56 protein-coding genes and 3 tRNA genes (1 of these 59 cut by a window edge) are annotated in these 55,603 nt (G+C 69.4%); 27 read left to right on the plus strand and 32 right to left on the minus strand.

Annotated features, from left to right (window positions below; all coding sequences use genetic code 11):
• The 3 genes from ABD134_RS12065 to ABD134_RS12075 all read right to left on the minus strand — a co-directional run.
• The coding region (locus ABD134_RS12065; RefSeq protein ID WP_344229766.1) for a CpaE/TadZ family protein at window positions 1–768 on the minus strand (768 nt) is incomplete at its 3' end.
• On the minus strand, window positions 768–2,120 hold the full coding sequence (gene eccD / locus ABD134_RS12070) for a type VII secretion integral membrane protein EccD (RefSeq protein ID WP_344229768.1): 1,353 nt from the start codon (window positions 2,118–2,120) through the stop codon (window positions 768–770). The genes eccD and ABD134_RS12065, both read right to left, overlap by 1 nt.
• Window position 2,121: 1 nt before the next feature.
• A complete protein-coding gene (locus tag ABD134_RS12075; protein WP_344229770.1) occupies window positions 2,122–2,547 on the minus strand; it encodes a hypothetical protein in 426 nt (141 codons plus the stop codon).
• A gap of 279 nt (window positions 2,548–2,826) precedes the next feature.
• Here ABD134_RS12075 and ABD134_RS12080 point away from each other — a divergent pair, with 279 nt between their 5' ends.
• The 5 genes from ABD134_RS12080 (at window position 2,827) to htpX (ending at window position 7,495) form a co-directional block, all read left to right on the plus strand.
• Window positions 2,827–3,186, plus strand: a complete 360-nt coding sequence (locus tag ABD134_RS12080; protein WP_344229772.1) for a hypothetical protein — start codon at window positions 2,827–2,829, stop codon at window positions 3,184–3,186.
• Window positions 3,187–3,277: 91 nt separating this feature from the next.
• Window positions 3,278–3,577 carry a hypothetical protein gene (locus ABD134_RS12085; RefSeq protein WP_344229774.1) on the plus strand — a complete coding sequence of 100 codons (300 nt, stop codon included), beginning with the start codon at window positions 3,278–3,280 and terminating at the stop codon, window positions 3,575–3,577.
• A gap of 199 nt (window positions 3,578–3,776) precedes the next feature.
• Window positions 3,777–5,174 (plus strand): FAD-dependent oxidoreductase, encoded by a 1,398-nt coding sequence (locus tag ABD134_RS12090; protein WP_344229776.1) that lies wholly within the window; start codon window positions 3,777–3,779, stop codon window positions 5,172–5,174.
• A complete protein-coding gene (locus ABD134_RS12095) occupies window positions 5,174–6,484 on the plus strand; it encodes an MFS transporter (protein WP_344229778.1) in 1,311 nt (436 codons plus the stop codon). The genes ABD134_RS12090 and ABD134_RS12095 overlap by 1 nt, the downstream gene beginning before the upstream one ends.
• Window positions 6,485–6,625: 141 nt before the next feature.
• A complete protein-coding gene (gene htpX / locus ABD134_RS12100) occupies window positions 6,626–7,495 on the plus strand; it encodes a zinc metalloprotease HtpX (protein ID WP_344229780.1) in 870 nt (289 codons plus the stop codon).
• A gap of 56 nt (window positions 7,496–7,551) precedes the next feature.
• Here the strand turns inward: htpX and ABD134_RS12105 are convergent, their stop codons facing one another.
• Both ABD134_RS12105 and ABD134_RS12110 read right to left on the minus strand, forming a co-directional pair.
• Window positions 7,552–8,040, minus strand: coding sequence for a hypothetical protein (locus ABD134_RS12105; RefSeq protein WP_344229782.1), 489 nt, complete (start codon window positions 8,038–8,040; stop codon window positions 7,552–7,554).
• A 28-nt stretch (window positions 8,041–8,068) separates the two neighbouring features.
• Entirely contained in the window at window positions 8,069–8,557 is a 489-nt protein-coding gene (locus ABD134_RS12110) for a YajQ family cyclic di-GMP-binding protein (protein WP_344229784.1), read from the minus strand.
• 251 nt (window positions 8,558–8,808) lie between these two features.
• Between ABD134_RS12110 and ABD134_RS12115 the strand changes: the two genes are divergently transcribed.
• Both ABD134_RS12115 and ABD134_RS12120 read left to right on the plus strand, forming a co-directional pair.
• Window positions 8,809–8,890: transfer RNA gene (locus tag ABD134_RS12115), tRNA-Tyr, on the plus strand.
• 409 nt (window positions 8,891–9,299) lie between these two features.
• Window positions 9,300–11,561: a tannase/feruloyl esterase family alpha/beta hydrolase gene (locus ABD134_RS12120; RefSeq protein ID WP_344229786.1), complete on the plus strand. Its 2,262-nt coding sequence runs from the start codon at window positions 9,300–9,302 to the stop codon at window positions 11,559–11,561.
• A 44-nt stretch (window positions 11,562–11,605) separates the two neighbouring features.
• On the opposite strand, the gene ABD134_RS12125 is transcribed toward ABD134_RS12120, so the two are convergent.
• Window positions 11,606–11,995, minus strand: coding sequence for a hypothetical protein (locus ABD134_RS12125; protein WP_344229788.1), 390 nt, complete (start codon window positions 11,993–11,995; stop codon window positions 11,606–11,608).
• A gap of 300 nt (window positions 11,996–12,295) precedes the next feature.
• Between ABD134_RS12125 and ABD134_RS12130 the strand changes: the two genes are divergently transcribed.
• Window positions 12,296–12,694 carry a thioredoxin family protein gene (locus tag ABD134_RS12130; protein WP_344229790.1) on the plus strand — a complete coding sequence of 133 codons (399 nt, stop codon included), beginning with the start codon at window positions 12,296–12,298 and terminating at the stop codon, window positions 12,692–12,694.
• Here the strand turns inward: ABD134_RS12130 and ABD134_RS12135 are convergent, their stop codons facing one another.
• On the minus strand, window positions 12,695–13,702 hold the full coding sequence (locus ABD134_RS12135; RefSeq protein WP_344229792.1) for a DNA-3-methyladenine glycosylase family protein: 1,008 nt from the start codon (window positions 13,700–13,702) through the stop codon (window positions 12,695–12,697).
• Window positions 13,703–13,843: 141 nt separating this feature from the next.
• On the opposite strand from ABD134_RS12135, the gene ABD134_RS12140 reads away from it, so the two are divergent.
• A complete protein-coding gene (locus ABD134_RS12140) occupies window positions 13,844–15,310 on the plus strand; it encodes a cystathionine beta-synthase (protein ID WP_344230893.1) in 1,467 nt (488 codons plus the stop codon).
• An 11-nt stretch (window positions 15,311–15,321) separates the two neighbouring features.
• Entirely contained in the window at window positions 15,322–16,509 is a 1,188-nt protein-coding gene (locus tag ABD134_RS12145; protein ID WP_344229794.1) for a cystathionine gamma-synthase, read from the plus strand.
• Between the two features lie 76 nt (window positions 16,510–16,585).
• Here the strand turns inward: ABD134_RS12145 and ABD134_RS12150 are convergent, their stop codons facing one another.
• The gene (locus ABD134_RS12150; RefSeq protein ID WP_344229796.1) at window positions 16,586–17,167 is read right to left on the minus strand and encodes a hypothetical protein; all 582 of its coding nucleotides are present in this window, start codon (window positions 17,165–17,167) and stop codon (window positions 16,586–16,588) included.
• A 372-nt stretch (window positions 17,168–17,539) separates the two neighbouring features.
• On the opposite strand from ABD134_RS12150, the gene ABD134_RS12155 reads away from it, so the two are divergent.
• From ABD134_RS12155 to ABD134_RS12165, 3 genes are all read left to right on the plus strand, one after another.
• Entirely contained in the window at window positions 17,540–19,402 is a 1,863-nt protein-coding gene (locus tag ABD134_RS12155) for a DEAD/DEAH box helicase (RefSeq protein ID WP_344229798.1), read from the plus strand.
• Window positions 19,403–19,493: 91 nt separating this feature from the next.
• Window positions 19,494–19,565, plus strand: a tRNA-Thr gene (locus tag ABD134_RS12160).
• Window positions 19,566–19,621: 56 nt separating this feature from the next.
• Window positions 19,622–19,695 (plus strand) — tRNA-Met (locus tag ABD134_RS12165).
• Window positions 19,696–19,872: 177 nt separating this feature from the next.
• On the opposite strand, the gene ABD134_RS12170 is transcribed toward ABD134_RS12165, so the two are convergent.
• From ABD134_RS12170 to nirB, 3 genes are read right to left on the minus strand one after another with little or no spacing between them, the layout of a single operon-like run.
• Complete coding sequence (locus ABD134_RS12170) at window positions 19,873–21,015, minus strand: uroporphyrinogen-III synthase (protein ID WP_344229800.1); 1,143 nt, start codon at window positions 21,013–21,015, stop codon at window positions 19,873–19,875.
• Window positions 21,012–21,809, minus strand: coding sequence for a uroporphyrinogen-III C-methyltransferase (gene cobA, locus ABD134_RS12175; protein ID WP_344229802.1), 798 nt, complete (start codon window positions 21,807–21,809; stop codon window positions 21,012–21,014). The genes ABD134_RS12170 and cobA overlap by 4 nt, the downstream gene beginning before the upstream one ends.
• Before the next feature lie 35 nt (window positions 21,810–21,844).
• A complete protein-coding gene (gene nirB, locus ABD134_RS12180; RefSeq protein WP_344229804.1) occupies window positions 21,845–24,406 on the minus strand; it encodes a nitrite reductase large subunit NirB in 2,562 nt (853 codons plus the stop codon).
• 185 nt (window positions 24,407–24,591) lie between these two features.
• On the opposite strand from nirB, the gene nirD reads away from it, so the two are divergent.
• From nirD to ABD134_RS12220, 8 genes are all read left to right on the plus strand, one after another.
• Window positions 24,592–24,966 (plus strand): nitrite reductase small subunit NirD, encoded by a 375-nt coding sequence (nirD, locus tag ABD134_RS12185; protein ID WP_344229806.1) that lies wholly within the window; start codon window positions 24,592–24,594, stop codon window positions 24,964–24,966.
• The gene (locus ABD134_RS12190) at window positions 24,963–25,916 is read left to right on the plus strand and encodes a sirohydrochlorin chelatase (protein ID WP_344229808.1); all 954 of its coding nucleotides are present in this window, start codon (window positions 24,963–24,965) and stop codon (window positions 25,914–25,916) included. The genes nirD and ABD134_RS12190 overlap by 4 nt, the downstream gene beginning before the upstream one ends.
• 120 nt (window positions 25,917–26,036) lie before the next feature.
• The gene (locus ABD134_RS12195; protein ID WP_344229810.1) at window positions 26,037–28,967 is read left to right on the plus strand and encodes an esterase-like activity of phytase family protein; all 2,931 of its coding nucleotides are present in this window, start codon (window positions 26,037–26,039) and stop codon (window positions 28,965–28,967) included.
• Between the two features lie 79 nt (window positions 28,968–29,046).
• Window positions 29,047–29,493 carry an FAS1-like dehydratase domain-containing protein gene (locus ABD134_RS12200; protein WP_344229812.1) on the plus strand — a complete coding sequence of 149 codons (447 nt, stop codon included), beginning with the start codon at window positions 29,047–29,049 and terminating at the stop codon, window positions 29,491–29,493.
• 5 nt (window positions 29,494–29,498) lie between these two features.
• Window positions 29,499–29,924 (plus strand): MaoC family dehydratase, encoded by a 426-nt coding sequence (locus tag ABD134_RS12205; RefSeq protein ID WP_378108303.1) that lies wholly within the window; start codon window positions 29,499–29,501, stop codon window positions 29,922–29,924.
• 8 nt (window positions 29,925–29,932) lie between these two features.
• Window positions 29,933–31,042: a UDP-N-acetylmuramate dehydrogenase gene (locus tag ABD134_RS12210; RefSeq protein WP_344229816.1), complete on the plus strand. Its 1,110-nt coding sequence runs from the start codon at window positions 29,933–29,935 to the stop codon at window positions 31,040–31,042.
• A gap of 78 nt (window positions 31,043–31,120) precedes the next feature.
• Window positions 31,121–32,104 (plus strand): NAD(P)/FAD-dependent oxidoreductase, encoded by a 984-nt coding sequence (locus ABD134_RS12215; RefSeq protein ID WP_344229817.1) that lies wholly within the window; start codon window positions 31,121–31,123, stop codon window positions 32,102–32,104.
• Between the two features lie 87 nt (window positions 32,105–32,191).
• Window positions 32,192–32,995, plus strand: a complete 804-nt coding sequence (locus ABD134_RS12220) for an SGNH/GDSL hydrolase family protein (protein ID WP_344229819.1) — start codon at window positions 32,192–32,194, stop codon at window positions 32,993–32,995.
• Here the strand turns inward: ABD134_RS12220 and asd are convergent.
• From asd to ABD134_RS12270, 10 genes are all read right to left on the minus strand, one after another.
• Window positions 32,992–34,167, minus strand: a complete 1,176-nt coding sequence (gene asd, locus ABD134_RS12225) for an aspartate-semialdehyde dehydrogenase (RefSeq protein WP_344229821.1) — start codon at window positions 34,165–34,167, stop codon at window positions 32,992–32,994. The genes ABD134_RS12220 and asd overlap by 4 nt on opposite strands.
• A gap of 10 nt (window positions 34,168–34,177) precedes the next feature.
• Window positions 34,178–34,399 (minus strand): NF038396 family protein, encoded by a 222-nt coding sequence (locus tag ABD134_RS12230; RefSeq protein WP_344229822.1) that lies wholly within the window; start codon window positions 34,397–34,399, stop codon window positions 34,178–34,180.
• Entirely contained in the window at window positions 34,396–34,947 is a 552-nt protein-coding gene (locus ABD134_RS12235) for a dihydrofolate reductase (RefSeq protein WP_344229823.1), read from the minus strand. The genes ABD134_RS12230 and ABD134_RS12235 overlap by 4 nt, the downstream gene beginning before the upstream one ends.
• Window positions 34,937–35,713 (minus strand): thymidylate synthase, encoded by a 777-nt coding sequence (locus tag ABD134_RS12240; RefSeq protein ID WP_344230895.1) that lies wholly within the window; start codon window positions 35,711–35,713, stop codon window positions 34,937–34,939. The genes ABD134_RS12235 and ABD134_RS12240 overlap by 11 nt, the downstream gene beginning before the upstream one ends.
• A 38-nt stretch (window positions 35,714–35,751) precedes the next feature.
• Complete coding sequence (locus ABD134_RS12245; protein WP_344229825.1) at window positions 35,752–36,168, minus strand: GntR family transcriptional regulator; 417 nt, start codon at window positions 36,166–36,168, stop codon at window positions 35,752–35,754.
• Window positions 36,165–38,012, minus strand: coding sequence for a hypothetical protein (locus tag ABD134_RS12250; protein WP_344229827.1), 1,848 nt, complete (start codon window positions 38,010–38,012; stop codon window positions 36,165–36,167). Before ABD134_RS12250 ends, ABD134_RS12245 begins: the two co-directional genes overlap by 4 nt.
• A 63-nt stretch (window positions 38,013–38,075) precedes the next feature.
• The gene (locus ABD134_RS12255) at window positions 38,076–38,423 is read right to left on the minus strand and encodes a GNAT family N-acetyltransferase (protein WP_344229829.1); all 348 of its coding nucleotides are present in this window, start codon (window positions 38,421–38,423) and stop codon (window positions 38,076–38,078) included.
• Window positions 38,424–38,437: 14 nt separating this feature from the next.
• A complete protein-coding gene (locus ABD134_RS12260; protein ID WP_344229831.1) occupies window positions 38,438–39,424 on the minus strand; it encodes an NUDIX hydrolase in 987 nt (328 codons plus the stop codon).
• A 79-nt stretch (window positions 39,425–39,503) separates the two neighbouring features.
• Complete coding sequence (gene mshD / locus ABD134_RS12265) at window positions 39,504–40,490, minus strand: mycothiol synthase (RefSeq protein WP_344229833.1); 987 nt, start codon at window positions 40,488–40,490, stop codon at window positions 39,504–39,506.
• A gap of 25 nt (window positions 40,491–40,515) precedes the next feature.
• Window positions 40,516–41,199 carry a winged helix-turn-helix transcriptional regulator gene (locus ABD134_RS12270; RefSeq protein ID WP_344229835.1) on the minus strand — a complete coding sequence of 228 codons (684 nt, stop codon included), beginning with the start codon at window positions 41,197–41,199 and terminating at the stop codon, window positions 40,516–40,518.
• A gap of 60 nt (window positions 41,200–41,259) precedes the next feature.
• On the opposite strand from ABD134_RS12270, the gene ABD134_RS12275 reads away from it, so the two are divergent.
• The 4 genes from ABD134_RS12275 to ygfZ all read left to right on the plus strand — a co-directional run bounded on the left by ABD134_RS12275 (window position 41,260) and on the right by ygfZ (window position 44,431).
• Window positions 41,260–42,054 (plus strand): hypothetical protein, encoded by a 795-nt coding sequence (locus ABD134_RS12275; RefSeq protein ID WP_344229836.1) that lies wholly within the window; start codon window positions 41,260–41,262, stop codon window positions 42,052–42,054.
• A gap of 18 nt (window positions 42,055–42,072) precedes the next feature.
• Complete coding sequence (locus ABD134_RS12280; protein WP_344229838.1) at window positions 42,073–42,420, plus strand: hypothetical protein; 348 nt, start codon at window positions 42,073–42,075, stop codon at window positions 42,418–42,420.
• A gap of 161 nt (window positions 42,421–42,581) precedes the next feature.
• Complete coding sequence (locus tag ABD134_RS12285) at window positions 42,582–43,232, plus strand: nitrobindin family protein (protein ID WP_344229839.1); 651 nt, start codon at window positions 42,582–42,584, stop codon at window positions 43,230–43,232.
• A gap of 14 nt (window positions 43,233–43,246) precedes the next feature.
• Window positions 43,247–44,431, plus strand: a complete 1,185-nt coding sequence (gene ygfZ, locus ABD134_RS12290) for a CAF17-like 4Fe-4S cluster assembly/insertion protein YgfZ (RefSeq protein WP_344229841.1) — start codon at window positions 43,247–43,249, stop codon at window positions 44,429–44,431.
• Window positions 44,432–44,471: 40 nt separating this feature from the next.
• Here the strand turns inward: ygfZ and ABD134_RS12295 are convergent, their stop codons facing one another.
• From ABD134_RS12295 to ABD134_RS12325, 7 genes are all read right to left on the minus strand, one after another.
• Window positions 44,472–46,409 carry an HNH endonuclease gene (locus ABD134_RS12295; RefSeq protein ID WP_344229843.1) on the minus strand — a complete coding sequence of 646 codons (1,938 nt, stop codon included), beginning with the start codon at window positions 46,407–46,409 and terminating at the stop codon, window positions 44,472–44,474.
• Window positions 46,410–46,591: 182 nt separating this feature from the next.
• Window positions 46,592–46,990, minus strand: coding sequence for a VOC family protein (locus ABD134_RS12300; RefSeq protein WP_344229845.1), 399 nt, complete (start codon window positions 46,988–46,990; stop codon window positions 46,592–46,594).
• Between the two features lie 94 nt (window positions 46,991–47,084).
• Window positions 47,085–47,837: a GNAT family N-acetyltransferase gene (locus ABD134_RS12305; RefSeq protein ID WP_344229847.1), complete on the minus strand. Its 753-nt coding sequence runs from the start codon at window positions 47,835–47,837 to the stop codon at window positions 47,085–47,087.
• A gap of 39 nt (window positions 47,838–47,876) precedes the next feature.
• Window positions 47,877–48,908, minus strand: coding sequence for a 6-phosphofructokinase (locus tag ABD134_RS12310; RefSeq protein ID WP_344229849.1), 1,032 nt, complete (start codon window positions 48,906–48,908; stop codon window positions 47,877–47,879).
• A 65-nt stretch (window positions 48,909–48,973) separates the two neighbouring features.
• Complete coding sequence (locus ABD134_RS12315) at window positions 48,974–49,228, minus strand: PspC domain-containing protein (RefSeq protein WP_344229851.1); 255 nt, start codon at window positions 49,226–49,228, stop codon at window positions 48,974–48,976.
• A gap of 41 nt (window positions 49,229–49,269) precedes the next feature.
• Complete coding sequence (locus ABD134_RS12320; protein WP_344229853.1) at window positions 49,270–49,614, minus strand: hypothetical protein; 345 nt, start codon at window positions 49,612–49,614, stop codon at window positions 49,270–49,272.
• A gap of 55 nt (window positions 49,615–49,669) precedes the next feature.
• Complete coding sequence (locus ABD134_RS12325; RefSeq protein ID WP_344229855.1) at window positions 49,670–51,091, minus strand: PspC domain-containing protein; 1,422 nt, start codon at window positions 51,089–51,091, stop codon at window positions 49,670–49,672.
• Between the two features lie 124 nt (window positions 51,092–51,215).
• On the opposite strand from ABD134_RS12325, the gene ABD134_RS12330 reads away from it, so the two are divergent.
• Window positions 51,216–52,496, plus strand: a complete 1,281-nt coding sequence (locus ABD134_RS12330) for an ATP-binding protein (protein ID WP_344229857.1) — start codon at window positions 51,216–51,218, stop codon at window positions 52,494–52,496.
• Window positions 52,493–53,140: a response regulator gene (locus tag ABD134_RS12335; protein ID WP_344229859.1), complete on the plus strand. Its 648-nt coding sequence runs from the start codon at window positions 52,493–52,495 to the stop codon at window positions 53,138–53,140. Before ABD134_RS12330 ends, ABD134_RS12335 begins: the two co-directional genes overlap by 4 nt.
• A gap of 20 nt (window positions 53,141–53,160) precedes the next feature.
• Here ABD134_RS12335 and ABD134_RS12340 read toward each other — a convergent pair whose 3' ends face one another.
• The 4 genes in view from ABD134_RS12340 to ABD134_RS12355 are tightly spaced (at most 59 nt apart) and all read right to left on the minus strand, a layout consistent with a single transcriptional unit that may run on beyond the window.
• Window positions 53,161–53,802, minus strand: coding sequence for an ATP-binding cassette domain-containing protein (locus ABD134_RS12340; RefSeq protein ID WP_344229861.1), 642 nt, complete (start codon window positions 53,800–53,802; stop codon window positions 53,161–53,163).
• Window positions 53,799–54,605, minus strand: coding sequence for an ABC transporter permease (locus ABD134_RS12345; RefSeq protein WP_344229863.1), 807 nt, complete (start codon window positions 54,603–54,605; stop codon window positions 53,799–53,801). The genes ABD134_RS12340 and ABD134_RS12345 overlap by 4 nt, the downstream gene beginning before the upstream one ends.
• 59 nt (window positions 54,606–54,664) lie before the next feature.
• The gene (gene modA, locus ABD134_RS12350) at window positions 54,665–55,519 is read right to left on the minus strand and encodes a molybdate ABC transporter substrate-binding protein (protein WP_344229865.1); all 855 of its coding nucleotides are present in this window, start codon (window positions 55,517–55,519) and stop codon (window positions 54,665–54,667) included.
• Window positions 55,519–55,603 carry the final stretch of a TOBE domain-containing protein gene (locus ABD134_RS12355; RefSeq protein WP_344229867.1) on the minus strand. It continues 347 nt past the right edge of the window, so 85 of the gene's 432 nt are visible here — the last part of the coding sequence; its start codon lies off the right edge, out of view; it ends in the stop codon at window positions 55,519–55,521. The genes modA and ABD134_RS12355 overlap by 1 nt, the downstream gene beginning before the upstream one ends.

Here is a 55,603-nt window from a genome sequence, read left to right on the forward strand (position 1 = left end):
GCCCGGCACCACGAAGACGGCGGCGTGCGCCCGGGTGAGGACGGCGGCCGTGTCCGGGTGCTCCGGCCCGGTGGGACAGTCGATCACGGTGACAGGGAAGTACCGGGACAATCCGGACAGCAGCGTGGTCGCGGCCGCCTCGCCCAGGGGCCGGCCGGCGACCCGGGGCCCGGTGTAGTACAGGTCATTCCGGCCCAAAGACATCCGGGAGGCCACGGCGTCGAAGGTGGTGGAGTCCAGCGCCGCCAGATCGGCGGCGAGCTGATCCGCTCCGCGGGCGAGACCGTTGCCGAGGCGCAACGCCAGTGATCCACAGGCGGGGTCCAGATCGAGGGCAGCCACGGGCTCAGGGCGCAGGGCGGCGAACGTCGAGGCCGTCAGCGCCGCCACCGTGGTCTTGCCCCCGCCGCCGCGCAGGGACACCACGGCCAGGCGGCGCCCCGTGGTCACCGGGGACTGGGCGATCTTCCCCGAGGCTGCCAGCCGCTCACCGCTGCGGTCGTGGCCCCACAGGCCGCCGAGCGCCCGCCAGCTGCGGGTCCACAGGGACAGGGCTGGGCGGCGCGAGTAATCACGCTGAACCCGGGAGGCCACGGATTCGAACCCGGTGGAGGGATCGTCCTGGGCTCGGTGGACGTCCCGTCGCAGGTCGGAACGGCTGGACCATTGCACCTCGCCGGCGTCCGTCCGGCCGGAGCCGGTACCGGGGCGCGGCCGGGAGGGGGCGGGGCCGGCGTCGTTCCAGGGGTCCAGGGGCGCAGAGGACATCAGAAGGTCTCCAACAGGGTGGCGTAGATCCCGTAGTAGCCGATGAGCAGCGGGATGGGGGCGAGCAGGGCGATGGCCTCGATGGTGTCCCCGGTCTTGCGCATCCGGGCCTGCGAGTGCTCAGGCAGGTCGACGGACAGGCCGGCCCCAATCACAAGGGCCAGTACCAGGAGCGCGGCCAGGAAGGCGGTCTCGTAGTCCGGGAGAAAGCCCGTGGCCACCCGGATCAGGGCGAGTACGCCAAGCCCGGTGGCCAGATACAGCGGGATGCGCTCGGCGGCCAGGGGGAAGGATCGGGCGCGCAGGCCCAGCCCGAGCACCAGGCAGATGAGCAACGGCAGGGAGAAGGGGTAGGCCAGGGTGTCTCCGCCCACGAGCCACAGGGACAGGGCACCCGAGCCCGCGCAGACGATGGCGCTGGAGATGAGACCCTCGTGCGCGGAGTCGATGGCGGTCCCCACGTCGCGGCGCAACACGGCGGCGCCGTTGGCATGCTGGTCGTCCATCCCGGCCAGGCCGGAGACACCGAGGGCGATCTTGGGGAGCAGGCCCAGCACCAGGAGTGAGACGATGCCGGCGATGGCGGCCGCCCCGACCAGCGGGTCGGCGCTCCGGTCTCCGATCGCCCAGACGGAGATCGCCGGTGCCACAGCCCAGACGGCCACCAGCACACCGGTCACCGCGGCCGAGATGAACATGGACAGGGGCCGGTTGACGATGAAGCCCAGAACTCCCTGCACGACGGCGGCCAGCCCGGCCAGGGCGATGAAGGACCATGGCTCCGGCAGCCCCAGCCCCACGATCCCGGTGACGGCGAACAGGGTCCCGGCCCCCGCGAGGGTGGCCGCCGCTGCCTGCTGGCGCCCGGGCGCGGAGACCGTGGCGCCCGCCACGAGGGCCACGGCGGCCAGCCCGAGGGTGATCCAGTGCTGCTGCTCCGGCGCGAACGACTCCAACAGCCCGGTGATGGCGAGCCAGGAACCCACGGCGGCCAGGAAGCCGCAGATGATGAAGCGGTACACCGTGGACCATCGGCCCGGAACGGCCTCCGTGTGCTCTGACACGGTGTCATTGAGGTCGTAGACGATGGGCGAGGGTGGGGCCTCGGTGCGGGAGACCAGGCGAAGTCGCTCACCGTCGAGCACGCCGGTCTCGCCCAGAGTCTGCCCCGCGGGCAGCTCGCCGCCATCCGGCCGGACCAGCAGCTTGGCCCCCAGGGAGTCGTCCGGCCGGTCGTCCAGTACGTCCAGGATCTGGGGCATCAGGGTCCCGAGTGGCGTGTCCGACGGCAGCAGGAGGTCCGCGTTGCGCCGCTGACCGACCAGGGAGACTCGCGTGTAGGGGCTGGGCACGTCAGGACGTCCAGGGGATCGGCGGCAGGGTGTCTGCCTGCGGAGCGGAAGGCTGCGAGACGGGCAGGGACGCGAGCAGCGCTGTGGCAGCGGGGGACACCGGGGCGCCAGAGGGCTCCGGATTCCCACTGGTGCCCTGCGGCTGTCGGTCCTGCTCCATCTGCTGACGCTCCAGCTCCTGCTGTTCGCGTTGCTGCTCGCGTTCGTTGCGGTCGTTGATGTAGTTCGTGAGGATGTTGATGACGAAGGAGAGTGCCACGCAGAAGGCACAGATCAGGGCTGCGATGATCAGTCCGTAGACGAAGGAGTTGGTGCGGTCCTTCCACCGGCGCTCGGTGGGGTTCAGCCCGAATAGGAACGAGGCGCTGAGCCGATTGCGCCGAACCTCGACCGACTCGATGAGCTGTGAGTCGAAATCCATGGCCATGGGCGGTCCCCTCCTTCCCCGGTACCTGCCGGGCTCGTCCTGGCGCGGCGCATCCCCGCGCCGTGACCTCCCACATCATTCCAGTGTTTGGACGGCGGCGGAAACAACGGCACCGGATGTGCATGGGGAGTTCTCCCCATCGGATCCGGTTGACCAGACTCGATCGAGGGCAGAAGTATTAGAGACATCGGGCCGGCGGGTCGCCGAAGCGAGAGGCACACGTCAGCCATACCAACCGCGGACCACCAGTCCGACACAGATCACCACAAGGGGATGAACATGGCAAAGCTTGAGCTCACAGAGGGCCTTGAGACGTTCGAGAAGGCCGCTCGGGACTCCGGGGACTCCGGGGAACTCCTCGTCATCGAGGTCCAGAACCTCGAGAACGCAGTCGTATCTCTGAAGGAGACCTTCAAGGGTGCCGGTGCGAATGCCTACTCCAACTTCATGGTCAAGGTCAACGAATGCCAGGGCACGCTGGTCGAGGCACTGTCACTCATCAACACCGGCCAGGCCGAGCTGTACAAGACCTACAACACCTCCGAGGACACCACGGTGGCCGATTCGGATGCGGCAGGCGGCGACAACCTCGACCTGGCCTGGGGCGGCACCAGCGGTGGCGGCAGCTCGATCGCCTGATACGCGCCCCTTGAGCGGGCTCGCCCGCTGGATCCACTTCTCATCACCCTCAGATTTCGCCGGGACACCCGGACACCGAAAGGACTAGACCATGGTTATCAAGTATGACTCCGGAGCATCGGCCGCCTACGAGTGGGAGGTCGGCCAGATCGCCGACCGTATCGAGGGCATCCTGGGCGACCGGGAGCAGCAGAAGGCCTACGTGGAGGAGAACTACGAGGCCACCAACACCTCGGAGGACCTCTCCGCTGTGGAGACCAAGTGGCTCAACGCCTGCGAGCAGGTCCGCGATCTGGTCCGCGAGGCCCGGACCCTGATGGAGAAGAACGACGTCACCGCCGAGGAGGCAGCCCGGGCCGCCGGCGCCGCCGTCAGCGGCATGGGCGGCTGAGCACAGCTGACTCCCCGCTCCGGCGCAATGCCAGGGGGCCGACCCGTCAGGGGCCGGTCCCCTGGATGTCCAAGGCCCCGTCTCCCTCCTGCGAGAACGTGCATTCCATCACGCCTGCCATGCGTAATCCGGAGGCATCGGTAGAATGGTCCGCTGGTGGCCTGCCCGCCACCGCCGAGCCCAGCCGATTGGACGACCAGTGACCTCTGCCCCCACCCGCCCCCTCCGCCTCGCCATCATCGGTGCCGGACCGGCCGGCGTGTATACGGCAGATCTGCTGACCAAGGCCGAGCGGGACTTCGAGGTCAGCATCGACCTCTTCGACCGCTACCCGGCCCCGTACGGACTCATCCGCTATGGCGTCGCCCCGGACCACCCGAGGATCAAGGGCATCGTCAAGGCCCTGCACAAGGTCATGGACCGTGGGGACATCCGCTTCCTCGGCGGTGTGGACTTCGGCACGGACCTCACCCTGGAGGACCTGCGGGAGCACTACGACGCCATCGTCTTCTCCACCGGTGCTGTCCGGGACGCAGACCTGTCCGTCCCCGGTGTGGACCTCGAGGGGTCCTTCGGCGGCGCCGACTTCGTCTCCTGGTATGACGGCCATCCGGACGTGCCGCGCCAGTGGCCGTTGACCGCGAGGGAGGTCGCGGTGATCGGCAACGGCAACGTGGCCCTGGATGTGGCACGCATGCTCTCCAAGCACGCCGACGACCTGCTGGTCACCGAGATCCCGGAGAACGTCTACGAGGGCCTCAAGGCCTCTCCGGTCACGGACGTGCACGTCTTCGGCCGGCGCGGCCCCGCCCAGGTGAAGTTCACCCCGCTGGAGCTGCGCGAGCTGGCGCACTCCAAGGACGTGGACATCGTGCTGTACCCGGAGGACTTCGAGTTCGATGAGGCCTCGGAACAGCTGGCGGCGACGAACAACCAGGTTAAGACCATGGTCGGCACCCTGACGAACTGGCTCGTCGAGGATCAGGACTCCGGGGCCTCGCGTCGCCTGCACCTGCACTTCCTGCAGCAGCCGGTGGAGATCCTCGCCGGCGAGGGGGACGAGGCAGGCCAGGTCGCTGGCCTGCGGATGGAGCGCATGGAGCTGGACGGCACCGGCAACGTCAAGGGCACGGGCGAGTACGTCGACTACCCGGTCCAGGCCGTGTACCGGGCCATCGGCTACCACGGTTCCCCCGTGCCCGGGCTCGGCTATGACGAGCTCAAGGGTGTCATCCCCAACGACGCCGGCCGCGTCCTGGATGCGAGCGGCACCCCGATCCCCGGTCTGTACGCCTCCGGCTGGATCAAGCGCGGCCCGGTGGGCCTGATCGGCCACACCAAGGGCGACGCCCTGGAGACGATCGGCTGCATGCTCGAGGACCAGCCGGACCTGTGGTCTGCGGCGAACCCGGAGGAACAGGCGGTCATCGACCTGCTGGAATCGCGCGGCATCGAATACACCACCTGGGAGGGCTGGCTGAAGCTGGACGAGCATGAGCTCGGCCTCGGTGCCGCCGCCACCGGCTCCGGAACCGTGCAGCGTGAGCGCGTCAAGGTGGTTCCCCGTGAGGACATGACCCGCATCAGCCGCGGCTGATGGCACGGCTGCTCGCAGACCTCACCCCTCTGCGGGTCAGCCCCGCCTACCGGCGGCTCTGGATCGGGAACTCGCTCTCGGCGGTGGGCACGCAACTGACCCTCGTCGCGGTCAGTCTCGAGGTCTTCCACCTCACCGGCTCATCGCTGGCGGTCGGGATGCTGGGCGCGTTCGCCCTCGTGCCACTGGTCGTGGCCGGACTCTACGGCGGGGCGGTGGCCGACCACGTGGACCGGCGCAAGCTCGCCCTGGCCTCCTCCTCCGTGCTATGGCTGACTGCCGTCCTGATCGCGGCCCAGGCCTGGCTGGGGCTGGAGAGCGTGTGGGTGCTGTACGTGCTGGTCGCCGTCCATTCCGGGGCCTCCGGCATCAATCAGCCCACTCGCGGTGCCATCATTCCCGCCCTCGTGGGTCTCAAACTGCTGCCGGCCGCCAACGCCCTGAACATGATGACGTTCTCCGTGGCGATGATGGTCGGTCCGCTGTTCGCCGGCGTCCTGGTGGCCCAGGTGGGCTACGCCTGGACGTACTCCGTGGACGTGGTGACCTTTCTGGCCGCCCTCTATGCGGTCTGGCGCTTGCCCTCCCTGCCACCGCGGCGGCAGGACGGCGCTGACCCTGCCATATCCGCCGGGGCCCGGCGCCTCGTCGGCTGGGGCTCCGTGGTGGAGGGATTCCGTTTCCTGGGATCCCGTCCCAACCTGCGGATGACCTTCATCGCGGACATCGTCGCGATGGCCACCGCCTTCCCGCGGGCGCTGCTGCCCGCGATCGGAGCGGTGGTGCTGGGCGGCGGCGAGGCCGCCGTCGGGATCCTGTTGGCGGCCATGGCCCTCGGTGCCTTCCTCACGGGGCTGTTCTCCGGGCCGCTGACGCGCATCGTCCGGCACGGGGCGGCGGTGTACTGGGCCATCGTCGCCTGGGGGCTGTCCGTGGCCGGCTTCGGCGTGGTGGTCTATCTGGCGGCCCGCGCCGGTGCCTCCGGCGGCGATCCCCGGGACTACCTGTGGGCGGCCGCCGCCTGCCTGGCACTGGCCGGTTGCGCCGACTCCGTCTCCTCGGTCTTTCGCAACACCATCCTGCAGTCGGCCACCCCGGACCATCTGCGGGGACGGCTGCAGGGCGTGTTCATCGTGGTGGTGGCCGGCGGGCCGCGGGTGGGGGAGATGCTGACCGGTGGCGCCGCCGAGCTGCTGACCGAACCGGTGACGCTCATGGCCGGCGGGGTGCTCTGCGTGCTCGGGGTCAGCGCCTTGATGCGCTGGCAGCCCGGCTTCCTGAAGTACGACTCCCGCCATCCCGTTCCCTGAGTACCGGGCCTCCCTCGGCACCTGCCGTCACTCCCTCGGCACCTGCCGTCCGGAATGTCCGGCCGGTGACGTACGTTGTAGTCACCGACGTCTCACTGACCGTCCCTGAGTCTTACGCGCCCCTGGAAGGACTGCCCCCGGATGCACCGGCATTACAACGGACTGAAGACCACCCTGCTGATCGCTGGACTGTTCGCCGTGCTGCTGGCGATCGGCGGTGTCATTGCTGCCGGGACGGGAAGCCCTACGTGGATCTGGATCTTTGCGCTCATCGGACTGGCGTCCACGGCCTACAGCTACTGGAACAGTGACAAGATCGCGATCCGTTCCATGCGTGCCTATCCGGTCACCGAGCAGGAACAGCCGGAGATGTACCGGATCGTCCGCGAGCTCTCCGAGGCGGCCCAGCAGCCGATGCCGCGGCTCTACGTGGCGCCCACGACCTCACCCAACGCGTTCGCCACGGGGCGCAATCCACAGAATGCCGCCGTGTGCTGCACCGAGGGGATCCTGCAGATGCTCAATGCGCGCGAACTGCGCGGGGTGCTGGGACATGAACTGATGCATGTCTACAACCGGGACATCCTGACGTCCTCCGTGGCCGCCGCCGTGGCCGGCGTCATCACCTCGGTGGCCCAGTTCATGCTGTTCTTCGGAGCCGGACGGGACAACCGCGGGGCGAACCCCCTAGCGATGATCGCGCTGGCACTGCTGGCCCCGTTCGCGGCCTCACTCATCCAGATGTCCATCTCCCGGACCCGCGAATTCGACGCGGACGAGGATGGGGCGAAGCTGACCGGGGATCCGCTGGCCCTGGCTTCGGCCCTGTACAAGCTACAGAACGGGATCCAGGCGGCGCCGCTGCCGTCCGAGCAGCGGCTGCAGAACACCGCGCACCTGATGATTGCCAACCCGTTCCGGAACGTGAAGAAGATGTTCTCCACGCACCCGCCCATGAGCGAGCGGGTCAAGCGCCTCGAGGGCATGGCCCGGGAGCTGGGCCAGGCCTGATCCGGCAGCCCGTCTGACTCTGCGGCCCAGCTGACCCATCGGGCCACGGGCCAGTGTCAGGACGAGGGCAGGAGCCCGCCGGCGCGCTCCCAGGCGCGAGTCAGGTGGTCCTTGACCGGAGCGGACAGCACCTCATCGGCCGTCTTCTCGGCCTGACGGATCGAACCGCCGGCCGCCTGCCGCGCCTCCTCGGCGATGGCCCGCTGCTGACGGTGCCAGTCGCGATCCTCGAAGCGCGGCTCGGTGGCGATCGCTGCCAGTTGCGCCGCGATCCGGTTCTGGTTTCGTTCCGCAGCTCGCAACCGCTCTGGTTCAAGGACCTGGTCGATGAAGCCGCCGTGGACCACGAGGCCGAGGCCCCCGTCGAGGCCGTGGCGTAGGGCCACGGCCAGGACCGTCTCTGCGGGGATGCCCGCGAGGCCGGGGTCCTGCGCCACCCAGGCCTGCTGGGACAGTGGCCGGCCACGGCGGGCATCCACGAGCACATCGCCGAGGGTCGCCTGCAGCGTGCTGACGAAGCCGTCGGGGGTGATCAGGTAGAGCATGGTGTCCTCGGTCGGTCGAACGGGCTTCTCAGCGGAAGTTGATGAATTGCAGGTCGGCGTCCTCGAAGTCCTTGAGCATGGCCATGGTGGCCTGCAGATCGTCGCGGGACTTGGAGGAGACGCGGAGCTCGTCGCCCTGGATGGCGGCCTTGACGGATTTCGGGCCCTCATCGCGGATCAGTTTGGTGATCTTCTTGGCGGTGGGCTGGTCGATGCCCTCCTTGATGGTCGCCTCCATGCGGTATTCCTTGCCCGAGGCGTAGGGCTCGCCGGCCTCGAGAGACTTGAGGGAGATGCCGCGCTTGACCAGCTTGGACTGGAAGACATCCAGGACGGCCTTGACGCGCTCCTCGGAAGCGGCCTTCATCAGGATGGACTCGCCGTTGAAATCGACCTCCGCGCCCACACCCTTGAAGTCATAGCGCTGGGCTATCTCCTTCTGGGCCTGGTTCAGGGCATTGCTGATCTCCTGCTTGTCGACCTTGCTGACCACATCAAACGTCGAATCGCTGGCCATGGCTCCTCTTCACTGTTGTGTCCGCCGCCATGAGAGGGCGGTGGACTCGGGTGGGACGTTCCTCGCGGACAGCCTACCGGTGGGCCCTGGTGCCGTGGCATACCGGGCCGATGCTCGGGCGCGAGTGGGGAGAATGCAGGGAAGATCGCCGGGGGAAGACGCCGATTCGAAATCCTGGCCCGGCTCCGGTAAAGTGAGGTGTCGCCGACCGAACGGAATGGTTCAGACCAGATCCGCGCGGGAGGGGCCCCGGCAGATTACCCGAGCGGCCAAAGGGGGCTGACTGTAAATCAGCTGGCATTGCCTTCACTGGTTCGAATCCAGTATCTGCCACCCAGGGACCCGGTAGTCCATACCGGGAGCAACAGAGAAGCACCGCAGGAGCAAGGGCTCCTGCGGTGCTTTTTGTTTGTCTCCTCTGCAACCCGCCTATATTCCCTCGATCCCGGCCCAAGGACACCGCCCTCCTCTGCACGGGGAGCGTCGACGCCGAGAAAGGATCATTGACGGAACCGACCATTGTTTCTGACAAGCGAGTGTCCATAAGATGTGTCCACCACTCGCACTGTGGCCTACATCACAACTCATAGGGGTGCTGGTCCGCGGGTGATAGCCCCTTCCTGAAAGGACATCGCCATGGAACGCCCCGATGGTCACTCCCCGGACCGAACCGCCCCAGACCGAACCGCCCCGAACGGACCTCCGGCCGATCGCCGGCCGAGTCGGCGGGGGAGGTGCTGAGATGAGCCGAGTTTCCCTCCGCCGAGCCGTTGTCGCCGGCGCCGCCGCCGTCGGACTCCTCCTGAGTTCGTCCGGCGTGGCGTGGGCGGGCACCACGGCCCCGGCCGCCTCCCCCGCCTTCGCCGCAACCACCTCAATCGCGGGCAGCGGCTCGTCAGCAGGAGTTCTGGACTGCACGTCACTGTCCGGATTCGAGTTCCAGTCCACCACCATCACCGGTGCCGAGGTGGTGCCCGCAGGTACCCTCACCAACCGGGGTGAGGATATCGGTGAGCATTGTCTCGTCACGGGGCAGATGAACGAGCGGACCAGTCCCGTCGACGGCCAGGAGTACGCCATCGGCTTCGAGATGCGCCTGCCGAAGGACTGGAGCGGTCAGTACCTCTACCAGGCCAACGGCGGAATGGACGGCTCCGTCAGCACCGCCGTGGGCCAGGTAGGCGGCGGCGAGAGTGGCCTCCAGATGGGCATGGCGGTCATCAGCTCGGACGCCGGCCACACCGGCAGTCAGAACCCCACCTTCGGCCTGGATCCACAGGCCCGGTTGGACTTCGGCTACCAGGCCGTGGGCACCCTGACCCCGATGGCGAAGTCCCTCGTGGAGGAGGCCTACGGCAGCGCGCCGGAGTACTCCTACCTGACGGGCGGGTCCAACGGCGGCCGGCACACCATGGTGGGGGCCTCGCGCTACACGGACGACTACGACGGCTTCCTCGCGCTGGCACCGGGGTTCAACCTCCCGCAGGCGGCGGTGGCCCAGTTGTGGGGCGCGCAGCAGTGGAACACCGTGGCCACCAGCGATGACCTGAACTCGGCCCTGACCATGCCGGAGCGCGTGCTGCTGGCGGAAGCCATCCTGGCCCAGTGCGACGAGCTCGACGGCCTGGCCGACGGTCTGGTACAGGACCAGGATGGTTGCGGCGAGGTCTTCTCCGTGACGGACCACGTTCCCACGTGTGAGGCCGAGCGGGACGGGACGTGCCTGAGTGAGGAGCAGAAGGCCGTGGTGACGACCGTGTTCTCGGGCGCGACCACGAGTGACGGCACCGCCCTCTACAGCTCCTTCCCCTATGATCCGGGTCTTGTCGATCCAGGCTGGGGCTTCTGGAAGTTCAACGCGTCCATCGCACTGGACCCCATGGCCGTGGGGTACATCTTCTCCACCCTGCCCTTCGCTCCAGCGCTGGACTCACTGCGGGATTTCGTGCTGGACCTGGACATCGACGAGGCCAACGCGTCGATCTACGCGACTGAGGGGATCTACACCGAGAGCGCCATGGAGTTCATGACTCCGCCGGACCTGGAGTTCGCCGACCTCAAGGCCTCCGGCGGCAAGATGATGGTCATCCACGGTGCCTCGGACGGGGTGTTCTCCTCGAACGACACCTCCGCGTGGTACCGGAACCTCAACGAGGCCCACGGCGGTGACGCCTCCGACTTCGTCCAGTACTACGAGGTGCCGGGCATGAGCCATGTGTCCGGCGGCCCGGCCACGGACCAGCACGATGCGCTCGCGTCCCTGGTCGGCTGGGTGGAGGACGGCGAGCGTCCGGAGAGACTGGAGGCCTGGGTCAACCCGGCCAATGGCCAGGTTCCGGAGGACTGGTCGAGTGAGCGGTCTCGCCCGTTGTGCATCTATCCCGCCGTGGCCACCTACACGGGCGGAGACACCGAGTCTGCCGCCAGCTTCGACTGTGTGGAGGACACCGGCCCCGAGGTGCCGGACTTCTCGGACAATCTCCCGGGCTCTCCGTACTACGCCCCGGTGCAGTGGATGGCCCGGACCGGATTGTCCCTGGGATACGCCGATGGGACGTTCCGCAAGAGCCAGGCTGTCACGCGGGCGGAGACCGCGGCCTTCCTCTACCGGTACATGGCGCCTGATTTCGAGGCACCGGAGGAGTCCCCGTTCTCGGATCTCTCCGAGAGCTCCGGCCATTTCACGGCGATCGCTTGGGCTGCGACCGAGGACATCACCCGGGGGTACGCGGACGGGACCTTCCGTCCGGCCGATTCCGTGACCCGCGGGGAGTTCGCCACGTTGCTGTATCGGCTCGAGGCACCGGATCACCAGGCCCCGGCCACCTCCCCGTTCAAGGACCTGCCCGTGGGCGGCTCGAACTACGAGGCCATCACCTGGCTGGCTTCAGAGGGCATCTCCCTGGGCGAAACGGATGGCAACTACAACCAGACCGCGCCGGTGAGCCGTGGGCATATCTCGGCGTTCCTGCAACGCTATGACGCCTTCGTCAACGGCGACTGAGTAGTCCTTGCCGTCCGTCCCGTTCCTGCCCGTGGCCGCACCATTCACGCGGCCACGGGCAGGGGCATCACGTCCCAGATGGTGCAATAGGCCTGATCTGGGGCACCCATGACCGACTCGTAGTAGGCCCAGGCCCATGCCGGAGCCCCATTCGAATCGGGAGGCGCAGCAGGGCAGTCTCCGGGCTCCAACCAGCGGCCGGCCACGCAGATGAAATCGAGATAGTCGGCCACGGATCCGTCCCGGGGCGGCTGGAGCGAGTCCTTGAGGTCCGCCGCAAGTGCGACCCCGTAGAGTTCCGTGGCGTCGGTGTCCAGGACCAGTCCGCAGTCCCGTTCGAACGCCTGCACCCACTCCATGGACTCGCGCAGCACATGCTCCGGTTCGTCTCGTTCCACCACCACCATGACGGTCGTGCGCCGTCCGGGGACCATGCGTCCCGGGCCGGACGGACCGTGTTTGGACTGCGGTGCCGGTCTCGCGCGTGGTGAGGAAGGTGGCTGTGGGGGCGGGGCGTCGCACGACATCGGATGCTCCTCGGTTGGTCGTTCCAATGGGTCGGTCCTCTGCTGACCGGATGATCCGACGCTATGAAGCCGGTTGGCCCCGCATCAGGGGTCCAGTGCCCGTCCGTGGGCAACGCGCGGGGCAGATAGACGCTGTGGAGGAGCGGCCCGCCGTCGCTTGTGGACCCGGCTCCCGCGGGGCAGTCAGCGACGGTTAGGGTGGAAGGCATGGCAACCACCGAGATCACCGAAGCCGGATTCGAACAGACCATCACCGAGAACGACATCGTCTTCGTCGACTTCTGGGCCGGCTGGTGCGGACCTTGCAAGCAGTTCGCCCCGGTCTACGAGCAGGTGTCGGGCGAGCACCCGGACATCGTGTTCGGCAAGGTCGACACCGAGGCCGAGCGGGGCCTCGCCGCCGCCGCGAACATCACCTCGATCCCGACCCTCATGGCGTTCCGGGACAAGGTCCTGGTCTACGCCCAGCCCGGCGCCGTCAACGCCACCCAGCTGCAGGAGCTTGTCACGGCTGTCAAGGGACTGGACATGGACGAGGTCCGGGAGAAGGTCGCGCAGAACCAGAATCCTGATCAGAACTCTGCTCAGAACTCCGACCAGAACTGACTACCGCCGCCGGTGGTCCGCCGGTGCCAGCCGCGGGCCGAACCGGCTGAACCTGACGCCGGACAGGCCGATGAGCCGGACCACGCGCTGCCGATGACCACCCCACGGTTCCAGTAGCCGCAACATGCCGGCATCGTCGGTGCGCCGGCCGGTCAGCACCTCGCCCACATGATGGGCCAGGTGGTAGTCGCCCACGGCCACCGTGTCCGCGGCACCATGCGTCCGCTGCACGGTCTCCGCGGCCGTCCAGACGCCGATTCCCGGCACGGCGGTCAACGTCTCAGCGGCGACTCCCGCGGGTAGATCGGCCAGTCGTTCCAGGGCGCTCGCCCGCTCGGCCACCCGTAGCATCGCCCTCGACTGTGCGGGCTGGACCCAGCCGGCGTGCCAGGCCCAACTGGGGATTCGCCGGACGGCATGGGCGGTCGGCGGCAACAACATGCCCGGTGGCGCCGGAACCGGAGCCGCCTCACCGAATCCCCTTACCAGCCAGCGCCACCCGGACCGGGCCTGGTCATGGGTGACCTTCTGTTCCAGGACCACGGTCAGCAGCTGGTCCACCATCCTCCCCGTGGCCGGTAGGCGCAGTCCGGGGTTCGCGCGGCGGGCCTGTATCACCGCATGCGGAAGCGTCGCGGCCGATCCTTCAGCCCCTGCTTCCCGCGAGGTCCCCGCCGAATGCGGGGCGAGGAGCGCGTCGAAGGCCGACCAGTCGTCGTCGAGCCCCAGCAGCCGGTGTGCGTCTGCCACCGCAGCCGAGGCTCCGGGGCCCCACGCGAGCACCGGGACCGGACCCGGGGTCAGCGCCGAGGGCGCCGGCCGGACGAGCACCGTCACCGGATCGCCCGAGCCCGGCACCCGGTAGCAGAGCCAGACCCCATCGGGGCGGGACTGCACGGTGGGATCGGCCTGTCCGCGCTGCAGGACGCCCAGGGTCAGTCGCACGTCCACGGGGGCGCCGGGCTCCAGGACCACGGCGGCGTCCGGGGCGGGCAGGGAACCTAACACCCTGCCATTGTCCCCCGTTGAGTGGTCACGCGGATTCATGCTCTTGCCGCCCGAGGCGGCCTCGGCGGTACCGTTGAACCCATGAACGCGCAGCCCGAGAACGCCGGCACTCCAGAGACCCCATCCGGCCACCCGCACGGCATGACCTACGCCGAGAATGTCCTCGGCCTCATCGGCAACACCCCGCTGGTGAAGTTGAACAGGGTCACCGAGGGGCTCAAAGCGACCATCCTGGTCAAGCCCGAGTACCTGAACCCCGGCGGCTCGGTGAAGGACCGCATCGCGCTGAAGATGATCGAGAACGCCGAGGCCGAGGGCAAGCTCTCCGCCGGCGGCACCGTGGTGGAGCCGACCTCCGGGAACACCGGAGTCGGTCTGGCCATGGTCGCCCAGCTCAAGGGCTATCGCTCCGTGTTCGTCACCCCGGACAAGGTGGGCGAGGAGAAGCGGGACGTGCTCAGGGCCTACGGCGCCGAGGTGGTGGTCACCAAGACGTCCGTGGCCCCCGAGTCCGAGGAGTCCTACTACGGGGTGGCCAACCGCCTCGAGCGGGACATCCCGGGCGCCTACCAGCCCAACCAGTTCTTCAACCCCTCCGCCCCGGAGTCCCACTATGAGACCACCGGCCCGGAGATCTGGCGGGACACCGCTGGTCGGCTCACCCATGTGGTCATCGGCGCGGGCACCGGTGGCACCATCACGGGCACGGGCCGCTACCTCAAGGAGGTCTCCGCGGACCGCGCCGCCGGTCCCGTCAAGGTCATCGCCGCCGATCCGGACGGCTCCATCTACTCCGGCGGCACCGGCCGGCCCTACTCCGTGGAGGGCGTGGGGGAGGACATGTGGCCCGGCAACTATGACAAGACCGTGCCGGACGAGGTCCTCGCCGTGGATGACGCCGCCTCCTTCGAGATGACCCGCCGCCTGGCCGCCGAGGAGGGCCTGCTCGTGGGCGGTTCCTCCGGCATGGCCGTCGTCGCCGGCCTCCGGGCCGCGCAGAGCCTCGGCGAGGACGACGTGATGGTCATCATCCTGCCGGACTCCGGCCGCGGCTACCTCGGCAAGGTCTTCAACGAGCGCTGGATGGACGAGATGGGCTTCGAGTCCTCCACGCCGGAGTCGGTGTTGCCGGTGGACCTGGGGCCCGCGCACGACGCCGGCCCCTCGGCACCCACGGTGCCGGACGCGTGGAACGCGACGGTCGCCGACCTCCTGGAGGAGAAGTCCGCGTGGCTGCCCGGCGCCCTTCCGTCCGTGGTCACCGCCCCGAAGGACGCCACCCTGGCCGAGGCCATCTCCACCATGAACCGCTACGGCGTGGACGCCCTGCCCGTGGTCGGCGCACCCCGGGATGACCTGCGCGTCGGCGAGATCCTAGGCGCCGTGGACGTGGCCACCCTCACCGACCTGCTGGCCACTGGGCGTGCGACGGCCGCGGACTCCGTGTCCGACCACGTCGGTGCCCAGCTGCCGAAGGTCAACGTCAGCGCACCGCTCTCCGCAGCGCGCGAGGCCCTGCGCTCGGCCCCCGCCGTGATGGCCACCCACCGCGGCGTGGTCACGGGCATCGTCACCCTGCACGACCTGCTGGCCCGCGTCGCCCGCTGAAAGGACTGGACATGACCAACGAGACCCCCCACTACGAAGGCTTCAACACCCGCGCCATCCACGCCGGCCAGGCCCACGAGACGGTCTACGGCGCAGTGGTGCCACCCGTGCACCTCTCCACCACCTATGCCCCCGAGGCGGTGGGGCAGCTGCGCCAGGGCTACGACTACGGCCGCGGCACCAATCCCACCCGCGATTCCCTCCAGGAGCAGCTGGCTGCCCTCGAGGGCGGCGTGGACGGCCGAGCCCGCGCCTTCACCTTCGGCTCCGGCCTGGCCGCCGAGAACGCCCTGATCCACGCCGTGGCCGGCCCGGGTGCCCACATCGTCATGGGCAACGACGTCTACGGCGGCACCTACCGTCTGATCAACAAGGTCCTCGGCCCCTGGGGCGTCGCCCACACCGTGGTGGACATGGCTGACGTCTCCGCGGTCGAGCAGGCCCTGGCGGCCACCGATGCCTCTGCGACCCGCATCCTCTGGCTGGAGACGCCCTCCAACCCGATGATGAAGGTCTCGGACATCGCCGCACTGGCGGGGGCGGCGCATGCCGCCGGCGCGTTGCTGGTGGTGGACAACACCTTCGCGACGCCGTACCTGCAGCTTCCGCTGGAACTGGGCGCCGACGTCGTGGTCCATTCGACGACCAAGTACATCGGCGGGCACTCCGACGTGATCGGCGGCGCCGTGGTGGTCAACGACCCCGAGCTCGCCGAGAAGGTGAAGTTCCAGCAGTTCGCCGCCGGTGCGGTCAACGGACCCTTGGACGCCTACCTGACCACCCGGGGGCTCAAGACGCTGGGGGTGCGCATGGACCGTCACAACGCGAACGCCGCCACGATCGCCCAGCACCTGCAGGGCGTCGCCGGAGTGGATCGGGTGCTCTACCCGGGCTTGCCCGACCACCCGGGCCACGAACTCGCCTCCCGCCAGATGAGTGGCTACGGCGGCATGGTCTCGGTGCAGTTCACCGGGGGAGCGGCGGCCGCGAAGCAGGTCGCGGAGACCACCCGGCTGTTCCAGCTGGCGGAGTCCCTGGGCGGGATCGAGTCGCTGATGAACTACCCGGCCGAGATGACGCACGCCTCCGTGGCCGGCACCGAGCTCGCGGTGCCGGACAACCTGGTGCGCCTGTCCGTGGGCATCGAGGACGTGGCCGATCTGATCGACGACCTGGACCGGGCGATCGGCAGCCTGTAGTCATCTGACATCCTTCTGCCGGAGATCGTGGAGGCCAGGAGCACCATCGAGGTCAGGCTCGCAGCAGATCAACGCTTCAGCGCAGGAATCGCCGTAGCGGTGGGATCCACAGCAGCGCGGCCCCGGCCAGCAGCACCATGGCGAGGGCCAGGAGCAGGGGGTGGCCGCGGACGATCAGGGGGATTCCGACGATCACGGCCACGCCGGTCAGCAGGCCGACCGCGCTGCGCCGGGACCGCAGCAGCTGGACGGCACCGGTGCCGGTGGCGAGGGCCAGGACGCCAGCCAGTCCGGCCAGGACGAACTGGCCCGTGGGAGTGGCCTCCGGTGTGGCGAGGTCGAGTCTCCCGGCGGTGCCAGCGGGGGCGTTGAGCCCGGACAGGAGGAAGGCCGTGGCCACCAGGGCGAAGACCGCGGTGGCTATGAGCCACCACCAGCGGGCCACCTTCAAGGTGGTGGGTGTGGCGGCTTGGCGTTCAGCGGCGGCGCGCTGGTCGGCCGTGCGGCGGTCCTCGTGTTCCTGCCGCTCTGCGCGGGCGCGTTCGGCGTCGTCCCGGGAGGCGTCGAGGAACGAGCGGGTCGCGCGGCCTGCGGCACGGGCGAAACGATGGTGGGGCTGTGGGCCAGTGGGCTGCTGTCCAGGGGTCTGCTCGTGCACGTGACGAGCCTAACTGTTCGGCCCGGTCCCTCTGCTGCCGTGATGCGTTAGACTGGGTGGACCATTCCGGTCAAATCCCCTGTGCATGCCCCGCTGTTGAATACTGCAGCAAGGCATCAAGTTGTGTGGCTCGCTTTCGGCAACGTGTCGGCTGTGCGGGCGGCCGGTCCCGAACCCCCTTCCGTTCCTCCGCTGCTGAACTGTGCCGCCCCTGCGGCCCGGGACGCCAACGGAACCGGCAGGGCGGGGACCGCCAGGAGAAATGGAACGGGCGTGATGTTGGACCACGCCACGGGGAGCACCGGAGAGAACCAATCCGATGCGTTGCGGCACCCAACCGGCCGCAATCACCGATCCCCGTGAGGAAATACCGTGTCTGAACACGCCCAAAACGAAACCCCCCAGAACACCGAGTCGGCAGAGTCGGGCGTCCCCGCGTTCGCTGATCTCGGCATCGATGGCCGCGTCCTCGCCGCCATCTCCGATCTCGGCTATGAGAACCCCTCGCCGATCCAGGCCCAGACCATCCCGCTGCTGCTCAGTGGCCGTGACGTGGTGGGCCTGGCCCAGACCGGCACGGGCAAGACCGCCGCATTCGCCGTGCCGGCACTGTCCCGACTGGCCGAGACGGCCGATGTCAACGGTCCTGCCAACACCCCGCAGATCCTCGTGCTGGCCCCGACCCGCGAGCTGGCCCTGCAGGTCGCCGAGGCCTTCACCACCTACGCCAAGCACATCAAGGGCGTGACCGTGCTCCCCGTGTACGGCGGCGCTCCCTACGGCCCCCAGCTCTCCGGGCTGCGCCGTGGCGCCCAGGTGGTCGTCGGCACCCCCGGTCGCGTGATCGACCACTTGTCCAAGGGCTCCCTGGACCTGTCCAACCTGCAGTACATGGTCCTGGACGAGGCCGACGAGATGCTGCGCATGGGCTTCGCTGAGGAAGTGGACCAGATCCTGTCCGCCACCCCGGACCAGAAGCAGACGGCGCTGTTCTCCGCGACCATGCCGCGCGCCATCCAGCGGATCTCGGGCAAGTACCTCAACAACCCCGTCGAGGTCACGGTCGCCGCGAAGAACACCACGGCCGGCAATATCCGCCAGCGCTTCCTGCAGGTCACCGGTTCCTGGAAGCTCGAGGCCATGACGCGCATCCTCGAGACCGAGGAGCATGACGGCGTCATCGCCTTCGTGCGCACCCGCAACGCCACCGAGGAACTCACCACCAAGCTCAACGCCCGTGGCTTCCGGGCCGCCGCGATCTCCGGAGACGTCGCCCAGAACCAGCGCGAGAAGACCGTGGACAACCTGCGCTCCGGCCGCATCGACATCCTGGTGGCCACCGATGTGGCGGCCCGCGGTCTCGACGTCGAGCGGATCAGCCACGTCATCAACTACGACATCCCGCATGACACCGAGGGCTACGTCCACCGCATCGGCCGCACCGGCCGTGCCGGGCGCTCCGGCGACGCCGTGCTGTTCATGACCCCGCGCGAGAAGTACCTGCTGCGGGCCATCGAGAAGGCCACCCGCCAGACCGTGGAGCAGATGAACATGCCCTCCGTGGCGGACGTCAACAACTCCCGTCTGGGCCGTTTCAGCACCCAGATCACCGAGACCCTCTCGGCGGGCGACCTGGACGTGTTCCGTGGGCTCATCGACTCCTATGTGTCGGAGAACGACGTCAACGCCGAGGACGTCGCCGCGGCGCTCGCCAAGATGGCCCAGGGCGGCCGCCCGCTGCTGGCCGAGGAGCAGGACATGCCCCCGGCCAGGATGGAACGCGGTGGCCGTGAGGACCGTGGCGATCGTGACGGACGCGGCTCCCGCGGCCCGCAGCGCGGCCCGGCTGAGGGCAATGCCACCTACCGGATCGCTCTGGGCCGTCAGGACCGTGTGCAGCCGGGCAACATCGTGGGTGCCCTCGCCAACGAGGCCGGACTGCGTTCCAACCAGATCGGTCACATCGACATCCGCTCCAACCACGCCCTCGTGGAGCTGCCGGCGGACCTGACCAGCCAGCAGTGGGACGCCCTGGGCAACACCACCATCAACGGCCGTCCGATCGAGATCCAGAAGGACACCGGCCGCCCGACGAACGCCGAGCGCGAGGGCAAGCCTTTCCGCTCCGGTGGCGGCGGCCACAAGGGTGGCTACGGCGGTCACAAGGGTGGCGGCAAGGCTGGATTCAAGGGTGGTCGGAAGTCCTTCGAGAAGCCCTCACGCGACCGGTACTGACCGGTAAAGGGTCGGTGCATACCGGCCGAACGACCGTGGGGCCACCTCGATTTCATTCGTACGGAAATCGCTGGTAGAGTTTCACGTCGTTGCCCCGATAGCTCAGTGGTAGAGCGCAGTCTTGGTAAGACTGAGGTCCCGGGATCGATTCCCGGTCGGGGCTCTGAATGAGAGCCCGTGCGTTGCGAGATGTCGCGGCCACGGGCTGACTCATTCCATGGCGGCGTAGCTCAGCTGGTTAGAGCGCACGACTCATAATCGTGAGGTCGGGGGATCGAGTCCCCCCGCCGCTACGGAACAGGACCTGGACCCTCGGCGAGGATCCAGGTCCTCTTTCGTCTCACCCTCGCCCGCGGTTGCTGGGGGTTCGTGGCCATCGGTCTGCCCCGCTCCGCGGCGACACTCTCCCGGCAGGCCCTCGGCGGAAACCTGCCCGTGGTGGACCGCTTCATTGCTGGCGGGACCGCCGGTCAGACAGCCAGCCGGTAGCCCCGCTTGACCACGGTGGCCACCAGTTCCGGAACCGGTAACTGCTGGCGCAGCCGCCACACCAGCATCTCCAGGGCATGCTCTGATTCGCACTGACGCAGGGCCTCCAGCAGGTGCCCGCGGGAGAGCACGGCTCCCTGGGCGTCCACCAGCTCACGCAGCAGCGCCATCGGCCCCGGGGCAAGCCGCACGGGATCGGGCGCGTGATCCACCAGGTAGACCTGTGCGCCGCGGATCTCCACGGGCCCCCACCGGGTCCGGATGCGTAGGACCTGCTGCTGCTCCAGGTGTTCGCACACCAACCGGATCATCGCCCCGAGGCGCCACCGGGCGGGAATCAGCGGTTGCAGTCCTGCCTCGTGCAGCGGCCCGGCGGTGACCTTCCCGACGACGGCCGTCGCCACATCCGTCCGCAACGCCTCAAGGAGCGGGTCCAGTCGGCCGTACTGCTGGGCGACGGCGAGGAATGCCTCCACCGCCGGGGCCGCCGTGAAGGTGAGCACATCCAGCTGGCGATCGATGGCGGCCTCGATCATCCGCAGGAGTGCAGAGTCCTCGGCGGGCCGAGCCCACGTGTAGGGCATCACCGTCAGCACGCGGGCTCCGGCCCTCTCCAGCCGCCCGATCTGCTGGTGATCCAGCATCCCGTGCAGCTGGAACGCCACCGTGCGCCCAGACAGGTTCCGGGCCAGGAGCAGGTCCACCACGGAAGCGGTCCGCTCGTCCTCGGGCGAGCCGACGTCGTCCAGGCCGGCCGCTCGGACTGCCCCCCGGGCCTTGGAACCCCGGACGAGGATGGCGGCCGCCGCGAGGACCTGATGCAGGTCGGGACCGAGCCCGTAGGCGTCCGCCGCCTCCATCCACCGGCGCATCCCGTACGCCGTGGTGATGACGGCGAAGTCCGGCAGGGCCCCGATGACGCGGCGGGTGTCCCGGTGCAGGGTCACGGACTCGGTCAGAGGGGCGATCCGCAGGGCCGGGGCGTGCATCACCTCTGCGCCGCGGCGCGCGAAGGCGGTGATGAGCTCCTCGCTGCGACGGTCCGAGGTGATGCCGATCCGGAAGCCGGCGAGGCTCTGGGGCAGGACTTGCATGGCGGAGGCCACGGCGGCCGGCTCGCTCATGCCTTGTCCACGAGATCGGTGAGCCCCGTCAACCCCGCCAGCCCGGACCAGGGCGGTTCTGCCCCGGGGGCTAGCCGCACCACCTCGCCGATGACCAGCACGGCCGGTGAGGCGATGCCCTCCACCGCCGAGGACAGCAGGATCTGGTCGAGCGGGGCCAGGCAGACCCGCTGCTGTGGGGTGCAACCCCGTTCCACGAGGCCTGCCGGCGTCCGGGCGTCCAGCCCGTGCCGCATCAGTCCGGCGGCGGTGTGGCCCAGGGTGCCGATGCCCATGAGCACCACCACCGTCCCGCCCTGCCCGCCCAGCTGGGCCAGCCCGGCGAGTTCCCCCTCGCTGAGGGGATCGTGGCCTGAGACGACCGTGAAGGATTTGCTGATCCCGCGGGCGGTGACGGGAATCCCCGCCGCGGCCGGCACGGACACGGCCGACGTGATGCCCGGGACCACGGCCACCGTCACCCCGGCCTCCTCGCACGCGGCGGCCTCCTCGCTGCCGCGGCCGAACACGAAGGGATCCCCACCCTTGAGACGGACCACGCGCAGCCCTGCCAGTGCCGAGGCCACGAGCAGCCGGTTGATCTCCGGCTGCGGCACCTTGTGGTGTCCGGGCCGCTTGCCGACGTCCACCAGCCTGGCCCGTGGGGCCCACCTGGCCAGATCCTCGGTCGGGACCAGCCGGTCGAAGTACACGACGTCGGCCTGCCGCAACAGGCGCAACGCCCGCACCGTCAGCAGGTCGGCCGCACCGGGGCCACCGCCGACCAGGGCCACGCTGCCGGGGGCGAACTCCATGCCAGTCGTCCGATCTGTCATCCGGTCCGTTGGCCTCATCGCTGGCCTCCCCGCACCGGGATCTGCGGGCCGGCGATCACGACGGGGCCCGTCTCTGGTCCGCCCGGCGCCTCCGGCGCGTTGACGAAGCCGCGGAACCGGCGCAGCCGTTCGGGGTCCTCGAGGGTCGCCGCCCACTCGTCCCGGTAGGTCTCCAGGTGCTCGGCCACCACCTGCTCCAGGTCCGCCGCGATCCCGAGGGTGTCCTTGACCACCACGTCGTGGACGTGGTCGAGGCCCCCGTCCAGCTCCTCCATCCACCGGGCCGTGCGCTGGAGTCGTTCGGCGGTGCGGATGTAGTAGACCACGTATCGGTCGATGTACCGCAACAGTGTCTCGTCGTCGAGGTCCTTGGCCAGCAGTTGGGCGTGGGCCGGGGTGGCGCCGCCGTTACCGCCCACGTACATGTTCCACCCCTCGCTCGTGGCGATGACGCCCACGTCCTTGCCGCGGGCCTCGGCACACTCGCGGGCGCAGCCGGAGACCCCGAACTTCATCTTGTGCGGGGAACGCAGTCCCCGGTACCGCTCCTCGAGCGTGATGGCCATGGCCACCGAGTCCTGCACGCCGAAACGGCACCACGTGGAACCCACACAGGACTTCACGTTGCGCAGTGCCTTGCCGTAGGCCTGCCCGGACTCGAAACCGGCCGCCACCAGGCGCTCCCAGATTCCGGGCAGCTGGTCCAGGCGGGCGCCGAACAGGTCGATCCGCTGGGCGCCCGTGATCTTGGTGTAGAGCCCATAGTCCTCGGCGACCTCGGCGATCACCGCGAGTTTGGAGGGCGTGATCTCGCCGGCCGGGATACGGGGGACCACCGAGTAGGTGCCGTCCTTCTGCATGTTCGCCAGGGCACGGTCATTGGTGTCCTGCAGGCCGCCCCGGTCCGCGCCGAGGATGTACTCCCCATGGAGGGTGGCCAACACCGAGGCCGCCACGGGCTTGCAGAGGTCACAGCCGAGGTTCACGGACGGGTCCGCCGGAGTGCCGAAACGGGTCACGATCTCGCTGAACGTGGTCAGCCGCGTGGTGCGGACGGCCTCGAACATCTCGGACCGGGACAGGGCGAAGTGCTCACACAGCGCCGTGGAGACCTCCATCCCCAGCTCGGCCATCTGCTGCTCCATGACCTTCTGGGCCGCCGGCAGGCAGGAACCACACTGGGTCCCGACGCCGGTGCACGCCTTGAGTGTCCCGAGGTCCGGGCACCCGCCGCACACGGCGGCGCGCAGATCGCCGGCACTGACGTCCCGGCAGGAGCAGATCTGGGCGTCATCCGGCATCTGCAGGTCCACAGGTGCACCGTGGCCGGCGGCGGACAGGAATGCCCCGGCCTCCCCGGGCAGCTCCCGCCCCAGCAGCGGACGCAAGGACGCGTAGGGTGCGGCATCGCCCACGAAGATCCCGCCCAGCAGGATGCGGGCGTCCTCAGACACGACGAGCTTCTGGTAGAGGCCACCGGTGGGGTCCGCGTAGACCACCTCGAGGGCGCCGGGGGCTGAAGCGAAGCCGTCGCCGAAGCTGGCCACGTCCAGCCCGGAGAGCTTGAGCTTGGCCGCCGTGTCGAAGCCGGGGAACGTGCCGGTCCCGCCACACAGCCGGTCGGCGACCACCTCGGCCATCGTGTTGGCCGGAGCCACCAGGCCCATGCACTCGCCCTCGAAGCTGGCGACCTCACCGATGGCCCACACGTGAGGCACCGAGGTGGCGCATCGCTCGTCGATGGCGAACCCGCCCCGTGGACCGAGCTCGAGGATGCCCGCCCCGAGCTCGTCCCGCGCCGTGATTCCCGTGGCCGCCACCACCAGGTCCACTTCGAGGTCCTCACCGGAGGGGAAGCTCAGGACATCTCCCCGTGCCGTCCTCTCCAGGGCGCTGGGGCGCTCGCCTAGCCTCAGGACGTATCCCTGACCGCGCAGCAGCCGGTTCAGCGTCCGTCCGCCGAACTCGTCCAGTTGAGCGTTCATGACCCAGGGGCGGGAGTGGACGACGGTGACGTCCGCGCCGAGCGCCCGCAACCCGCCGGCCGCCTCCAGGCCCAACAGGCCGCCGCCGATCACGGCCGCGCGTGGCGTGCGACCGAGCCGCCCGGCCAGGGCCGCCACGTGCTCGCGCAGCCGGTCCACGTCCTCGATGGTCCGATAGACGGTCATGTCCTCGGCGCCGGGGATCGCCGGCCGGGCGGCGTCGCTGCCGGTGGCCAGGACTACCTCGTCCCAGGCAACGGTGTTGCCTTCCACAGTGAGCAACCGTGCGTCGGGATCCAGGCCGGTGACCCGGCAGCCGGTGTGCAGGCGGACCCGGGAGTCCTCCCAGAGAGTGGGGGCCGAACCGCCGGAACCACTAGAACTCAGCTGCAGGTCATCGGCCGGATCCGTGAACCGCCGGGACAGTGCCACCCGGTCATAGGGAGCCCACGGTTCCTCAGCGAAGACCTCGATCCGGAGGTCATCCCCGCTACGGGCCAACAGGGCCTCGACCAGCCGATGCGCGGCCGGGCCGCCGCCGATCACGGCAATAGTTCTCTCTGCGGGTCTCTTGCCGGGTTGCACAGTCATGGGTCCATCCCCTTGCGTCGTAGACCACTCACGCTAGGGAGCGGCGGTTTCTCGGCCGTGTCCCTCGTGTAACGACTGCATGACGTGGGCCTCACACCGGTGTCCGGGGGCGGGGAGAGCACAACGTTGCACGCGCGAAACATCCCGCGAGACTCACGGAAACAACCTGTTCCTACGGTGGGTCCATGACACTCACCGCCGTGCACCCCCAAACTCAGGCCACCACCGACTGGCATCCGGTCTGCCCGCTCGAGGCGCTCGAGCCCCTGTGGGCGGAAGCGGCCCTCGTGGACCGTGAGCAGGTCGCCGTGGTGCGGCTGCCCTCGGACGAGGTCGTCGCCGTCTCACACTGGGACCCGTACGCGAAGGCGCACGTGATGGCTCGCGGGATCGTCGGCTCACGGGGCGGGCGCCCCACCCTGACCTCGCCCCTGCACAAGCAGATCTACGATCTGGCCACGGGGGAGTGCCTGACCGATCCGGCGCTGAGACTGGCGACCTTCCCGGTGCTGGTGCGGGACGGGATCGTCGCCGTCGGACGCCATGAGCGGGCCGCATGACGGAGAACCCCCTCATCCTCGTCGCCGTCTCGCACGGCACCGCGGACCCGGTGGGGCAAGCCCGGATCGCCGCCCTCGCCCGGGCCGTGGGCCGGCAGGCCACATCCGCGGTCGAGGTCCTGCTGACGCACGTGGACGTCCAGACGCCACACGTGGGGCAGGTCTTGGCGGGCCTGCCGGCGGACCGGAGCGCCGTCGTCGTGCCCGTGCTGCTGTCCGGTGGCTACCACGTCAAGGTGGACCTCCGGGAGACCGTCCAGGGGACTCCCGTGGCCCGCGCGCTAGGTCCGGACGAGCTCATCGTCGACCTGCTCGCGCGCCGGGCGGTGGACGCCGGGTTCGTGCGGGGCCACCACCAGGTGGTCCTCGGCGCGGCAGGATCCACCGACGCCGGCGCTGTCGCCGACTGCCGCGCCGTTGCCTACCGCCTGGCCGAACGGCTCGGCACGCCTGTGGCCGAGGCCTACCTCTCGGCCGCGCACCCCCGGGTCGGGNNCCGCCGTCGGGACCCTCTGCGCTCGGGATCCCCGGCGGCCGGTTCTGGTGCTGAGCTACCTCCTGGCGCCCGGATACTTCCAGTCGCTGTTGGTCTCCGAGGCCTCCACTGCCGGGGCCGAAACCACCACGATTCCACTGTTGGGGCAGGCCGGCCCGGTGCCCCAGGAGCTCGTGGATCTCGTCCTGAGGCGATTCAGGGATACGGTGGATACGTGTTTAACCCCTGGGACAACGGCTCGAAGACCTATCGCATCACCCTGCTGACCGGCACTGGGCTCATCCTGCTCGGCATCGTGGCCGCCCTGATCGGCGGCGGCGTGCAGATCCAGTTCATCCAATGGGTCGCGATCGGCCTCATCGGCCTCGGACTCGTCACCCACCTCGTGGCGCAGGTGCTGCGGGCACGGGACGCCCAGCGCCGCCACCGGCAGGCGCGGCAGGCCGGACGCTAGGCACGTCACCGTCCGCTGGTCCAGCGTTCACCCGGTGTACTCCTGGTGGCCACGGAAGGAGGGGGTGCGGGGGATTGGATGGTGAGGTCCCCTCCCGTCCCCCGAAAGGGTATCCCCGACATGAGTACTCGCCGTCGACTGTCCGGTGCCGTGGCACTCGGCCTCTCCGCCGTGCTGACCGGCGCCCTCGCCGCCCCGGCGTTCGGTGCGCCTGCCGAAGCCGCTGTGCCCGCGGGTGAGGCCGCCGAAGGCCAGTCCTTCCACCGCTTGGCCACCCTGCCGGCCTTCGAGAACCAGCTGGCCGCGGACCCCGAGGCGGACCCGTCAGCCCCCACGGTCGCCGAGATCGCCACCGTCACGGCGGATGGCAACACCGTGATCCATACCGATGCCGAGGCCGGGGGCATCGGCGTCGTGGACATCACCGACCCGGAGAACCCGCGCGCGGACGGATTCAAGGCCACCGATGGTTCCCCGACCTCCGTATTCGCCACCGAGGCCTTCATCATCGTGGTCACGGACACCTCTGAGGACTTCACCCGCCCGACCGGCAAGGTCGAGTTCTGGGACCCGGAGACCCTCGAGCTGATCCACGGCGTGGAACTGAAGGGCCAGCCCGATTCGATCGACGTCTCGCCCGACGGCACCACCGCGATGATCGCCATGGAGAACCAGCGCGACGAGGACCGTGAGGACGTGGACGGCGGACTGCCGCAGCTGCCCGCCGGCGAGCTGGCCGTGATCGACCTGTCCGCCGAGGACATCACCGCACTGACCGCCGAGGCGATCCGGTACACGGATCTGACGGGCTTGGCCGGCCTGGACACCCCCGAGGACCCGGAACCGGAGTACGTCAAGTTCTCCCCGGACGGCACCAAGGCCGCCCTGACGCTGCAGGAGAACAACGGCGTCGTCATCCTCGACGCGGTCACGGGCGAGGTCATCGATCACTTCAGTGCCGGCGCCGTCTCGGTGGAGGGCATCGACACCGCCGAGGACGGCAACCTGTCCCTGGACGGCTCGATCACCGACGCCGTGCGTGAGCCGGACGCCATCGGTTGGATCGGCGACGATCACGTGGCCACCGCGAACGAGGGCGACTGGAAGGGTGGCAGCCGCGGCTGGAGCGTCTTCAATGCCGATCCGGAGTCCGCCGGGTTCGGCGACGTGGTCTGGGACGCCGGCAACTCCTTCGAGAACCTCGCCCACCGCTACGGTCAGTTCCCCGAGCACCGGTCTGAGAACAAGGGTGCCGAGCCCGAGGGTCTGACCGTGGAGACCTACGGGGACACCACCTATGCGTTCGTCGGCTCCGAGCGGGGCAACTTCGTGGCCGTCTACAACGTCGACGATCCGTCCAACCCGGTCTTCACCCAGCTGATGCCGTCCACCAACGGGCCCGAGGGCCTGCTGGCCATCCCGGAGCGCAACCTCATGGTGGTCTCCTCCGAGGAGGACGATGCCGAGGTGGGCGTCCGCGCCACCGTCCAGGTCTTCGAGTTGGGGGACGGGCCCGCGGCGGTCCCGACCCTGAAGTCCGCCGACGCGACCGGGCCGGCCGCAACGGAGGGCCAGCCGATCACCTGGTCCGCCCTGGGTGCGCTGTCCGCCGTTCCGGGCGAGGATGACAAGCTCTATGCGGCGCCGGACGACTTCCTGTCCCCGTCCCGGATCTACACGGTGGACACCACCACCGCCCACGACGGCGGCCCGGCCACCATCGAGTCCGAGCTCGTCCTGCAGCATGGGTACGACATCGAAGGCCTGTGGGCCGATGCGGACGGCACCTTCTGGCTGGCCGTCGAGGGCACCGCGATCACCGACGGTGAGGTCGGCTCCGAGGGCAACCGGCTGGTCCACGTGGACGCCGAGGGCCAAGAGCTCGCCTCGGTCGACCTGCCCGCCGAGATCGCCGCTGGCCTGAAGGGCCAGGGCTTCGAGGGTGTCACGGGCTACGGCTCGGGCGAAGACGCGGTGCTCTACGCCGCCGTCCAACGAGAGGCCGCCGGCGAGGACTTCGCCCGCATCGGCCGCTTCACGGTGGCCACGGGCGAGTGGGAGTGGTTCGGCTACACACTGGAGTCCACCGACGTCGAGGGCGACTGGATCGGCCTGAGCGAGGTCACCGCCGTGGACGCGGACACCCTGGCCGTCATCGAGCGGGACAAGCTCAACGGCCCGGACGCTGCCCTGAAGAAGGTCTTCACTGTCGAGGTGCCGGAGACCGGAGCCGCCACCGGCGCGGCAGCCGAGGAGGTCCCGGTGCTCGAGAAGACCGAGGCCATCGACGTGCTGCCCCGGCTGCAGGGCCTCAACGGCTGGACCCAGGAGAAGCTGGAGGGGCTGGCGATCGCCGGCAACGGGAATGTCTACGCCGTCACGGACAATGACGGGGTGGAGGACGCCACCGGCGAGACTGTCTTCCTGGATCTGGGCCCGGCTGCCGAGCATTTCCAGACCGACCCGGCTGATCCGACCGACCCGGAGCCGGTGGAGGACTTCTCGGACAATCAGCCCGGTTCGGTGTACTACGCACCGGTGCGGTGGATGCAGGCTGCCGGGGTGACGACCGGCTACGCGGACGGCACCTACCGCAAGGCCGCGGAGGTCACCCGCGGGGAGTCCGTGGCCTTCCTGCAGCGCTACCTGGCCCCGGACTACACCACCGACCCGGCCGATTCCGTGTTCCCGGACGTGCCGTCCGGGGCCCCGCACTTCACCCCGATCGCCTGGGCCGCCGACGACTCCGACGGCACCCCCGTCTCCGAGGGCTACACGGACGGCAGGTTCCGGCCCGGCCAGGACGTCACCCGTGCGGAGTTCGTGACCTTCCTCTACCGCGCCGTGGATCCTGAGGGCTTCACCGCCCCCGAGGTCTCGGTGTTCCCGGATGTCCCGTCCTCTGGCTCGTACTACGAGGCGATCTCCTGGGCTGCCGCTGAAGGACTGGTCAACGGCTATCAGGGCGGCGAGTACCGCCCGTACGACCCGATCAGCCGCGGTGAGGTCGCCAAGGTCATGCACCAGTACGGCGTCGCGCAGACGGGCTGAGGGGCCACGGTGGGGGCGGGATGAGGGGCGCCGGGCGGTAGGCTGTAAGCCGATGTCACCGGACCTGAGGAGTACCGCAGTGGGCGTGAACCCGGACCTGCAGGGGCGAACCTATCCGCCCACCGAGCCCTACGTCGTCGGGCGGGAGAAGATCCGCGAGTTCGCCGCGGCCGTCCAGGCCACGCACCCCGCGCACACGGATCTCACCGCCGCCCGCGGTCTCGGCTACACCGACCTGGTGGCCCCGCCCACCTTCCTGGTGACCCTCGCGCAGACGGCCGAGGCCGCTGTCGTGGCCGATCCGGACGCCGGCATCGACTTCTCGCGGGTGGTCCACGCGGACGAGCGCTTCACCCACCGGCGCCCGGCCGTGGCCGGCGACGAGCTCATCGGGGCCACTACGGTGGAATCCGTCAAGACCCTCGGCGGCCACACGATGGTCACCACCGCCACCGAAATCACCACCACCGGCGGCGAGGCCGTCTCCACCGTGCGGTCCACCCTGCTGGTCCGCGGAGAGGAATGATCACCATGGACAAAGGCGACTCCATCGGGTCCACCACCCTCACCCTCTCCCGCGCCGACCTGGTCCGCTACGCGGGGGCCTCCGGCGACTTCAACCCGATCCACTGGTCCGAGTCCACCGCCCGCTCGGTGGACCTGCCCGGCGTGATCGCCCACGGCATGCTGACCATGGGTGCCGCCGTCCAGCTGGTCACCGACTGGTGCGGGGACCCGGGCGCCATCCTCGACTACCAGACCCGCTTCTCCGCCATGGTCCCCGTGGACGAGGCCGAGGGCGCCACCCTGACCGTCTCCGGCAAGGTGGGGAAGATCGATGACGACGCCGGCACGGTCCGGATCGATCTCAGCGTCACCGATGCCGGGAACGGGGATGCCAAGGTCCTGACCAAGGCCCAGGCGGTTGTCCGGGTCCCGGAGGGGACCGCCGAGTGAGTGGGCGGGTGGCCACCACGAGGCCTGCGGGGATCAAGGCGGGCGTCCGCCTGGCCGACTACACCACGAGCCGGGTCGGGGGCCCGGCCGCCGGGTGGGTCGCGGCCGGATCGGCCGAGGAGGCCACCGAGGCCATCCGGTCCATCGACGCCGCCGGTACGCCGCTGTTGATCATGGGCGGCGGCTCGAACACCGTGATGGCCGACGCCGGCTTCCCCGGCACCGTGGTCCAGCTCGCCTTCCGCGGGGTAGAGGTCCTGAAAGAGACAGGCGAGTCGGTTCTCGTTCGGATGGCCGCGGGGCAGGACTGGGACGAGGCCGTCGCCTGGACGGTGGCACAGGGCCTGACCGGGCTCGAGGCACTCTCCGGGATCCCGGGTTCCGCCGGGGCCACCCCGGTGCAGAACGTCGGTGCCTATGGGTCGGACGTCTCCCGCACCCTCGTGTCCGTCCGGGCCTGGGACCGACAGGCGGACGAGTTGGTCGAGTTGAGCCACGAAGACCTGAGGTTCGGTTACCGCGACTCCGTCATCAAGCGGAGCATGCTGGACTCCACCCCCCGCTGGGTGGTGCTCTCCGTGGACTTCCGGCTGCACCGCTCGGGCAGCATCGCCCCGGTCCGCTTCGCCCAGCTGGCCCAGGCCCTCGGCGTGGACGAGGGGGAGACCGCCCCGCTGGAGACGGTCCGCCACCAGGTGCTGCGGCTGCGGGCCGGCAAGGGCATGGTCCTGGACGCCCAGGACCAGGACACCTGGTCCACGGGCTCCTTCTTCACCAATCCCATCCTCCCCGCGTCTGTCCGGGCCCACCTGCCCGCCGATGCCCCGGCCTACGGCGCCGGACAGGACGAGGACGGAGAGAAGCTGGTCAAACTCTCCGCCGCCTGGCTCATCGACCGCGCCGGCTTCGGCAAGGGCTTCGGGCTGGGACCGGACGAGCGAGCCATCGCCGGCGCCCGCGCGTCGTTGTCCACGAAGCACACGCTCGCCGTGACCAACCGGGGCAATGCGAGCACCGCGGACCTGCTGGCGATCGCCCGCACGGTGCGGGACGGCGTCGAGGCCCAGTGGGGCGTGCGCCTGCACCCCGAGCCGGTGCTCGTGGGGTGTGTGCTCTAGTCCCGGCTTTGCCCTCGACGTTTTTGCTATTTGGCAAGAATGATTGCCAAACGGGATCAACGGTTCGAGGATGGTGTGATGAACCAGAACCAGTACCCAGAAGCCTCTCGCAACCCGGAAACCCTCGACGTCCTTATCGCCGGAGGCGGTGCGGCCGGCCTCGCCGCCGCCGTGACCCTGGCCCGGTCCCGGCGTTCCCTCGCCGTAGTGGACGGTGGCCAACCGCGCAACGCCCCGGCCGAGGGCGTACATGCCCTGCTGGGCCGCGAAGGCATCAGCCCCTCCGAGCTGCTCGCCGCCGGGCGCCGCGAGGTCACCGGCTACGGGGGAGTGGTCCTGGACGGGGAGATCGCCGCGGTCCGCCGGCTGGAGGATGGCGGGGGAGATGCCGGCTTCGAAGCCACCCTGAACGATGGCAGGGTCCTCACCGCACGCCAGCTGCTCATCGCCACGGGGCTCATCGATGAACTGCCGCCGATCCCCGGCCTGGCCGAGCACTGGGGCCGCAGCGTGATCCACTGCCCCTACTGCCACGGCTGGGAGGTGCGGGACCGCTCCATCCTGGTCCTGGGGACCTCCGCGAACTCGGTGCACCAGGCCCTGCTCTTCAGTCAGCTCAGCGCCGACGTGCGCTTCCTGGCGGACACCGCGCACGGGCCCGGACTGGAGGCGGGGCAGGCCCGCCAGCTGGCCGCCCGCGGGGTCGAGGTGATCACGGAGGCGGCGGCCGTCGTCGAGTCAGAGAACGGCGGATCCCTGAACGATGAGGCCCGGCTGGCCGGGGTTCGCCTGGTCAGCGGCGAATTGCTGCCCGCCGAGGTGATCGTGGTGGCCCCGCGGATGCTCGCCCGGACCGAGGTCTTCGAGGGCCTGGGGGTGAAGACGGAGGAGAACCCGATGGGCCGCTTCATCTCGGTCGATGCCGCTGGCTGGACCGGTGTCCCCGGCGTCTGGGCCGCCGGCAACGTCGCGGACCTCTCGGCCCAAGTCGGGGCCGCGGGGGCCGCCGGGACCCTGGCGGCCGCCCGGCTCAACGCGGAACTGGTGATGGAGCGGCTGTAGGAGGTGAGGCGACGTTCGGGCGCACTTCATGTGGCCGTCACCGGCTGGTCACGGAGCTGACCGGTGGCTTGTCTACCGTCACCCACCATGGGCGGATTGTTCGTGGCCATCGGCGACTCCTTCACCGAAGGGGTGGGCGACTGGGATGCCCGGCACCCCAACGGGGTGCGCGGCTGGGCGGACCGGGTGGCCAAGCAGCTGTCCAAGGCGGACGCGAGCAGCCGCTACGCCAACCTGGCGATCCGCAGCCGGCGCCTCGCCGGTGTCGTCGAAGAGCAGATCGAGCCGGCCCTGGCCATGCATCCAGACCTCATCAGCTTCTATGCCGGCGGAAACGACCTCCTCGAGGTGCGCCAGGACATCAGCCTGGTCCTGGAGAACTACACGCGGGCGGTCGAGCGGCTGGTGTCCTCCGGGGCGCAGGTGCTCCTCTTCACGGGCTTCGACGTGCCGCTGCACCCCGTGCTGGAACCGTTCAAGCGCCGGAACTGGATCTTCAACGACAACGTGCGACAGCTCGCCCGCCAGTACCCGGATTCCGTGACGCTCGTGGACTACTGGACGTGGGATGTCTACGATGATCGCCGCATGTGGGACATCGACAAGCTGCACATGAACCGCGCGGGGCACCGCTACATGGCCATCCAGATCCTCAACATCCTGGGTGTCCGGCACCAGTTGGAGTTCGAGCCCTTCGGCCCCAGCGAGAGGGTGGGCCCCGTCCAATCTGTCAGTCGGGACGTGGAGTGGCTGCGCCAGTGGGTGCTGCCCATGTTCGGCCGCCGGATCCGGGGGGTCACGCTCGGCGACGGCCTGCACCCCAAATGGCCCGAACCCTTCCTGCCTGCGGACGGGATGAAGAAGACGTACCGCAGGCGGCGCAGGTCCTAGAGGTTGCCGGTGGCGATGGCCAGCATGCGGCGCACCGGCTCGGCGGCACCCCAGAGCAGCTGGTCGCCCACGGTGAACGCGGAGAGGTACTCAGGGCCCATCTCCATCTTGCGCAGGCGGCCCACCGGAATGGTCATGGCGCCGGAGGCGGCGATCGGCGTCAGGTCCGCCATCGAGGCCTCCTTGGTGTTCGGCACCACGGAGACCCACTCGTTGTCCGTGGCGATGATCTGCTCGATCTCGTCCAGCGGCACGTCCCGCGTCAGCTTCAGGGTCAGCGCCTGGGAGTGCGAGCGCAGGGTGCCGATGCGCACGCACAGGGAGTCGAAGGGCACCCGCTGAGCCGCCGAGTGACCCAGGATCTTATTCGTCTCGTCCCCGGCCTTCTTCTCCTCCTTGGACCTGCCGTTGCCGAGGTCAGCGTCGATCCAGGGGATGAGCGATCCGGCCAGCGGCATGCCGAACTGGGAGGCGTCCAGGGAGCCGTCGCGCTGGGCGGCGGTGACCTTGCGGTCGATCTCGAGGATGGCGGAGGCGGGGTCCGCCAGCTCGTTCGCCACCACGCCGTGGAGGTCACCGAACTGGGTGAGCAGCTCGCGCATGTGACGGGCACCGCCGCCGGAGGCAGCCTGGTAGGTCATGGCGGTGCCCCACTCCACAAGCCCGGCCTTGAACAGCCCGCCCAGGCCCATGAGCATGCAGGAGACGGTGCAGTTGCCGCCCACGAAGTCCTTGACACCCGAGGCCAGGCCCGCGTCGATGACGTTCCGGTTCACCGGGTCGAGCACGATGATGGAGGAGTCCTCCATGCGCAGCGTCGAGGCCGCGTCGATCCAGATCCCGTTCCAGCCGGCGGCGCGCAGCTTGGGGTAGACCTCGGAGGTGTAGCCCCCGCCCTGGGTGGTGAGGATGACAGGCAGCTTGGCCAGCGTCTCGATGTCATAGGCGTCCTGCAGGGTGCCGGCATCGCCCTTCAGCCCCTCCATGGCGGGCGCAGGCTGTCCCGCGGCGGAGGTGGAGAAGAACACCGGGTTCAGGCGATCGAAGTCCCCCTCCTCGGCCATCCGCTGCAGGAGCACGGAGCCCACCATGCCGCGCCAGCCGATGAGGCCGACCGTGGGGTTGGCGGCAGGGTCGGAAACGGTCTGGAGTGCTGAATCTGGGGAAAGCATGCCTCCCAGTCTACTGGCCGGAGCTGTCCTCGGTCAGTGACCTGCGTTTCATGGTGGCCCACAACCCGCCGAAGATGAACACCTGGGTAAGCACCACCAGGAAGACGACGCCCATGACCACGTTGTCCGTGAAGATCATGACCAGTCCCATCACGGCGGTCACCAGGCCCAGGATCGGGCAGGCGACGAAGGCGATGAACGTCAGGGTGGTCTTGTTCAGCAGCGGGTTCATGAGCGGTCCTCGTGGTCGTCGTGGGCGCGTTCCCACCGTTCGAAGCGGTATCCGATGCCGGATTCGGTGCGGTGCTCCTCGAGCGAGGTCCGCGTCCACTGGCCGTCCAGTGCGGGGGCGTACGTGTCACCGGCGGCGTCGGTCTCGATCACGGTGATCTCCGCCAGGGTCGCCACGTCGAGCGCCTGCTCGTACAGTGTTGCCCCGCCGATCACCCAGATCAGGTCCAGCCCGTCCGCCTCGCTCGCGGCCTCGAGGGCCTCCTGGAACCCCGGGACGACGACGGCGCCCGCCGCCCGCATCACCTCGGCCGACTGCTGGCGCCGGGAGACGACGATGTTCGTGCGTCCCGGCAGGGGCCGAAGCCTCTCCGGGAACGAGTCCCAGGTGCGCCGGCCCATGATGACCGGGTGGCCGTGGGTGCGGTCCTTGAAGTGGGCGAGGTCTTCGGGCAGATGCCACGGCATGGAGCCGTCGGCGCCGATGACGCGATCCGGGGTCTGGGCCCAGATCATGCCGATGCGGATGGGGGTGCTGTCAGACGGCAATGGGGGCCTTGATCGTCGGGTGGTGCTGGTAGTCGACCAGCTCGAAGTCCTCGAGGGCGTAGCTGAAGATGTCCTCCGGGGTCCGGGTGAACCTCAGCTGTGGGTAGGGAAGCGGCTCCCGGGAGAGCTGCTCGGTGACCTGGTCCACGTGGTTGTCATAGATGTGGCAGTCGCCGCCGGTCCAGACGAACTCGCCGGGTTCCAATCCCGTCTGCTGCGCCATCATCACGGTCAGCAGGGCGTAGGAGGCGATGTTGAACGGCACTCCGAGGAACAGGTCCGCCGACCGCTGGTACAACTGGCAGGAGAGTTTCCCGGGACCGTTCTCCTGCGGGGCCACGTAGAACTGGAACATCGCGTGGCACGGCGGCAGGGCCATCTGGTCCACTTCGGCCGGATTCCACGCGGTAACGAGGTGGCGGCGCGAGTCCGGGGTGGTCTTAATGGAGTCCACGACCTTCGCGATCTGGTCGATCTGCCCGCCGTCCGGGGTGGGCCAGGACCGCCACTGCACCCCGTAGACCGGGCCCAGCTCACCGTCCTCGTCGGCCCACTCGTCCCAGATCCGGACGCCGCGCTCCTGCAGCCAGTGGACGTTGGAATCGCCGCGCAGGAACCACAGCAGCTCCAGCGCCACGGACTTGAAGTGCACGCGCTTGGTGGTGATCAACGGGAATGATGCGCCGAGGTCGTACCGCAGCTGCCGGCCGAACACGCTGCGCGTCCCGGTGCCGGTCCGGTCTGTCTTGGCGGCGCCGGTGGCCATGACATCGGCCAGCAGGTCCTCATACGGGGTGGAGATGCTCACCCACGCATTCTACGGGCCACCCCCGTCAGTAGCTCCACCGTCTCCTCAGGGCTGAAACCCGCCGCCCTCGCCCGGCGCGCGAGATCCTCGGCAGCCTGCACGACGTCGGCCGGCCAGTCCCGCTCCTGACCTGCCTCCCTGATGTCCCGCCGTGGCCTCATCCCGGGGGGAGACTCCGCCACCGTCGTGCCGTGTCGGCGTCGGGAAACCACGTAGCCGGCCGCCTCCAGCTCCCGATAGGCCCGGGCCACGGTCCCGACGGCGATCCCCAGATCCGCGGCCAGCGCCCGGACCGAGGGGAGCCGGGATCCGGGGGTGAGGGAGCCGTCGTCGACCAGGGCGGTGACGCGCGCCCGCAGCTGCTCGAACGGCGGCACCGGCGAGGACAGGTCGAGGACGATCTCGACGCTCATGCGCGGTGCATTTCATACTCGGCCCCTCGTTCGCTCTGGCGGGGACGGAGCCGGACCCCGGGAACTTCAGGAGCGGGGGCGATCACGCAGGCCACGATGAGGCCGACCAGGGCGAAGACCGTCAGGGTGCGGATCAGGAGCAGGCCGTCCGGCAGGTCGTCGGCCCCGAGGTTCAGGATGGTGCCACTGATGAAGCCGTGCCAAACCTGCACGCCGGCGATGGCGGAAGCCGCGGTGACGGACAGGATGCCCGCGGCACCGACGGCCAGCAGGCGGTTGGCCCCGCCGGCGCGGATCGCGTCGTCCTGCTCGGCGGTGGCATGGCCGAGGGGCGGCCGATGCAGAGCCAGGCGGGCGAGGGCGAGAACGGTCAACGCGAAGGCCGCGGCCGTCGCCGCCAGGGCGGTGGCCACCTCGGCCTGCGGGACCGTCGTGGTCAGGCAGAGGACGCACCATATCGCTGCCAGGAGCACGGACAATCCGAGGGCGTAGGCCGGCCATCGAGACGACCTGCCGGTGGTGGCCGGTTCCCAGGCCCGGCTGTGTCCCCGGCGGATGCCGAACTCGGTGAAGCCGAGGATGGCCAGGGCAGCGGCGCACGGCAGTGCCGACCATAGCAGCATCGACCACATGTCCCAGGCGGACCCCCAGGCGGGACCGGCAGACCCGTCCATGGACGAGCCTGAGTGGGTTGGAGCCCAGGAGAAGTAGCCCACCAGCGCGGCGATCGGCACCGCGACCATCCACGCCAGCGTCGCCCCATCCAGGCGCAGGCGCAGCACGGCGCGGGCTGTACCCGGAGGGGACGGTGCGCCAGGCGGCCGAGGGACTGGGCCGGCGTCGTACGTCTCCGGATGCCGCACCGTGTGGGAACCGAGCTCGGAGACCTGCGGTGACCGCCAGAAGAGCAGGACCAGCATCACGAGAAGGGAGGCCAGGCCGAGCCAGGGCATGAAGGGGGTGGAATAGCGGTCATCAGATTGTCGGGCCAGCGCTGCGTCAGCATTCGCCCAGGCGTTGAACCCAGCGGCTCCGATGCCCAGCATCATGACTGCCACGGTGCGCAGGGCGCGGTTGACGGCGATGCGCCGCACGAGGTCGTCGTCTAGGGGGTGCAATCCTGTCAGCGTGGGCCGCAGGGCGATGATCCGCAGGACGATCACGAAACCGAAGGCGGCCAGGACCAGAGCCAACAGCAGCCAGGGCGCGATGTCCCCTCCGCCTCTGGATCCTGGCTCGAACCAACTGCTCTCCGAGCCGCCGTACTCGTCACGCCACGTCTCCGTGATCTCGCGCGCATGAACCGCAGGGGCCTGCCAGGCCAACACCACCAACCCGGCGGACGCCAGCATGATGACGCCGGTGGCGCCGGTCAGGTAGCGGGGTAGGAGGTCGGTGGCGCGCCGGTCGCTCAGTCGGGCCGTGCGCACGGCACCGGTCTGCCGGGGCCACGTGTATTGCGCCACGGCGTACACCAGAACGAAGGCCAGGATCGGGCCAAGGGCGATCCCGAGCGCCTCGAACCACGGCAGGGGAGGCAGTGGGGCGCTGATGACGTTCCTGAGCGTGTCCCCGTCAGTCTCGGTGGCGACCGGGAAGGCGTCTTTGCTGAACCCGTTGCCGAAGACGTCAGTGTGCTCCGAGGTGGCCAGGGTGGCCAGACCGGCGGTACCGGAGGCGAAGAGGGCGATGAGCGCAGCGATCATCGCGTGGGTGCGCACGGCCCGCACGGGATCGCCGCGGCCAGGACTCCACGCCGTGCCGCGCAGGACCACATACAGCAGGCCCAGCCCCACGGCCAGTCCTATGCCGGTGGACCCGGCCCATCCCATGGCGTTGCCCATTTGCTCCCCCTTCGACTATGTGTCAATGTATCAAGCCATTGACACATTCGGAAGGCGGTTGAATTACAGGTCACCCTTGAAGACCAGGGGAGCGTACTCCGGGTAGCGCCGCAGGTAGTCCTGCACGTAGGAGCATTCCGGGACGATCAGGAAGCCCTCCGCTTTGAGCCGCTCCAGCACGATCGTCACCAGCGCGCGGGCATAGCCGCGGCGGCCGAAGGCCTCGTCGATGATGGTGTGCTGCAGGACGATCACGGTCTCTTCGCCCACGGTCTGCTCCGTGTAGCCGAGGAATCCGATGAACTGCTCCTTCTGCCACAGTTCAATCCGGCCGCGGTCCGGGTCGCGCTCCACGCGCAGGTCGTCATGGACGATCTTGGGGGTGTCGGTGCTGCTGCCCTGGGTGCTCATGCGATGAGGCTACTTCAGTCGTCCCAGACGTCGTAGGTCTCGATCGACACGATTCTGCCCCCGGCATCCAGGGCCTGCTGGGCCACGATGACTGCACCGGGCTTCAGATAGGGATCCTTGCCGGGCAGGGCGGCGAGCACGGCGTCCTTCGAGTCCAGAACCCCGTCCTTCAGCACCTCGAGGATCTCCGGCAACACCGGCCGATGGGTGCACAGCAGGGTCGAGCGCTGCTTGCCCAGCCGGGCCGCCATCTCCTTGCGCGACTTCTTGGGCTTGTTCTTCGCCGTCTTCTCGCTGAAGGCCCCGAGCTCCTTGAACCCGCGCTTGGTGTCCTTCACGTACGGGGTCACCGTCTCCACGCAGCGCAGGTACGGGGACGTGATGACCTTGTCCGGGTTCCAGGCCCCCAACAGGCGACGCACGGACATTGCCTGCCGCTTTCCCGTGGCCGCGAGCGGCCGTTGGTCCTCCGCGCGGGACCACGAGGAGCGCGGCTTCGCCTTCGCGTGGCGCAGGATGATGAACGGGGCAGTGCGCAGGGTCTTGTTGCGGTGGGCTGCGACCAAGGCCTCCAGCGGTTCGCGGTCCGTGGCATTGGTCAGGGCGGCGCGGGCCCTCTTGACGCTCATCCACTCGGTGCGGTCCACCTCGCGGCCGTCCGGTACCGGCGTGGTCCGGGAGGCCTCGGCGGCCCAGTACCAGACCTCCTTGGGCGTCCCGGCGGCGCCGATGGTGTACCGGGTCGTCGGCAGCGGCAGCCCCAGGTCCACCACTAGCCCGATCTCCTCGTGAACCTCCCGCGCCGCGCATTCCGGCAGGGTCTCGCCGTCGTCCAGCTTGCCCTTGGGCCAGGACCAGTCGTCGTACTGGGGGCGGTGGATCACCAGCACCTCGAGCTCCTGACCCGAGGTACGCCAGGGCACCACTCCGGCGGCGAGGACCGGGGCGGTGGGTGCGGCGTCGTGGAAGTCGGCAGTCGAACGGGCTGCAGTCTGGGGCATGCGGGATCCGGTTTCCGAAGAAGGGGCGTGGCGCACCATCGTATCCGGCGCCGGGGCCCGGCGCCGGATACGAGGTGGACTACCCGCGCGGGGCGTACATCACATCGGTGTCCCAGCGGACGAAGCCGAGCTTGCGGTAGAGCGCCACGGCCGCGGTGTTGTCCGCGTCCACATAAAGCATGACCGCTTCCACGCCCTGCTGTTGCAGGTAGCGGATGCCCGCCACCGTCAGCACCCGGCCTAGACCGCGACCCTGTGCCTGGGGGCTGACGCCGACCACATACACCTCGCCGAGCGGCGGATGTCCGTCCGCGCCGGGGTGGATCTTCGTCCAGTGGAAGCCCAGCAGCGTTCCGTCAGTGTCCTCGGCCAGGATGAACCCGGTCGGATCGAACCACGGCTCGGACTTCCGGGCATCCAGATCAGTCTGGTCCAGCGAACCCTGTTCGGGGTGGTCGGCGAAGGCCGCGGCGTTCGTCTCCAGGAACGCGGCGTCGTCCGCTCCGGGCACGAAGGACCGCAGGGTGATGCCCTCGGGGGCGGTGCCGTCCCACACGCTGGTGCGGTGGGAACCGATCTCCACGTCGTCCTGGGACACCTGGTGGGTGAGCCGCAACCGCAGCAGTTCGCGGACCGGCGCGTAGCCGAACTGCTCGGCCAGCCGGGCCGCCGCGGCATGGTTGCCGTGGGCCCAGGCGTTGTACTTCTCCGCCAGGCCGGCATCCAGCTCCCGGGCCAGGGCGGTCGCCACCCCTTGGGAGCGGCAGTTGGGGTGCACCACCAGTTCGAGGGTTCCGGGCCCAGCGCCCGGCCCCGCGGAGATGGCGACGGCGGCGCCCGCCAGTTCGCCGTCGCGGCCGTCCTGGTGGTCCAGCCACGCGGTGACGGTCCGGACCCTGTCCGGGTCGTCTGTGGTGCGCAGCTCGACCCAGGTCTGGTCGGAGAACGGAGGGTTGCCGTCGGCGGACTCGGCCGCCTCGGCCAGGGCCGTCAGGTCACGCAGCATCGCGGAATCCAGGCGGCCGGCACTGGTGGACAGGGACGGGAATTCGTGCGGGTGGTCCATGGGTCAACCCTAGTCGTTGCGCGGGTTATTCTCCCGGGGCGTCGCGCGGGACGAAGCGGTATCCCACATTCCGCACGGTGCCGATCAGCTGCTCCTGGTCCGGACCCAGCTTGGCGCGCAGCCGGCGCACATGGACGTCCACCGTGCGCGTGCCGCCGAAATAGTCGTAGCCCCAGACCTCGTGGAGCAGCTGTTCGCGCGTGAAGACCCGGCCCGGGTGCTGCACCAGGTGCTTGAGCAGCTCGAACTCCTTGAAGGTGAGGTTCATCGGCACGCCGTTGACCTGGGCGGTGTATGTGGTGGCATCCACGAAGATGCCGGAGGCGCGGATCGGCTGGTCGGATCCCGAGTCTTCCCCGGGGGCGGGGAGCGCGGCCAGCCGCAGCCGGGCCGTCACCTCGGCCGGTCCCGCCGTGTCCAGCAGGAAATCACGAGCGCCCCACGCGGGGGAGAAGCCGGCCAGGCCGCCCTCGGTCAGCACCGGGAGCAGGGGCAGTCCGGGAGAGGCGGTCGAGAGGGCCCGGCACAGGTTCCGGGCGCCGGTCAGGTCTCGGCGGGCGTCCACCAGCACGATGTCGGCCTCCGGGTGGCGCAGCAACTCCTCGGCCCGCGGTGGGCCGGAGACGGTGCGGTGGTCCAGGAAGGCGAGAGCCTCGAGAATCGATTCGGGTTCGGCGGACGCTCCGGAGAGCAACAGCAACAGGGCCAAGGTGGACTCCTCTCCGGGTCAGGACGATTATACGGAGTCGGACAATGGCAGGATGGACGCGTGAAGCATCCACTGTTGGCCGCCGCGGCCGCGATCGCCGCCGTGCTCATGGGAGCCGCCTGCCTCGGTGGACCGTGGTTCACGGTCGCCGTCGCCGCGGTTCTGGTGATCGCGGCCGCACTGGGCTGGCCACAGTTGCTCGGCGCGCCGGCCCGGAAATCCCTGACGGCTGTCCTCGGCGTGTCCGGGTTGGCGGCCGTCGGTGCCGTGTCGCTGTGGCCCGGCCAGGGCCCTGGAGAGGGCCCCACCGCCTTCGGCGCATCGCTGATCGAACCCATCGCCGTCTGCGTGGCGCTGGGCGTGGTGGCCGCCTTCATGGTCCAGCTCTTCCGCGGCTCCGGCAGTCCCCAGCGGCTGGAGTCCACGGCCGGCACCATCACCGGCGTGGCCGTCGTCTGCGCCGGTGCCGGGTGGGTCGCCCTCGCCCGGTACGACGCCGGCCCACTGGCCGTCTCTGTCAGCCTCTCCCTGGCGCTCGCGGCCTTGGCCGGGTTGGTGCCGTTCCCCGGCCGGAGCGGCCGCGGACTGGCCGCTGGGCTGTCCCTGGTGCTGGCCGGCGTCGTCCCCGTGGTGTTGGAGCCGCTGTGGCCGGCCTCCTGGGGCGCGCTGTCCTTGCCCGCCGCCGTGGTGGCCGGGCTGTTGGGCGGGCTGGTGCTCGTCCTGACCGGACGCACCGCCCCGGACCGCGGGCTGGGCAGGCCGCTGGGGCGCCGTGCCGCGGGGGCCCTGGGGGTGGCGCCCGTGGCGGTCGTGGGGCTGCTGACCTATTTTGTGTTCAGGATCATGCCGGCTTGACCGGCGAGAGGAGAAAACATGTCTGAGGAAATGGCCGCCGCGAACTACACCGTGGCGTTGGAAGAGGGCGGTGACGATGCGTTCGAGCGGGTCTTCCGCTTTGTCGGCGGCGTGCTGACCCAGGTCCTGGGAGGCTCCGGGGCGGACGTCGTCGGGGTCTCCGTGGTGGTGCGCCGGCGCAGCGACGAGGTGGAGGTCCTGCGGATCGACGCCGTGGACCAGCAGGACGGGGATCAGATCCTGCAGGCGATCCAGCGGGATCTGGACACCTATCCCTCGGACGAATTCGTCACCTTCTGGCTCGAGCAGGTCCAGCATGGACGCCATGTGGCAGGCCGGGACGCGGACGGCACGCGCCTCGAGTAATCCCGCACGCGGGGGCCACCGGTCTGGAGTAGGATCGGGGTATGTCCCTTCTTGCACTCGAGGTCTTCTTCACCGTTCTTCTCGTCATCGCCGGACTGGCCATGGCCGCGTTCGCCGTGCTCGTGGTCTCCGGGCTGTACAAGGGCCAGCGCTGAGCCTTCGTGCCCACTGAACTGCCTTTTGACCTGAACCCGGAGCTCGCTCCGCTGTCCTGGCTCATCGGCGCGTGGGAGGGGCAGGGCCGGCTCGGTTCTGGTGAGGACGGCACCGAGATCTTCTACCAGCGGGTCGACTTCACCGACCATCGCCTGCCGTTCATCGAATACCGTGCCGAGTCCTGGCTGAGCGAGGCGGACGGCACCCTGCTTCGGCCGCTGACCGTGGAGAACGGCTTCTGGTCGCTGGACCGGGACCGCCGCGATGGCGATGTGGGACCCGGGATGAGTCCCGGGGACGTGGTGCCTGTCCTCCGGTCCGCTGAGGACGTGGAGGCCTTCCGCCGTGAGGACGGGTCCTTCCCGATCACCGCGCAGATCTCCCATCCCGGTTCCCTGACCGAGCTCTACTACGGCGTCATCAAGGGTCCGCAGCTGCAGTTGAAGACTGACTCTGTGCTGCGCGGTTCGGCGGCCGGCCCCTATGAGGGCGGCTCCCGGATCATGGGCCTGGTCAACGGTCAGTTGTTCTGGCGTTGGGACGCCACTCACCACGCCGGTGTCGGTGAAGAACCGCACGCGTCGGCCATCCTCGATCGGATGCCTGATCCCACCCAGGGGCGCCTGGCTCCCGGCGCGCCCCGCACCTCGAACTGAGATTGAGGCCCAGCATGTTGTCTATTCCTGGAGCAGTGGCCGGCAACGGCCCCGACGCCCTGGTTGCCGCCCATTACGGCCAGCCCACGGCAGAGCAGCGGGCCCTGGATGCCGGCTCCGCAGTTGTCGATCTCTCCCACCGTGGCGTCGTGACCGTCTCCGGACCGGACCGTCTGACCTGGTTGAACGTGCTGACCAGCCAGAAGCTCGACCGGCTGGCGCCTGGAACCTCCACGGAGACCCTTTTCCTGGACGTCCAGGGCCGCATCGAGTTCGACTGCCACCTGGTCGACGATGGCGAGACCACCTGGCTCACCGTCGAACCCGGGGAGGACGCCGGCCTGGCGGACTGGCTGCAGAAGATGAAGTTCGCCTCCCGCGTGGAGATCGCGGACCGCACCGGCGAGATCGCCGTGGTTGGATCCACCGCCGCGGTCCCCGGCTGGGAAGAGCGGGAGGACATCGCCCGCTGGGAGGACCCGTGGCCGCGCATCGGCGAGGGCGGCTTCCCGTACACCGATGATCCGGATCCTGCCCAACACCCGGCCGCGGACTGGTCCTGGAACGAGTATCTGGTGCCGGTGTCGTTGCTGAGGGACCTGGCTGATCCATCGACTCGTGCAAAGGCGAACGAGAGCGCCGCACTGCCTGAGGGCTCCGCACTGCCTGAGGGCTGGAGCTTCGCCGGGACGATGGCCTCCGAGGCGTTGCGCATCGCTGCCCTGCGGCCACGGCACGGGATGGACACCGATGAGCGCACGATCCCGCACGAGATCGACCTGGTCCGCACCGCCGTTCACCTCGAGAAGGGGTGCTACAAGGGGCAAGAGACCATTGCCCGCGTGCACAACCTGGGACGCCCTCCCCGTCGGCTGACCTTCCTCCAACTTGATGGCTCCGGCCACACCTTGCCCGCTCCTGGTTCTGACGTCATCGTGCGTCCCGAATCCGAGGCGGAGGCCGCCACCGCTCGATCGGTGGGCACCGTGACCTCGGTGGCCCAGCACCATGAGATGGGCCCGATCGCCTTGGCCATCCTCAAGCGCAACACCGACCCCACCGCCGAGCTCCTGCTCCGCGACGGCAATGCCGACGATGGATGGTCCTTCACCGCAGCCACCCAGGAGACCGTGGTCTCTCCGCAGGCCGGCCAGGTCGTAGGCCGCCAGTCCGGGTTCATCCGCAAGGGTGCTCGCTGAGCCTATCCAGCCCCAGCCGGAACCGGCCTCGCCGGACCACTTAGGCAGCCCCCGCGTACTCCACCTGTGTTCCGGACCGGAACCGCGGCCTCACATGGTCAACGGCTGTGATGTGCTCCTGGCTTTTTTTGAGGCCTTCGAGATCGCTGCGCCAGCCCACTGTGAGGGATGGAGTGGATATCGGTATCCTCACCGTCACGGGTAAATCTGCGGCGCAGGCCGGGGCCATTGGTCCGCGCCGACGTCCAGCGGTGATGGCAGGTGCGGAGGAGTCGGACGGTGCGGACGAATCCGGTACGAGAGTATTGGGTGGTGCCGCGAGGGGCCGGGCCCGACTGGAATAGCGGTGTCCCGTTGGGGTCGTGATCTCGAGTTCGTTCGGGGATGCTTGATGAGACCATCCGGGGTATTCCTTGGTGTAGTTGCAGCGAGCGCAGAGGCCGGAGCCGTTGCTGAAACTGGTGGGACCGCCCTGGCGATGAGGCGTGGCATGGTCTATATGCCGGATGGGCGCCCCGCAGTACGGCGTGCGGCAGGTATCGTCCCGCAGAACGATCATGCGACGTAGTTTTCCGGAGAACTCACGACGTTGCGAGTCCATGGCCACCAGTTGTCCGGTCTCGGGTGACGTGTAGAGCCGGCGTAGGAATACCCGGGCCTCAGTTGACTCGACTGACACGGCTGACTCGACGGCCTCGACGGCCTCGGCGTGCGAGGATGCTCCGGCGGCCCCGGGTGCTCCGGCGGTGATTCCGATGTCGCGCGTACCACGGGGCGTTGGCGTTCCGTCTGAAGCTCCATGTGAGATCCCGTCCGAAGTCCCGTCCGAAGTCTCGCCGGAAGCACTGTCTGCCGACCCTCCTTGAGTGGCGCTGCCGGCGAGTAGTTTCCGGGCGATGGCGGCCGGGAGGGGGCCGTGACCTGGGATCCACGCGGGCTCGTTGTCACCGGCGAATAGTGCGGCGTCAGTCATGATGAGCTGGACTTCTACCGGGGAGGCCTCGCCAGCGCTACGGCCAGTGAGGCGTTCGACCAGGACATCGGTGAGAACCTGCTGGGGGCTGCGACCCTCGGCTTCCCCGAAGGCCACCTCCGTCCCTGCCCGGTCGGCCAGAGCCTGATAGCAGGCAGCGGCTTCCAGGGCGGGCAGGAGGGCCGTCAGATAGGCCATGCCGTTCTCAGTGGGCTTGAGGTTCACATGCCGGGTGGCCACGGCTTGGTCGTACCGCTCCGCAGCCGCCTCCGGATCTGTGCGATGGGCCAACGCCTGGGTTTCCAGTAGGAGATCCCGAATCCCCAACTCGGGGAGTCGGTCCGCCAGCGTGGAATCGACGCTCCGGCGGGCCTGTTCGGTGAGCCAATGGGTGTGCCGTTCCACCGTGGCGGCATGTTCTTCGCTGATCTGGCCGCATTGCAGGGCGGAGAGGGTGTTCGTCAAGTCTCCGGTGAAGTGGAGGGCCTGGCGCAGCTGGATGCTGCCGCGCTGTTGGTTCACGCGGCGGGCCAGTGCGATCTCAGAACCCAGTCCGCGCCCGCGCTGGGGCGCCGGGATACCGCGTGCCGCTTCCTCGCGGTGCCGGTGCTGGTGGAGGGCCGCCGTCTCGCGGGCCTGAGCCGCAGCGCAGGCGGCCTTGAGGTCCTCCAACGCGCGGATCCGGGTGATCGCCTCGGCCTCGCGGGCCACTGCTGCCAGGTCTTCATCGCTCGGGCCGAAGCGGGGTGTGAGAGTGCGCGCTGTATATGGGGCGGCGGGGGCGGAAAGGGAGGTCGTGGAGGCGGCGTCGGAATCATGGTCGGAGGCGCCGGGGCCGGAGATATCAAGGCTGGCGGGAATCATGTCAGCGAGGGACGCACGAAGGGCGATAAGCGACCGGGCGTCCTGCAGTGTGTGGACCCGTGGCATCTCGACTTGTGGGCGGATATCGGCGTGCCCGGAGGTGTCTCCGGGGAGTGATTCGCGCCGCACCGATTCGAACATGCGTACTACCCTACGAGTGATGGCGGACACGGTAAAGATGTGTGGGCCCGGCTGGGGATAAGTTGCTTCCCGGCTTCCCGGCTTCCCGACTTCCCGGCTTCCCGGCTCGCTGTGGAGGACGTGGGCCCGCCGGATGGAGGCGTGATTGCTGCGCCGGTGGAGGGCCCGATCCCGTCGGTCGGCTACTCGTCCCGGGCGGACAGCACGCAGAACTCATTGCCGTCCGGATCAGCGAGGACGGTCCAGGTGGCACTCTCCGGTTCGCCGATGTCGATGAGGGTGGCCCCCAGCGCCTCAAGACGGTGGATCTCCGCGTCCCGGTCGTCTGAGGTGTGGGGCGCGAAATCCCAGTGCAGGCGATTCTTGCCGACCTTCTGGTGCTCAACCGGGACGAAGACCATGCCCGGCGGAACGCGGTGGAACGGCAACGAGTTCGAGAGTTCGGCCGACCAGCGGGGGATCACGACGGACTCGAGATCAGATTCATAGACGACCTCCCAGTCGAGCGCCTTCGCCCACCATTGCGCCAGGGCCCGGTGATCCGTGGACTCCACCACTGTCGAATACCATCTCAGGGACATTCCAACAGGGTAGGACGGGCCGCGGCTGAGTGACCAGCACCGACTGGCTGACCGGCACCGACTGGCTGACCGGCACCGATGGATGCGACAGCACCTACTGGTTGAACAGCACCGTCGTCTGTGATCCGGCGAGTTCGAATCCCAACGACGCCGCCACCCGTTGCGCACCGGTGTTGCCCAGAGCGGCCCGCCATTGGGGGATGAGCCCCTCGGTGAAGGCTTCCTCCATGGCGATCGCCCCCGCGTAGGCGCCGAGCCCCTTGAGGCGGAGGTCGGGCCGGACCAGCACCCCGAGGTGACCGATGAGGCCCTGCCATTCCTCGTACCCCGCACCCGCCACCGGCTGGCCGGTCGGGGTGCCCGTGCCGTCGTCGGGAACAAGCGTGAAGGTGGAATCCAGGGCGGACAGGCCCACCTCGGTGATGTCGTCCGCGGGGCATTGGGCCTCGAGTTCCCGGGCGTCCGAGGCCTCGTAGGACACCGAGACGGAGGAGGAGCGGGCGATGTCCGGAATGTCCTCGGCGTAGTAGAGCACCCACTCGCCGAGGGAGCGGGCGGAGTGACCGGCGCTCAAGCGGATCATGGTGGACTCCAGGGCGAGCTCCTCGTCATGCAGGCCACGGGCGGCCTCCAACAGCCAGGCCGGCCCGTACAGCACGGAGGACCCGTACAGCCGGACGAATGTGGCGATCTGATCGTCCTCGCGCGGCTGCGATTCGGCATCGGTCGGCATCTCGATCCGGTGCCCGCCTGTGGCTGAAGCGGCAGCGAAGGCGCCGTCGTCCAGCCCCAGGATCCGGGACCAGGCCAACTCGATGATCTGGCGGGTGTGGGCGTTGACGGGCATGCCCTCCACGCTACCCCGCGCACGACGCCGGCCCGCTGGCTACCTGCCGAACAGCACCTTGGCCTCGTCGTAACGGTGTTGGGGGACCTCCTTGAGGCCGTCCAGGGCGGCGCCCAGGGACACCTGCACGATCTCGGTGCCGTCGAGGGCGACCATCTGGCCGAACCGGCCCTGCGCCACCAGGTCGATGGCACCCATCCCGAAGCGGGTGGCCAGGACACGGTCGAATCCGGTGGGCGCCCCGCCGCGCTGGATGTGCCCCAGAACGGTGCTGCGGGTCTCGATGCCGGACATCTCCTCGATCTGCTGCGTGACCCACTCGCCGATCCCGCCCAGGCGCGCGCGCCCCGAGGCGTCCGCGCCGGCCTCGGCCAGAGGGTCGTCGTGGCCCTCGGGAATGAAACCCTCGGCCACCACCACGAGCGGTGACCGCCCACGGTCGTGCACCTGCTTCACCCATTCGCACACCTGCTCCATGGAGGTGCGCTGTTCCGGGATGAGGATCGCGTGCGCGCCGGCGGACATGCCCGAGTGCAGGGCGATCCAGCCGACGTGGCGGCCCATGACCTCGGCGACCATGCAGCGGTGGTGGGACTCGCCCGTGGTGCGCAACCGGTCCATGGCATCGGTGGCGATGGAGACCGCGGTGTCGAAACCGAAGGTGTAGTCCGTGGCCTTGAGGTCGTTGTCGATGGTCTTCGGCACCCCGACCAGGGGCACGCCGTCATCGGACAACCGCTTGGCGCCGGCCAGCGTGCCCTCACCGCCGATGGCAACCACCGCGTCCAGGCCCAGCTCTGCCATCCGCGCCTTGATGTTCTCCGGCCCTCCGCCCGGGTGGTCGTACGGGTGCGTGCGGGAGGTGCCGAGGATGGTGCCGCCCGTCCGGGCCAGGCCGCGGACCCGCTGGCGGGGAAGGTCCTCGACGTTCCCCTCGATCAGGCCGCGCCAGCCATCCCGGATGCCGACCAGCTCGTAGTCGTAGGACTTGATCCCGTGCAGGACCGCCGAACGGATGACAGCGTTGAGTCCGGGGCAGTCCCCGCCGCTGGTGAGGAGGCCGACGCGCATGTGGTGCCTTTCTGGACGGGGCTGGAGGTGACGAGTGCGAACTAGCTGGAGGTGACGAGTGCGAACTAGAGAGGACGCTGCGTTCCGGGGAACACGCGCTCCAACGGAATCGTGTTGTCCTGCCACGGCAGCAGCACCCAGGCCACCACGTAGGTGAAGAGGCCGACGCCCGGCAGGAGGAAGCCGATCAGGACAACGATCCTGACCAGCGTAGGGTCCCAGCCGAATTTTGCCGAGATCCCGCCGGCAATGCCGCCGACCCACCGCTTCGGTCCGCGGCGGAAGGGAATGCTCCTCAGGGAACGGTAGAAGGTGTCCATGGTGCTCCTCGATGCGTTTCGATCTGTGGTTTGTGGGTGGACTAGGACGACTTACTACGGGCGGCGCCGGCGATTCCGCCGGCCACCAGGGCCACGCCGCCGACCAAGGCCAGGCCGATCATCACCAGAACCGGGTCGAGGTTCCAGTCAAGCACGGTCACGGACAGTGACCACAGGGCCACCAGCAGGGCAATCACGCCCCAGACCAGGGTTCCAGTGCGGAGGGTGGATTTCTCCGGCCCGACGTCGGCCGGCTGGGCCTCGCTGTCCGTGCGATGGGCGGCGTAGTTCCGGTCATGGACGGTGCCGCGCGTGATCTCGTCCTCGAGGGCCTGGTCCTCGTCGTGGGTGGGATGGTGGGAGAAATCGTGGGGATGGGTGCTCATGTCATTCACTCCTGGGCTGTCACAGTTGATCGACGTCAGTTCTGGAGAGGTTTGGTCAGTTCTGGCTGGTACCGGTGGTGGTCGGGGCCTCGGCGCGCACGTTCAGGGTGGAGAAGGAGACGTCCGCCTCCACCACGATCTGCTCGTCCCCGGGTGCGTCCACCACCTGGAGGCGGCCGGCGTCGTCGGTCCCGACGGAGGGGGAGTTGACGCTGCCGAAGGAACTGTTCGCGTCCAGGAAGACGTCCACGTTGTTCGGGACCACGAGGTCGGCCGTGGAGAAGCTCAAGCTGATGTCCACCGGGGTGGCCTCGGCTGCGCTGGCTCCCGTGAGTTGGCGCAGGTCGATGGTGCCTTCGCCGAAGCTCAGGTCGTATCCCTCGGTGACGTTGCCGGTGACCACGCCGCCATCCCAGTTGCCGGTGTCCGTCCAGTTCGTTCCCCAGGGGCCGTCCTGGACGTACGCGCTGGCGGTCGCACCCACCACCGGGATCGCGAGGATCGCGGTGGTGACGGTGAGTCCGCCCCCGCCGCGGCCAGCGATGGCCCCGGCGATGACACCGATCGCCATGACCGCCAGCACCGTGGCCAGGCTGGCAGCCCAGATGACGGGCCATGAGGCGGTGAAGACGTCGAGATAGCGCAGCAGTGAGACCGCGGCGCCGGCCAGGACCGCCAGCCCGACGACGACCAGCTGGGTTGCACCGGGCAGCGACGGCGGGGTGCGGTCGGCCGGGGGAGTCGGCTGCGCTGGGGAAACGGTGTGAGCAGGATCGGCGCGTCGATAGTCGGGCTGGTGGGGGTACGAGGCGGTGGAGCTCATGGGTTCGGGTCCTTCCGGGGAACGGTGGGCAGTGCTGGCGGTACCAGCAGTGCTGGCGGCGGAGGGCAAGTACCAACCGGTGTCCGTGGGAGCCACATAGAGGCGCTCGGTGGCCTGGGCGCTGGTTTGGGGGCTGGGCAGGGTTCCGGGCTGGGAGGATTCGGAGCCTGTTGCCGGCTCGGTGCCGGACGGAAGCTCCCGGGGGCGGCCGCGCGTCCCGTTCTGGGACAGGACCAGCCAGACGAAGAATCCGATGATGCCCAGGCCGATCACGCTGCCGAAGCTCCAGAAGCCATCGCTGCCGCCGAGGAAGCCGGGCCAGTTGAAGAGGTTGCCGATGCCGAGCACGGTGAACACGAGTGCACCGGTCATACCGGCGGTCCACCGCCCCTGGCCTGCCTCCCGGGAGTGGACGCGGCCGTCCGGCTCGGGCAGGAACATCCAGGCGAGGCCGTAGAAGAGAACGGTCAGTCCGGAGGTGAGCAGGGTCAGGACCACGAACAGGGCGCGGCCCAGGGTTCGGTCCATGCCGATACGGTCGGCGAGGCCGGCGACGACGCCGCCCATCCAACGTTGGGGGGAACGCACGGTGTGCAGCGAGTCGATCCAGGTGTAGAAGCCGCTGGTGCTGCCGGGGGCGGGGTTCTCGTTCATGTCTCCATCGTCCCGTCTGCAGGTCCCGTGCGGTATCCGGGGAGCCCCTGACCGGACCCGGAGAACCCCCGGATCTACGTCCGTAACGCCACCCGGACGCCGCGGACTGAGGCAGGATGGAGCCATGACAACTGTCCTCACCCGCCCCCGGGAGCACCGGGCCATCGCCGGCGTCTGCGCCGGTCTGGCCCGATACCTCGGCCTGCCCGTGGCGTGGGTGCGGGTCGGCGTCGTGGCCCTGGCGCTGCTCAGCGGGGTCGGTGTGGTGTTCTACGCCTGGTTGTGGATCTTCGTCCCGGATGAGCAGGAGGCCGTCGTCGGGGCCACTGAACCCGTGCGCGGGGCCGCTGAGCAGACCCGGACGTGGGCCTTCGGCGACCGGCTGAGCGATCGGCTCGGGGACCGGCTCGGCAGTTCGGCCGGCCGCGGCTGGCAGGTCATCGTCGGCATCGTGCTCCTCGTGCTGGCAGCGGCCCTCGCCCTGCAGGTGATCGGGATCCGGCTGAACTGGGGCTTGATCGGACCGGCCGCCGTCGTTCTCCTCGGGGTGGCTCTCGCCTGGCTGCAGCTCGACTCCCTCCGGGGCGATGCCACGGACCGGGCCGGGAGGACCCACCGCGTCACCTCCCTCGTGCTCGGCCTGCTGCTGGTCATGGCCGGCATCCTGGCACTCGCCGCCGGCCTCGTCGGTGCCCAGGACATGTGGCTGGGACTCGTCGTCGCCATCGTCATCCTGGCCGGAATCGTGCTCGTGGCCGCTCCGTGGGTGATCAAGCTGTGGCGGGACGCCGCCGCGAAGTCGTCCGCGCTCGCCGTCCAGACCGAACGCGCGGAAATCGCCGCACACCTGCACGATTCCGTGCTGCAGACCTTGGCGCTGATCCAGAAGAACGCGGAGGACTCCGCCATGGTCGCCCGGTTGGCCCGTGCCCAGGAGCGAGATCTGCGCCAGTACCTCTACGCCGACCCCACCCGCCCCGACGGCAGCCTGACGGACCGGCTGCAGGACCTGGCCGCCGCCATCGAGGACAACCATGGCCAGCCGATCGAGGTCGTCACGGTCGGCGTGGCCACCGGGCCCTGGCTCGACCCGCTGCTGCAGGCCTCCCGGGAGGCCATGCTCAACGCGGTGCGTCACGCGGGGCCGGCGCGCGTCTACGCCGAAGCTGGCCCGGCCGCCGTCGAGATCTTCGTCAAGGACCGGGGCGACGGCTTCGACCTGGACGCCATCCCGCAGGACCGCCTCGGCATCCGCGAATCCGTGATCGGCCGCATGGAGCGCGCCGGAGGTACGGCCACGATCTCCACCGGCGCGGGCGGCACGGAGGTCCGGCTGCATCTGCCGGTGCCCGAGCACGCAGCAGGCCGTGCCACCGAAGAAGACACAGAAGGGGCCACACCATGACCACACGCGTTGTCATCGTCGACGACCACGCCATCTTCCGCACCGGCCTGAAGGCCGATCTGGATCCGGCGGACATCGCGGTGGTGGGGGAGGCCGGTGACGTTGACTCGGCCATCCGGATCATCCACGAACTCGAGCCTGAGGTGGTGCTGCTGGACGTCCACCTGCCCGGCGGCAAGGGCGGTGGCGGGGCCGAGGTCGCGGCATCCTGCCAGGACCTGGCCCCCGAGGTCAGATTCCTGGCGATCTCCGTGTCCGATGCCGCCGAGGACGTGGTCTCCGTCATCCGCGCCGGCGCCCGCGGCTACGTCACCAAGACCATCTCCGGGACCGAGGTGTCCGCGGCCGTGCAGCGGGTGGCCGGTGGCGACGCCGTGTTCTCGCCCCGACTGGCCGGCTTCGTCCTCGACGCCTTCGGTACCGCGGACGTGGCCGTGCGGGACGAGGAGCTCGATCTGCTCTCGGCCCGTGAACTCGAGGTCATGCGGCTGATCGCGCGCGGCTACACCTACCGCGAGGCAGCGAAGGACCTGTTCATCTCCGTGCGCACCATCGAGACCCATGTGTCCAACGTGCTGCGCAAGCTCCAGCTCTCCAACCGCCACGAGCTCACGCGCTGGGCGGGGGAGCGGGGACTGCTTTAGATCAGGCTCTCGTCCCGGCTCTAGTCCCGGCTCTCGATCCGGAACTCCGCATCGGCCAGCGCCACCACGTCCGCCTCGTGATGCGTGATGAGGACCGTGGTGCGCCCGGTCAGGACCTCGGCCAGCAATTCGCGGATCGTCGGGACCACCTGGGCGTCCAGGGCGGACAGCGGCTCATCCAGCAGCACCAGCTCCGGCCCCGAGGCCAGCACCCGGGCGATCGCCGTGCGCTGCGCCTGGCCGCCGGACATCTCCCCGGGCCGGCGGGAGGCCAGCTGCCCCACGCCCACCCGCTCGAGCCAGTCCCGGGCCGCTTCCCGTCGGTTCCTCCGGCCCACGACGCCGGCGCGGGCCAGTCCGAAGGCGACGTTCGCCTCGGCCGTGAAGTGGGGGAAGAGCAGGGGGTCCTGCGTCAGGTAGCCGACGTTCCGGCGTCGTGCCGGGATCCAGCTGTTTCGGCCGGCGGCGAGATCGAAGAGGGCCCTGTCACCGAGCCGGGCGTGCCCGGTATCCGGGCGCAGCCAACCGGCGAGGGCAGAGAGCACCGTGGACTTGCCGGATCCGTTGGGCCCGGTCAGGGCCAGGGTCTGGCCCTCGTCCACGGTGAACGCGAGCTCCACCCCGCGTTCGGGGACGACCACGCGGCAGTCCAGGCCGGTCATGACCGTGCACCCGTCCGCCGGCCGTCCCGGCGCCCCTCTCGCCGTCCATAGGCCACGGTGATGACCACGAGGGCCACCACCACGAGCACGAGGGAGAGGGCGACAGCGGCCTCCGGATCGGTCTCGCGTTCGAGGTAGACCTGCAGCGGCAGGGTGCGCGTGGTGCCCTGCAGGGAGCCGGCGAAGGTGATGGTCGCCCCGAACTCTCCCAGGGCGCGGGCGAAGGTCAGCACCAGGCCGGCGATGAGCCCGGGCGCCAGGAGCGGCAGCGTCACGGTAAGGAACGTGCGCAGCGGCGAGGCTCCCAAGGACAGTGCGGTGCGCTCGTGGGCCTCACCGCGGGTCAGCAGGGCACCCTCGAGCGCCACCACGAGGAACGGCAGGGACACGAAGACCTGCGCAATAACCACGGCCGCTGACGTGAACGCGATCTCGATCCCGAGCAGTTGGAGGTGCTCGCCGATCAGTCCGCGCCGGCCGAATGCCTCGGTCAGTGCGATTCCGCCGACCACGGGCGGGACCACCAGCGGCAGCAGCACCAGGGACCGCGCCACGCTGCGGCCCGGGAACTCCAGACGGGTGAGAACGAGGGCCAGCGGGGTGCCGATCAGCAGGCAGATCACGGTGGCCGTCAGCGCGGTCCGCAGGGAGAGCCCGAGGGCGTCCAGGGCGGAGGGGGAGGTGAGCAGTTCGGGCAGCCGGGCGAGGTCCACGCCGGCCACCAGGGCGACGAACGGCACCAGGAGCGCAGCACTGCCCAGGATCCCGACGACGGCCAGCCCGGCCGGCGGGCGGACCCGCACTTCTCGTCTCCGCACCAACCAGCCCGGCGCCCATCGTGCCGCGCCCCTCGGACGAGCGGTCACGGAGCGCCGAACCCGTCCGCCTCGAGCACCGACTGCCCGTCCTCGGAGAGCACGTAGTCGACGAATCGCTGGGCCAGCTCCGGGTGCTCCGGGCCGTTCTCCGCGGCGGCGTCCAGCACGGTGATGGGGTAGGTGTTCACGGCGGAGCCGGCGTTCTCGAGCTCGATGGCGTTCACGGACTCGCGGGCACCCGTACCAGCACCAGCGCCAGCACCGGCACTGAGTGCGTCCGTGACGTAGACCAGCCCCGCGTCCGCCTCGCCGGAGCTGACCTTGCCGAGGACATCGGTGACGCTGGCCTCCTCGCTGACGGGGGAGAGCTCCACGCCGGCGTCCTCCGCCACGTCGAGGGCAGCGCGGCCGCAGGGGACCTGAGGGGCACAGATCACGAGCTTCACGCCCTCGGCCGCCGCCTCCGCGAGGGAGGTGATGTCGGGGGAGTCGGCCGGGATGTCGGCGGGCGTGACGAGCGTCAGGACGTTGGTGGCGAACGGCTCCGGCTCCCCGGAGTTCTCCCCGGCCGCCACGACCGTATCCATGTTCGGCTCGTCGGCCGAGGCGAAGACGTCAGCCGGGGCACCGGCCAGGATCTGCTCCGCGAGGGAGGACGATCCGGCGACGTTGTATTCGACTTCGACCCCCGGGTTCTCCTGCTCGAAACCGTCCGCCAGCTCCTCGAAGGACTCGCCCAGGGACGCTGCCGCGAAGACCGTGAGGGTGGTGCCGGATGCCTCGGCTTCACTGGAGGGGCCGGTGCCACTCGAGGCGGCGCCGCAGCCGGCCAGGACGACACTGACTCCCACGATGAGGCCGAGGGCGAAGCCCAGATGGCGTCCGGTACGGCCCCGCATCAGCTGTCCGCCCGGCCTGTTCGTTCGGTGCGTTCCATTCTTTCCACAATGACGGTGGTCGCCTTCACGACGGCCATGGCGGGC

Source organism: Citricoccus alkalitolerans, assembly GCF_039528175.1.
In the GTDB taxonomy this organism is placed as follows: Bacteria; Actinomycetota; Actinomycetes; order Actinomycetales; family Micrococcaceae; genus Citricoccus; species Citricoccus alkalitolerans.

Bases quoted from the DNA above. Each gene is read 5' to 3' on its own strand.
- ABD134_RS12075 (WP_344229770.1), bottom strand. From the start codon at position 2,547: ATGGCCATGGATTTCGACTCACAGCTCATCGAGTCGGTCGAGGTTCGG.
- ABD134_RS12080 (WP_344229772.1), top strand. From the start codon at position 2,827: ATGGCAAAGCTTGAGCTCACAGAGGGCCTTGAGACGTTCGAGAAGGCC.
- ABD134_RS12085 (WP_344229774.1), top strand. From the start codon at position 3,278: ATGGTTATCAAGTATGACTCCGGAGCATCGGCCGCCTACGAGTGGGAG.
- ABD134_RS12095 (WP_344229778.1), top strand. From the start codon at position 5,174: ATGGCACGGCTGCTCGCAGACCTCACCCCTCTGCGGGTCAGCCCCGCC.
- htpX (WP_344229780.1), top strand. From the start codon at position 6,626: ATGCACCGGCATTACAACGGACTGAAGACCACCCTGCTGATCGCTGGA.
- ABD134_RS12105 (WP_344229782.1), bottom strand. From the start codon at position 8,040: ATGCTCTACCTGATCACCCCCGACGGCTTCGTCAGCACGCTGCAGGCG.
- ABD134_RS12110 (WP_344229784.1), bottom strand. From the start codon at position 8,557: ATGGCCAGCGATTCGACGTTTGATGTGGTCAGCAAGGTCGACAAGCAG.
- ABD134_RS12120 (WP_344229786.1), top strand. From the start codon at position 9,300: ATGAGCCGAGTTTCCCTCCGCCGAGCCGTTGTCGCCGGCGCCGCCGCC.
- ABD134_RS12125 (WP_344229788.1), bottom strand. From the start codon at position 11,995: ATGGTCCCCGGACGGCGCACGACCGTCATGGTGGTGGTGGAACGAGAC.
- ABD134_RS12130 (WP_344229790.1), top strand. From the start codon at position 12,296: ATGGCAACCACCGAGATCACCGAAGCCGGATTCGAACAGACCATCACC.
- ABD134_RS12140 (WP_344230893.1), top strand. From the start codon at position 13,844: ATGACCTACGCCGAGAATGTCCTCGGCCTCATCGGCAACACCCCGCTG.
- ABD134_RS12145 (WP_344229794.1), top strand. From the start codon at position 15,322: ATGACCAACGAGACCCCCCACTACGAAGGCTTCAACACCCGCGCCATC.
- ABD134_RS12170 (WP_344229800.1), bottom strand. From the start codon at position 21,015: ATGAGCGAGCCGGCCGCCGTGGCCTCCGCCATGCAAGTCCTGCCCCAG.
- cobA (WP_344229802.1), bottom strand. From the start codon at position 21,809: ATGGAGTTCGCCCCCGGCAGCGTGGCCCTGGTCGGCGGTGGCCCCGGT.
- nirB (WP_344229804.1), bottom strand. From the start codon at position 24,406: ATGACTGTGCAACCCGGCAAGAGACCCGCAGAGAGAACTATTGCCGTG.
- nirD (WP_344229806.1), top strand. From the start codon at position 24,592: ATGACACTCACCGCCGTGCACCCCCAAACTCAGGCCACCACCGACTGG.
- ABD134_RS12195 (WP_344229810.1), top strand. From the start codon at position 26,037: ATGAGTACTCGCCGTCGACTGTCCGGTGCCGTGGCACTCGGCCTCTCC.
- ABD134_RS12205 (WP_378108303.1), top strand. From the start codon at position 29,499: ATGGACAAAGGCGACTCCATCGGGTCCACCACCCTCACCCTCTCCCGC.
- ABD134_RS12215 (WP_344229817.1), top strand. From the start codon at position 31,121: ATGAACCAGAACCAGTACCCAGAAGCCTCTCGCAACCCGGAAACCCTC.
- ABD134_RS12220 (WP_344229819.1), top strand. From the start codon at position 32,192: ATGGGCGGATTGTTCGTGGCCATCGGCGACTCCTTCACCGAAGGGGTG.
- asd (WP_344229821.1), bottom strand. From the start codon at position 34,167: ATGCTTTCCCCAGATTCAGCACTCCAGACCGTTTCCGACCCTGCCGCC.
- ABD134_RS12230 (WP_344229822.1), bottom strand. From the start codon at position 34,399: ATGAACCCGCTGCTGAACAAGACCACCCTGACGTTCATCGCCTTCGTC.
- ABD134_RS12240 (WP_344230895.1), bottom strand. From the start codon at position 35,713: ATGGCCACCGGCGCCGCCAAGACAGACCGGACCGGCACCGGGACGCGC.
- ABD134_RS12245 (WP_344229825.1), bottom strand. From the start codon at position 36,168: ATGAGCGTCGAGATCGTCCTCGACCTGTCCTCGCCGGTGCCGCCGTTC.
- ABD134_RS12250 (WP_344229827.1), bottom strand. From the start codon at position 38,012: ATGGGCAACGCCATGGGATGGGCCGGGTCCACCGGCATAGGACTGGCC.
- ABD134_RS12255 (WP_344229829.1), bottom strand. From the start codon at position 38,423: ATGAGCACCCAGGGCAGCAGCACCGACACCCCCAAGATCGTCCATGAC.
- ABD134_RS12260 (WP_344229831.1), bottom strand. From the start codon at position 39,424: ATGCCCCAGACTGCAGCCCGTTCGACTGCCGACTTCCACGACGCCGCA.
- mshD (WP_344229833.1), bottom strand. From the start codon at position 40,490: ATGGACCACCCGCACGAATTCCCGTCCCTGTCCACCAGTGCCGGCCGC.
- ABD134_RS12280 (WP_344229838.1), top strand. From the start codon at position 42,073: ATGTCTGAGGAAATGGCCGCCGCGAACTACACCGTGGCGTTGGAAGAG.
- ygfZ (WP_344229841.1), top strand. From the start codon at position 43,247: ATGTTGTCTATTCCTGGAGCAGTGGCCGGCAACGGCCCCGACGCCCTG.
- ABD134_RS12295 (WP_344229843.1), bottom strand. From the start codon at position 46,409: ATGTTCGAATCGGTGCGGCGCGAATCACTCCCCGGAGACACCTCCGGG.
- ABD134_RS12300 (WP_344229845.1), bottom strand. From the start codon at position 46,990: ATGTCCCTGAGATGGTATTCGACAGTGGTGGAGTCCACGGATCACCGG.
- ABD134_RS12305 (WP_344229847.1), bottom strand. From the start codon at position 47,837: ATGCCCGTCAACGCCCACACCCGCCAGATCATCGAGTTGGCCTGGTCC.
- ABD134_RS12310 (WP_344229849.1), bottom strand. From the start codon at position 48,908: ATGCGCGTCGGCCTCCTCACCAGCGGCGGGGACTGCCCCGGACTCAAC.
- ABD134_RS12315 (WP_344229851.1), bottom strand. From the start codon at position 49,228: ATGGACACCTTCTACCGTTCCCTGAGGAGCATTCCCTTCCGCCGCGGA.
- ABD134_RS12320 (WP_344229853.1), bottom strand. From the start codon at position 49,614: ATGAGCACCCATCCCCACGATTTCTCCCACCATCCCACCCACGACGAG.
- ABD134_RS12325 (WP_344229855.1), bottom strand. From the start codon at position 51,091: ATGAACGAGAACCCCGCCCCCGGCAGCACCAGCGGCTTCTACACCTGG.
- ABD134_RS12330 (WP_344229857.1), top strand. From the start codon at position 51,216: ATGACAACTGTCCTCACCCGCCCCCGGGAGCACCGGGCCATCGCCGGC.
- ABD134_RS12335 (WP_344229859.1), top strand. From the start codon at position 52,493: ATGACCACACGCGTTGTCATCGTCGACGACCACGCCATCTTCCGCACC.
- ABD134_RS12340 (WP_344229861.1), bottom strand. From the start codon at position 53,802: ATGACCGGCCTGGACTGCCGCGTGGTCGTCCCCGAACGCGGGGTGGAG.
- modA (WP_344229865.1), bottom strand. From the start codon at position 55,519: ATGCGGGGCCGTACCGGACGCCATCTGGGCTTCGCCCTCGGCCTCATC.